Source organism: Enterococcus sp. DA9 (assembly GCF_008000875.1).
Taxonomy (GTDB): Bacteria; Bacillota; Bacilli; order Lactobacillales; family Enterococcaceae; genus Enterococcus_B; species Enterococcus_B lactis.
Genome location: NZ_CP042839.1, coordinates 1252501 through 1310171, shown reverse-complemented (window position 1 = coordinate 1310171; position 57671 = coordinate 1252501). Strand labels below are relative to the sequence as shown.

The following is a 57671-nucleotide window of genomic DNA, read 5'->3' as shown; positions in this document are numbered from 1 at the left end:
ATCATTTTCCACTTCTGGTTCTTCACGATAACTAATTTCTAAAATAAAGTAGCCTGGAAGTTTCCTGTAGCCGTCCGGCGACTTCACTTCCTTGATCCGATAGAATCCTTCCGTCAAATCCAAAGCATTGAATAGGGAAGAATCGTTTGGATCTGGTGCCAAGCCTCCGACGATGAGTTCATAGTCTCCTGCACTATTTTGTTTCTCAATTGAAAATTCTGCGCCTTCAAGACGTCGACTACTTATACTGTCAACTTTCAAAAGTTCCAGATCGATTGGTGCTAGTTCATCTTCTAAGGTTACTTGTAATACACCATCGATGATGTCATAACCCTCCGGTAACGGATCAGTTTCGTCTTCGATGACTGTCTCTCCAATGACAAATTTCCCTTCTTCATTCAGTGCAAACTGGAATACTTGATCAGACAATTGATACCCGTTTGGTGCAACAGATTCTGAGACCTCATATTCGCCGATAGATAAACGCAGCGGCTGGCTGTATTCTAAATCGACATATTTCTCTACACCGACTGTATAAAGATAGAAGTAACCGATTTCAGACAAACGTTTCGATTCTTCGGGTTCTAACGGGTTGCCTGTGTATGCTCGATACAGCGGGAAGGAAGAATCCCCTATTTTCCTGATATCAAAACCTGCACCATCTAAAGGATTGCCTTCATGATCTAATTTTCTAACTCGGATCTCCCGATAATCAAACGTATTGTAAGCAGTAAATTCTACCCATAATCGGCCCTCTTCGTCTGTTGAATGGGTGAGATATTGCCAATTTGCTTCACCTGTTTGTCTAAGCTGGATGGTACCTGCCTCATTATCGTACAGTCGCAAGATCCATGTGTCGTTTTCGTCAGGTTCTTTGAAACCTTCTGGGCTTTGACTTTCAACGATTTTGTATTCTGCATAGTTGGCATTTTCTTCATTGTCTATATGAATAAATGAATCTGGTTCTCCAATAGGATGAATGACTTTCTCACCCTCCACGAGCAAATATTCTCCACTTTCATTTACTGAATAGAATGTGAGCATTCCTTTCTCTTCGTCTGCTTCATTCGCACCAGAGATTCCTTTAGCTACCGGCGTTCCAATTTCAAGTCCGCTTCCATCGGTTTGATAAAGTTCAAACTCTGCCCCATTGATTGGCGTAGTGCTTCCTTCAATTAATTTATTGATGTTCATGTGGACTGGCTTGAATTCATTCCGCATTTCCAATTTGACATACAAGTCTTCATAATCCGTTTCGTCCTCATTGACATTTTGAACAATTGAAAGTTTGTGGTATTCGCCTTCATAATAAGAATCAGGATCGCTACCTTCTTCTCCACCAACTCTTACTCCTGAAGTATTTGCTGCTACCAACTCATAGTGACCAAGCGCTGTATCTCCGCTGGAACTATATTTTTTGATTTGGAATTGATACGTCTCATCCACTAACTGATAACGTGGCGGTCCAGCGATCTCTCTGATCCAGAAAATATCACTGACAGCACCTGTTTCATCCCCCAGCACAGGGATCTTCGTTTCGAAGATTGCCATTCCATCCGCTGTAGTTCTACTTGTTTCGATTGGTTCGACCTCTCCAGCATCCGGATTTTGATCGTATAATGCAAATTCGATTCCTGCTAAAGGTTCCCCATCTTGCCCCGTCTTGCTTATTTGGAAATTCCGGTCCTTATGCTCATAACGTATAGATGACGTTGGAAAATACATTCGCCCGTTCATAACATCGTTTTCATAATCCTCCAAGTTTTGGATATAGGCCATATTGTTCACTGCATAGAAGTTCCCGTCTTGAGCTCCTGCATCCAATTTTACTTGATACTTGATTCTGACCATTTCTCCTTCACCTAACGAGATTGGAGAAAATTTATAGGCTTGGTTTTCTCGCCCAACATACGTTGTTGGTGTCGCTACTACTTCTGGTGGCGCTTGTCCATGACGCGCTTCATCCCATATTTCTGGCTCTTGGTACTTCATGCCGTTTTCTCCTGGATCTAGATGGTAAAACTGAATATCCGCCGATCTGCCAGCTCCAAACGGTGAAACATTAAATCCAGTTTCATCATAAAGTGTGGCTTGCTGGATCGTTTTCTTGAAGGTAGAGGAGATATCCTCCAAGGCTGTAATGATGTCATTCTTGTTATTCGCATCGTAATAACGCGGTGTTGTGCCATCATCGTTTAAATCAGCAATGTTTTTTAATACATTTCGTCCGATTGCATCGAGCCGCTGTCTACCGGCAATACTTCCGTCAATTCCTAACCCAATGGAGAAAATACTTGGCGGGTTCTCTTGGTACTTGTTTTTCAGCCAATGATGATATGCAACAGTATTGATGGCTGACGACTTTTCTTGTGAAGTTGGACTACCGTTAGTATCATTGCTTGCGCTTCCTGTACCAACCCAGTGAGTTGCTTTATCATCACCTTCTTTTACTTCTCCGTAACGATATTGCACATTTGTTCCATTAACAGGACGGTCAAAGTCAGATGCATAGGTAACTGGATAAGTAAATCCTGCATTAGAAGTATTCCCAGAAAAGGTTTCAAAGTTTTTGAACAAATCACCACGATCTATGGCAATCTTATCCCCCATGACACTCCAACTGCTCCAAGCTCCCCAAATACTTGTGCGAGATCTTGTTTGGATCGGTGCATAACTGAAGGTGGGTGTTCCGGCTCCTACGACGATCAGGATCTTTTCTGGATTTCTATTTTCTCCGCCGTTATCCGCATACAATGTTTCATAACCATTTTTAAGTCCTAGTGTAAGCGGCGTTCCTCCGATGGGTGTACGATTCAGTGCTGTATTCTCACTACCTGTTAGACGATTGATGTCATTTGTCAACGGAAAGATGTCCGAACTGATTTGTTCCTGGTTATTGATGACTGTACTATTATGATAAAAATTCACCATACCGATCCGAATATCCATATTTGGGTCGGATAGCAGATTTTCACTAATTTCATTTACCGCTTCTATCAGTGCCGCATTTTTACTTTGTCCTCCGCCTTCCAGTGTCCCTTCATTCATACTGGCTGATTTATCTAGAACAAAAACGATATCGATTGGACTGATTTCTTGTTTCTCACTTCCGATCACATCTAGATAAACGTTATAAAGTGTCGTTGCATCTTCAGGATGTAAGTCAGCCGTTGGATTGTTAGAGGGAACTGGTTCTACCCATTTTTTGATATATGCCCCGTTATAATCCAAGTAACTGTTTTCAAAATTCCGTTCATCTCCCCAAAGCTGAACAGTTTGCGCTGGCACATTTACATCTTCTTCGCTTGCAGCTGATCCATTATCAGCCGCATAGTCGTAATTTCGCCAGTTCGCTCCCCCGATTGTGTAATCACTATCATCGATTAAGTTCTCTCCATCATATGGTGAGCCTTTTTCTCCCTGATAGTGTTCATTGCTTTGTGACCAATTTCCTAATACTTTCGTATAGTCATTCGTTGTAAATCGTGGATAGCGGTGCTGATCGTTTTCAGCTATTCCGCTAGGATAGATATATTCATATGGATCTTGCGTAGCTGTTGGTCCAAGACGCTCTAAAATACCGTTGAATAACCGGCGTTGAATGCGTTGGAGTGCTTGACCTCTGGGCACGATTGGTGCGTCCAGCTCTTCCGTTTCATTTTCTTCGCTACGTTGATTTTCAGCGGAATCCTCTGTATCTGTTTCATTTTCTTGTAATTCTTGACTAGCTATTCTTTCATCGACCACCACTTGAAGAGGTAGTTCCCCTTCATTCACATCTGGAATCTTTTCTGTTTCAAAAACCAATGTGCCGGTCTCAGCTTCTTTCGAATAAAATTTTCCGACATACCATTCTTGACCATCGATTGTCTCGACTTTTAAGTCTTCTCCATCTTCATCGTAAGAGGAGAGACCTGTTCCCCGAACGTTTTTTACAGTACCAATGCCGGCAGCAGCTGTATCGATTGCTAAACGTATCCTTCGTTCGCACTCTCTTTCTTTTCAAAAGCCAGATGCCATTCAAACGTTTCTTCTTTTTCGATATACCTCCCTTCGATTTTTGCATAATCCTCATCTAGAAATACCTCATCCTCCTTCACTTCTGTTGACTCAGCAGCTACATCCAATGCTGTCATATGATAGACAGACTGGAAATACGGTCCAAATAGCAGACTGACAGCTGCTAACTGCAAAAGCTTCAATTTTACCCCCTTTCACATTCTTATACTCCTTTCTAAAACATGTGTCTTCTTTCTCAACAAACACCAAAAACAACATCTATCTAATTATAATCTAATTTAATTTTAACTTTAAATCAAACAATATCCATTTTAGTTAAAAAACACCAATTATACAACACTTATTATTAAAATTAGATTATAAAATTTTATAACAATCTCATTTAACAGAACTCAAGTTATTAAGACAGGTAAATAATCTCCGACTATTTCCTTGAAAAACAAAAAAATAAAGCACGAATGCGTATTTACGCACTCATGCTTTATTCATGCAATTGATTCAGATAACGGCAGCACACAAGATACCGATAACACTTCCTAAAATAGCTCCTCCTAAAACATCAGTAGGATAATGTAAAAGTAAAAAAATTCTTGAATAAGCGATCAAACAAGCAAATAGAAAAGCTAGTATTCCTGCAATACGACTTAACTCGAACAACGCTGCTACAGATAAAAAAGCAAGTGCCGTATGCCCTGAAGGAAAAGAAGAAGTCTTCGGTTTACTTGTATAAAGGACAAGCCGACGATTTTTTTCATAAGGTCTTTTCCGTTTTGTCGTTTTTTTAATGAGAAGTAGACCAACAAAAAAATAGATTAGACTGCCTATAAGAATAGCTAGACCATATTCTCTTGTATCAGGTATCAAAACTAAAACCGTAGCAAGGAGCAGCCAAATAAAACCGCCATTAGAGATATTACTGATAAATTTCAAAAAATTGATTTTCCGATTGTCCGTTTCTCGTTGTTTAGCAAACTTATTGATAATACTATCATCGATTTTAGCAATCAAACGCAGCATGTTATTCCTCCTTTTTAAGACCCTTTTCTTGCGTACGATGGATAAAAAGCAGGACTTGAAAATAAAACAAGAAGCTGAAACCTAATAAAGCAAGGTAGACTGGTCCTGCAAACCATAATGCAATCAGAAGTATCGACGTGCCTGCTAAATAGAAAAGTGCACTTTTAAAATCATTAAAAAACAAGAAAAATGCTGCAATCCAAGAGACTTCTTTTTGATTTTCCAGTTGAAGCAAGATTTTGTAACTAAAAAGAACAGCACTTAATAGAAGCAAAAACAACGTAGTATACATCAATGTATAGCCAATTCTCCCACCCAAATAATGGAAAATCCGATAATCGATGAATAAAAGAAGAAAATAACTACTTGCTAAACTATCTTGCTTTCCATAAAGAGAAAGATTCTCACGAAACTTCTTCCAGTATAATGAACTGAGCTTTTTCTCTTCATTTTTTTTGTAATAATAAATCATATAGAGAACTGTTCGACTTGCCGTTCCTAATGTGAAAACAGGCAAGACGCACAGGAACCACAGTAGCTGTAACTGGATAAGACGCGGAATCCATTCAATGATTTCTAAAAAATAATCATTGGCTCTTTTACCAATCGACCGATTCATCATCCTTTTGATCCTCCTGTCAAATCCATTCCTTCAATGAAATAACGTTGTGCAAAAAAGAACAGCAAGATCGTCGGAATCAAGACAAGTGTTGCTCCTGCCATCAGATAATTCCATTGTGTCGTCGCTTGGTTCTGAAAAACTTGCAAGCCAATCTGCAACGTGTATTTTTCTTGATCTTGGATATATAACAGAGGACCTAAGAAATCATTCCAAGCCGCGTTGAAGGAATTGATTGCAATCGTGATTAAAGCAGGTTTCGTCAATGGAAGCATCAAATGACTCCAAATATACAAATGATTCGCTCCGTCGATTTCAGCAGCTTCGATCAATTCATTATTGATCGATAAGTAAAATTGACGCATCAGAAATATATTGAACGCATTGCCGAAGAACGATGGAACGATCAGGGGCAAATAAGTACCTACCCAGCCGATCTTGGAGAATAATACATATTGAGGAATCATCGTTACAAACCCCGGGATCATCATCGTAGAAAGAACCAAAGCAAACATCAGCTTTTTCCCAGGAAAATCAAGCTTCGCAAATCCATAAGCAATAAAAGAATTCGAAAGGACATTACCGATCACTACTAGCACAGTGATGAATAACGTATTTCTTGCATAGCGCCAAAAAGGAAATGCGGCAATCGTATCCAGATAGTTTTCCCATACGATTTTTTCTGGGAAAAAGGTCGGAGGATAACGAACGATTTCTTCCATCGGTTTCAATGAAGTAAATACCATCCAAAGCAATGGAATGAGCAAAATAATTCCTATTATCGTCATAAGCACATAGCTTAGCATCTTTTTTGATTGCCGATTCACACTGGTTTTTTTAAAATAATCCATCATTTGCCGTCACCTCCAGAATAATAGACCCATTTAGGTGCAAGCTTCAAATTGACGAAGGTCAGAACCAAAACGATCAGAAATAGGATCATCGACATAGCCATCGCATATCCCATATCAAAAGCGACGAACGCCTTGTTCCACATATGCAGATTATAAAAAAGCAAGGAATTTGCAGGTCCACCTGTTCCATTTTTCGTCATGACATAAGCTTCTTGAAAAATTTGGAAAGAACCGATCGTAGAGGTGATCACATCGTAAAAAATAATAGGAGTGATTAATGGCAAAGTAATACTTTTGAACTTTCCCCAAACGCCTGCTCCATCGATTTCTGCTGATTCATATAAAGATCTAGGAACATTTTGTAATGTAGCTAAGTAAAGTAGCATTGCTCCTCCAGAGCTCCATATTTTCATCAAAATCAACGCAGGTTTCGTCCATTGTGGATCAAACAACCAAGCTGGTCCAGGGATATGGAACCAGCCCAGAAATGTGTTGATCAATCCTGCAGATGGAGAAAGCAGCTGCATCCATAAGATGTAGACTGCTACTCCTGATAAGACTGCCGGTAAATAGAAAACTGTACGGAATACACTGATTCCTTTGATTTTTTGATTGAGTACTGTGGCTAAAAACACACTGAAAATCGTCGTCAGCGGTACATTGAAGATGACGAAATAAACGGTGTTGTATAACGATTTCCAAAATAAATCATCATGAACGAACATTCTTTTGAAATTTGCTAGACCAATGAAATTCATCTTGGATGTCAAATTATAATCGGTGAAACTACCAATAACTGAAAAAAGCATAGGCCCTAGCATAAAGATTAAAAAACCGATAATAAAAGGCGAGATAAATAAATAGGCCCATCTTGCTTCTTTTTTCTTTCGGATAGATAAACGCTTCAAATTTTCTTGCCTCCTCTGTACCTAGACAGTCAAAAACGGATTATTGATTTTGCTTGACTAAGTTCTCTACTGCTTTTTGTGCATCTGCCAATCCTTCTTTTGCTGATTTTGTTCCTAAAAGAATCTGGTCGATCTGTTCATTCACTAATGTCGTATAATCCGGTGCATCTAAAGGAACTGGTGTGATCACCGTATTTTTAAAGTTTTCGTCCGCCATTTGATAGATCATTTTCCCTTTGTCCGTTAGGTTGTCATTATTCACTAAATTCTCGTTGGCTGTTTTACTTGCCATGATATCAAAACTTTTTTCGCCGAATTTTTCTTGTACTTCTGGAGAAGAAAGATATTTGATGAATTCATAAGAGGCTTCAGGATCTTTTGCTCCGTATGGTACTTCCAAGACGAATCCGCCACCCCATGACCAATGACCTGAACCTTCCTCTTTTTCTGGAAGCTGCATCACGCCAAAATCAAAATCATCCGGTGCGTTTTCCATCAAGCTAGAGTAATAATTAATGTTTTGGGCGCGCATGGCTACTAATCCAGAAATAAATGGATCAGACACACCAGAACCAAATTCTGCTTCTAATTTGTTGATTGTATTTTTTCCATAATAATCTTGCCAGTCTTGAATCCATTCTAAGGCTTCCACTTTGTTTTTAGTATCAATCTTGACCTTTTCGTCCTTATCAAACCAACTAGTCCCGTTGTCTGCGTTTAATGCCCATACATCAGCACCTAAATTCCATAATGGATAAAAACCGATACGCGTAAACTCTTTTCCTTCTTTTTTATCTAGTTTACGTGCTGTTTCTTCTAATTCATCCCAAGTTGTCGGTAGATCTTGTTCGCTGATCCCAGCTTCTTTAAATAACTTTTTATTATAAAAAATGACTTGTGTATCTGTATTGAATGGGATGGCATAAGGATCACCCTTATATTCTACTGTGTCCCAAAGCTGGGGATAAAAATCCTTAGAAGTATCTTTATCTACATACTCGGAGAGATTGGTTGCTTGCTGTGCTTCTGCTCTTTGCGCAACGGAATTTATGTCCTGTACAATAACATCAGGTGCATTTCCAGCCGTTATTGCAGATAAAGATTTGGTCCAAATATCCCCCCATGGCTGATACTTATAATTTACATGGATCTCGTCTTGTGATTGGTTGAAATCCTCAATGATTTCTTCGATGGCTTCTTTTCGTGCGCCCGACCCCCAAAAGGACCAGAAATCAATATTTTTTCTTCCATCACTTGTTTTTTCAGAAGAATTTGCTGCACTTGAGCTGGCATCGCTTGTATTACTTGATCCGCATCCTCCTAATAAAAACAATGCTGAACTTGCCAACAATCCTGTAAACAATAATTTTTTCATATTTTACCTCCAAATTTTAATGTAACCGATGTCGGTTTTAATATAACGATATCATTTTGTTCTGAAAATAACAATTTATAAGGTGTGATTATCGAAAAATTATTAATGATACCAACACTTTATATAATTAGCGAGCGTTTTCTTTGGATTTTTTAATCTTTCGTAGCAGAATGAGAATGTATTAAAAAAAGATTAGGAGGAATTTTGATGTTTAGACACCAGAAAGAATTGCAGTTTGAGGCAAAACCAGATCGTCCGAATCCATTAATCGCGAAATATCTGCAGGAGCTGATCGGAGGCCAATATGGCGAGATGAGTGTAGCTATGCAGTACCTATTCCAAGGTTGGAGCTGCCGAGGAGAAGAAAAATATAAAGATATGCTGATGGACATTGCAACAGAAGAAATCGGCCACGTAGAAATGTTGGCGACAATGGTTGCTCGTTTATTAGAGGGTGCGCCTGTTGAAGATCAAGAAGCAGCGATGCAAAAAGATCCAACAATCGGTGCCATTATCTCTGGAATGAATCCACAGCACGCGATCGTAGCTGGCTTAGGACCTCGTCCTGCTGACAGCGTGGGCAATCCATGGAGCGGTGCCTATATCATTGCGAGTGGCAACTTGTTAGCAGATTTTAGAGCTAATTTAAATGCCGAATCACAAGGAAGACTTCAAGTAGCACGTATTTACGAAATGATCGATGATCGTGGCGTAAAAGATATGCTGTCTGTTCTCCTTGCAAGAGATAGCTATCATCAAAACCTATGGGAATGTGCAGTGAAAGAATTAGAAGAAAAAGAAGGTTCAATCTTAGTCCCAAGTACTTTCCCGCGTGACAAAGAACGAAAAGACATTGCTTATGACTTCTATAACTTCTCAGAGGGAGACCAAAGTAGTGAAGGTTCTTGGGCTAGCGGCAAAGCATTGGACGGCGAAGGCGAATATCAATGGTTGAAAGAACCTAAGATCGAAGGCGCTGCACCAAAATTAGAACCAGTAACACCAAAAATGTATGGGACACCTCCATTCAAGAAATAAAAAACATACGTAGGAAAAAGGTTGCGACAAGATTTTTGTCACAACCTTTTTATTGTATTAGAAACGACTTTCCTATTGGCTCGATTCAAATTTTTGGAAAAATAAATTCCCTTCAGCAATTAAGCGAACACCTCTGTTTTCTGGATTCAATGTGCTATATTCTTTCTCTTTACACCATCGGAAAAACGCGTTCCCGAGATTTCCTCCTAAATGAAATGTTCGTTCTGTCCAATCTAAGCAAGGCTTCACAAGTACTCCAGATTGTTTTTTCAGTGCGTCAATATCTATTCCTAAGTCTTTGAAATAACAAACGCCTTCTTCTGTAAGTTCCACATGATGGTTTTCCATCACAAGATAGTTGTTGTGAAGGAGAAAGTTGAAAAAAACTACACCTATCACACCGGCTAAATGCCGATAACAAGATCTTCCTGCTTTTAATTCACTATATTCTTTGTTTTCATTAAATGATTTGATCGGTTTAACCGGACTAACTACCATAAGATTTTCTAACAAATCAGCGATTTCCAGAGATGATAATCGATAATAGACATTTCTTCCCTGTTTATAAGACATCACCCAATCAAGAGAATGAAGTTTTTTTATATGATAAGATGCTGTGTGATCTTTTATTTTTGCTTTCTTTGCTAGTTCATGCACGGTATGGAATCTTCCATCCATCAATAAAGTAAGGATCTCAAGTCGCGAATGATCTGCTAAGAGTTTAGTCGTTTGCTGAAGATGAGGAAATCCAGCCATTTTTTTCTCTCCTTTCACACATCGATGAGCATCGAGGAATAAGCTTAGTATACTATATTCAGAGGTGAGGATTATGTTTAAAAAAATGGAAAAAGAAAGTTTCTATTACGGATTTCCCGTCGTGCTGATGACGACTAAGGATGAAATGACTGGTAATGACAACCTCACGCCAATCAGCTCCACTTGGACACTTGGCAAAACGATTGTCATTGGAATCAGCATGCACAGTAAAGGGTATACAAATTTAAAAGTGGGACATGCCGTTACCTTCAATCTTGCAGATCAAACACTTTGGGAAAAAATCGAGAAAATCGCAAAGACGACAGGCCATCCTATCATGCCCGATTATAAACAAAAAGCTGGCTATTCCTTTTGCTCTGACAAATTTCAATTGGGAAAATTCACGAAACTAGCAGGTGAAGAAGTTGCAACTGTTCGGATCAAAGAATGCCCGATTCAAATAGAAACGTTGGTTCAACGAATTTCAACTAGAGAAGACTTTGCTATTGTAGAATGTGAGATCGTAGCTATTTTTGTAGAAGAAGGGATTTTACATGATCCAACTCATATCAATGTGGATAAATGGCAACCTCTTATCTATAAATTCAGAGAATATACAACTGCCAACCAGTCGTTAAGTTTGAATTTTAGATTCCAAGAATTCAAAGAGTCGTAATGATAAACATCGTTAGGTATAAACAAAAAAAGACTCGCAGCACGAGTAAAAAACAAATAGAAGCTATACCTTAGAAAGGTCGACTGTGACTCTATAGATGCAGTATATGCAGCTTATGAGCATTTCTTCTGTTCTCTTTGTTTTTGGGATCTGTGCTGAAGTCTTTTTTGTTTTTTGCCGATCTTTCTTTAAAAAATCGAATCTGTTATACCTTCTCCATTACTAATTCAGGCATCTGCTGAGTAATGATTTTTCGCGCAAAAGAAATATCTGTTACCCAAGGTTCGATTTGTTCTTCAGTCAAAACAAGAGGCATTCGGTCATGGATTGGTGCGACTGTGCGATTAGGTTCAGTAGTCATTATGATTGATTCTGCCGTTTTTTCATCGTGATGGCTACGATAAAAGCCGCCAATATACACTATTTTTTCCTTATTTGAAAACATAAATTTGTCTTTTTCTTCATTCCACTCATAAAAGCCGCTCATTGGGAAAACACAACGATTTTGCAAAAATGGTTGATGAAAGGTCTTTTTTTCTTCTACTGTCTCTGCCCGGGCATTGATCATCAATTGTCCTTTTTTAAATCCGGTAAATCCCCACTTCATGATTTCCGGAGTGAGATTGTTTTCTTCCTTTTTTCTTAATGTCACAACAAGATTTGACGGAAAAATTTCTCCAGCTGCTAATTTTGCTGCCTGTTCCGGTTGTTTCTTCTGGGCTTCTCGATAATAATTCTGAAGGAGCTCCGACTCTAGATCAAAAAAATAACGACCACACATCCTAATACCTCCCCCTCTTTTTATCTATCATACACTGCAACAAGAAGTTCATACCAACAAAACGCTTTCAATGAATAGAGAATTAAAAAAGTTGCGACAAACTCTCCAGTAAACGTTTTTCTCATGCCAACTCCTCGGTCACAAGTCACAATATTCAACAAACATGAGAAGCTGTTTTTTGAAATTGCTCCTTGTGACTCAGAGTGAAACGGCAAGTTCACGACCTCTGGGTAAACGGTGTTCAATCAGCTGACCCTCGGTATTAGCTCAACAAATGGCAAAATATGAGGAACTATTTTGCCGTTTGTTTCTCTAATACTCAGGTCAAAACGCTGATTTCACAACCTCTGATTCACGGTGTTCCAGAAGTAGCTTCTTCGAAAAATAAGCCGAAATTTCACAAAAATTTGAGAAGCAATTTTCGTAAATTCCTTCTTATTTCTTGAAGCTGACCACTTCTGTCACAACCTCTAATTATTAAAGAACCTTTTGCGAAGTTAACAATCTTTCTTTGATCAATTGGAAATTCTGTCTAAGTAGTGATAGATCTTGTGTGACTTTCAACAATAAGATACTGCCCTGGATTTCAGCAATCAACGCTTTGGCTTGACGGTCTGCCTCTGCATCGGACAGTTTTTCTTCAGAAAGTGCCAAGATATTTTGTTTCGTATACTTGACCCATTGATTGACTAATTCTAGTAGCAATAGACGGAATTCTTCATCCACTGTACTCAACTCAATAATCAAATTCCCCACAGGACAGCCATGATAAGTGATTTGTGCCTCATGATCAGCGAAAATCCAATCCAACATTTCTTCTAGTGCTTCTTCTGGCTGTTTTCCAGCATTTAAGATGTCTTCAAACAATTCTGTCTGCCACACGTCCATATGCGCATGGATCACCGCTAGACAAACTTCTTTTTTTGAAGAAAAGTAATAATAAAATTGACCTTTTCCCGTCTCAGAAGCTGCTAGAATATCCCGGATTGACGTTTCATGATAGCCTTTTTTATAAATAAGATCTTTGGTCGCTTCCAAGATCTTTTCCTTTGTTTTCAATGATATTCTCCTTTTTCATCTCTCATAGTCCTATATTATACAATAAAATCATCATTTTATCTTCCTAATCGTTTAAAAAAAGACTGTGCCAAATTATCTGACACAGCCCTCACTATAAAACTGTTCTCTTGTAGCTAGATGTTCATTGATTCAAGAACTGCGAGGACAAAAGCAGTTCCTATCTTATGATAGTTGCTCTAATACTTTCTCTGTTGTCATCACTTGATCTGCAATAAAACCAAAGTTCGTCAACGCTGCATCCATTGCTTCTTGGCCAGGAGCACCAATTGCATCTGTCGCTACCACAACATTGAATCCACTCTCTACCAATTCACGCATATGGGAATCGCTACACAAGTTTCCGTTCATTCCTCCGAGAATTACTGTGTCGATTCCATTTTTTCTCAATTGAAGCGCTAAGTCGTTGCTTTCTGGTCCAAAGATTTTATGAGGAGAGCTGATAATCGTATTTTCATCCAAATATGGTTTCAATTCTTCGATAAAATCGGCTCCTGAACCTTCTTCCACTGGTTCATATTGACTTTTTCTAGCAAACATCTGCTGCTCAAGCATCATATGTTCTCCTGCACCGCCAAATTGCCATTTATGGTCATGTGGATAAAAATTATGAGGAGAAATAAAGAGTTTGTATCCTTTTTCTTTTGCTTGTTTCACCATTTCAATCATATTTTCGATCGTATTGTATTTTTATAAGATATCTTTTGTCAAACCAAAGCCACCGCCTGCTGGTTTCAAGAACTCGACTTGCGGGTCAGTTAGAACTACTGCTGTATTTTTGTTGTTGAACATGATAAATTCTCCATTCGTTATTTATTTTAATACATCATTTAGAGCTTCACTCATTGTTGGATGAGAATAGATTTGATCTCTCAATAACGTATAAGGAAGTTTTCCATTCATAGCTAGCGAAATCAAGTTGATGACTTCATGAGAATCTTCCGCATAAATACTTGCACCTAGAATCAAGTCAGTTTCAGGATCAACTAAAACTTTGAATACCCCTTTAGGATCTTCTAATACTTGTGCTTTAGGAACACCGCTTGTCATATACTTGAATAATTTGTAATTGACGCCTTGAGCTTTGGCTTGTTTTTCTGTTAATCCTACATTGGATAAAGTTGGAGTGATAAATACACTGTAAGGCACAGCTTTCCGGTTATTCGTTGTTCGTGTATTCTCGCCTTTCAACTGATCCATGATAATTCGATAATCATCTAGAGAGATATAAGTGAACTGCAGTCCGCCTTTGACGTCTCCAATCGCCCAAATGTTTTCCGCATCTGTACGAAGGTATTCATCTACAGCGATTGCTCCGCGATCGGTCAGTTTAACATCTGTATTTTCTAATCCAAGAGAAGCTGTATTAGCTTTTCGGCCAGTTGCTGCTAAAACTTTAGATGCTTCAATCGTTACTTTTTGACCATCTTCTGTAAAGGTAACGGCAGCTGTTGATTCTTGGTCTGCTACTTCATCGACAGTCACACCTAAGTGGAACTCGATCCCTGCATTCGTCAAATCTTCTAAAATCATTTGTGCGATGTCTTCATCTTCACGAGGAAGAAATTCAGGATGGGCATCAAGAACGATAACTTTAGATCCGTATTCATTGAACATTGATGCAAATTCCAGACCAATATATCCAGCCCCAATGATCACTAATTTTTCCGGTAATTGTTCCTGATCCATTGCTTGCGTAGAATCAATCAAGTAGCGACTTGTATTCAATCCTTTGATTGGTAAAATGATTGGTTCAGAACCAGTATTGATGAAAATCCGTTCGCCTTCAACAATTACTTTTTCACCATTATTCGTCACTTCGATTTGATGGTTAGAAAGAAAACGTGCTGTACCGTCCATCACTGTCCCAGTCGCCTCATCGCTGATCATATGATAATTTTTGGCGCGAAGCATGCCCGTCAATTTTTCTTTCCGAGCAACAGCCTCTGTAAAATCGATTCCTCTTTCTCCATTGAAAATCAATGATTTAGAAGGAATACAGCCGATGTTGATACATGTTCCGCCATACATACGTGTTGACTTTTCAACGACTAAAACCGATTCGCCTTTTGAAGCTAACGCCTTCGCTAAAGTCTTACCGCCCTTTCCAAAACCGATCACAATATTTTGATATTTTTCCATCCTTTTTCCCTCGCTTCTTTTTTACCTACCGATTGGTACAAAAATATGATAACCGATAATCGTCTATTTTCCAAATCATCTGCTTTGTTTGTCAAAAAAACCAGACAAAAAGCGGTCCTTTCACGTTTTTAGTCTGGTTCGATTTCCTTTATTCTTCTAAACAATCGTTACTTCTACATCGATATTTCCTCTAGTTGCTTTGGAGTAAGGGCAGAATTCATGCGCATCTTCTGCAATTTTTTGGGCTTCTTCTTCGCTGATGCCATCGATATGCACTTCTAATACTACACCGATCTGATAGCCGCCATCATCTAAATTATAAAGAGAGACACGTGCTTTTACTGTGGACTCTGCTGTCATTCCTGCTTCTTTGATCATATGTTGTACCGCCCCATTGAAACAAGAAGCATAACCTGCTGCAAATAATTGTTCTGGATTTGTTCCTTCTGCATGGATTCCCGGAGGAGTGATTTTCATATGCATCGAGCCATTGGGTGCCTCGACCTCTCCATTGCGCCCGCCATGGTTGATCATTGCTGTTTCGTATGCTTTTTTCATTGTACTGCTCCTTTCGATTGACCATTTGCTACTTGCTATAATTATAGTGTATGACAAGTAAGGCGCTTTCTACAAAAATTCTGCTTATTCAAATACCAGAATACCGTCTTCTACTATTTTTCCAAAAAACAAAAAGATGCCACTCGTGAACAACAGAGTCATATTCGTTCCAAAATAAATAGCAATCTTTTCTAAATAATCTTTTATATGATTGATTTTGAGATACATATATACCAGAAAGTTGACCCCATAGACCAATACTGTTAAAAAAATAACCATATTCGTTACCATTTTTTTCCTCCTTTTGCTGGCCACCCTACCAGCACTCGGTTTAACCTTACCACTTTTTTTGTTGTCCAAGCAACTACCTTTCAAGAAGATTGGTTTATTTTGCTGATAATGATTCAAGATCAGAAAAATGTCCGAATAAGTTTGCTAGTTTTTCTAACACTAGCTGGTTCTTTCCGCTCTCGTCATTTTCTATCTGCAATACTAACAACGGCTCATGTAAGCTTAAGCGAATCAAAAACCAACCGCTTCCATAAGGTTCTTGCAGATTATACCGAATACCTTCTTCATTTGCCGGGTCGAAGTTCATCCCTTTTTCTTCTTCCAACAGTCGCTTCATTTCTTCTAATATCTTGTTTCCTTGTTCGCGTGGTTCATCACTGAACAATTTTAGTCGGATTTCTTGTACTTCTACAGGCTGTTTCAACTCTTTGATTTGTTCATCCAATGTGATACCTTTTCTTTTTAATTCTGGCAAAAGCATCAGGATCTTCGCGATGACGTATGCACCATCATCCAGAAAATAATTTTCCTTGAATGCAGCGTGACCGCTTGTTTCGATAGCTAGCTGTGTATCTTTCCCAAGACGATTAAGTTCTAATGCTTTATTGATTACATTTCGATAGCCGGAAATATAACGAATTTGGGTACCTCCTTTTTCTTCAATGAATTTTTGTAGATGAGAAGAAGTAGGCGAATTCGTTACGATCCTTGCCCCTGGATGCTCTTTTAATACGATCGTACTTAATACTGCGATCAAATTATTTCGATTGATGACTGTTCCAGAAGCACTGACCACAGCTGAACGATCCACATCTGTGTCAAAAATGATTCCAAGATCTACTTCATTTGCTAAAACAGCCTGCTTGATACTTTCCATCGCTTCTTTGTTATCAGGGTTGGGGATGTGATTAGGAAATCGACCATCTGGTTCCAAAAATTGAGATCCTGTTGTATCAGCGCCTAAGCTATTCAATACTTTTTCAGCAAAAAATCCTCCAGCACCATTTCCAGCATCCACGATGATTTTCCAACCTTTTAGTGGTTTGTCATCTTGTGTTCCCATCCCTTTTTTGATTTTTGTGACTAAATCTTGCGCATAAGGTGTCAAAAGGTCTGCTTTTTCCACACTTCCTGCTTGTTCACTGTTTATTTTTTGCTGCTGTGACAGGATATAAGCAATATCTTCTTTTTCTGCCCCTCCTTCTGAGGTGAAAAATTTTATTCCGTTGTAATAATAGGGAAGATGGCTAGCAGTCAGCATGACCGCAGCGTCGCATGAGAATTGTTCAAATTGAGTGGACATAAACATAGCTGGCGTAGTAGCTAATTCGAAATCAATGACATGTATCCCTTGTTCTTTCAGACTTTGGATCAACGCCTCTTTTAGTGCTGGTCCGCTGATCCTACTGTCATGACCAATCCCAATCGTCCATTTTCTAGTTGGATTAGTTGATTTCTTCTTTTTCTTTAGCCAGTTTGCTAGTCCCCAGCCGATCTTTTCTACCCTGTCTGTCGTCAAATTGACTTCATGAACTTCAACTGGTAATGCAATCCCTCGAATATCCGATCCATTTTGTAGCGCTTTCATATCTTCCATATAAAAGTCCTCCTCATCTATTCCCTCATTTTTTCTAATTTTTCCGCAAATCGCTGTGCTTCTTCTTCTGAGCGGCAAATAATAATGAATGTATCTACACCTGCCATCGTTCCAACAACTTCGGGATAAGCAACTTCGTCTAACCAATTCGTTACCACATCAGCGCCATTTCGTTCAGTCAATACGATAACCATGAATTGAACAGACTGTATACGTAAAACCTCACGCCTAATTGCCGTACGCAAACGTTCTTCATTTAAAGAAACAGATGGTTGGTTAAATAATGTATAGCGTACTATTTTATTTTCATCTTGGCTTTTTACTAACTTCATTTCTCTGATGTCTCGAGAAATCGTAGCTTGAGTCACATCGGCACCTGCTTCATGCAACCGTGTAAGCAGCTCTTCCTGTGTCCCAATCGGTTGTTCTGTAATCATTTGGCGGATCAATGCTTGTCGCTGTTTCTTTTTCATATTAGACACCTCTCAATATTGATTATAGCAAAAGACAAGTAATATTTCTTCTTATTTTGGTATTTTTTACTTTTATTTTTCGGTTTTATTCAGGTTGCTATCTTTTTTCTATTTTGACACGCAAAATCGTCTTCATTTTTTCAGGTGCAGATTTTCGTGGATCGCTGATATAGATTTCTTTGTGTTCTTTAGAAGTTCTTTGATAGCCTTCTTCTGCAATGAATGCTTCTAATTTCTCAAAGGATTCTGGTTCTTCATCATAGGAACCAATGTGTAAGATTTGGGCACAAAGACCTTCTTCCATCTTTCCGAATGCTACTTGTTCTCTCAAGTCTTCCGGAAGTTTGCTCAGAGAACGCTGAATGGCTTCTTGTGCTATCGCTTCTGTAACAAAGTCAGGCTGTCGGATCATCAATTGATAAGAAAAATGTTCTTTTTTCATCACTGGTTCATGCAAATACTTTTCTTGCAGTCCCCATTGTCCTTCCAATGGATAGACAGTATACATCTGATAATCAGGAATCAGCCAATTTTTTTTAGGCGACATGCGTATTGCATAGCTGACTGCATATAGACAGGCTACTCTTCGTTTAAAGTCTTCCTGATTCGGGTCGCCGATCCCTCTGATGCTAAAGAATGGTTTTTTAGGAACCTCTAGTATTTGCGGGCTTTTTTTCATACTATAGCTCTTGTCTTTACGCCATTCGATTTTTTCCATTTTTCTTCCTCCGAGAAATTCCATTTAGTTATTTATTATCATACCTCTTTTTAAGTGACTTGGCTAATCGTGTTGACACTATTTTTCAGTTTGTGCTAGAATAAGTTAAGTAAATAAATCGTACAGATAACACGTTTCGGCGTGTCGAGAGAGAGGCGGTTTCTATTTTTATAATAGAAATCACTCTCTTTTTTTACGAAATTTTTTAGAGGTGATGTAAATGACAAAACAAAAACAGCTGCTTTTAGTACCTGCAGTAATTGCAACAGGGATGATGTCTTTTGCGGGCGTATTGATCGAGACGGCCATGAATGTAACTTTCCCAACTCTTATCAGACAGTTTGATTTAACGACCGCACAAGTCCAATGGGTAACAACGATTTATCTTTTGATGATTTCGATCATTGTTCCGCTGTCTACTTATTTGAATCGCAATTTTAGTCTCAAAAAACTCTTTTTAGCTTCAAATCTGCTTTTCTTGGCAGGTATAATGATCGATTTCTTCTCTCCTACCTTCATGGTTCTATTGTTTGGTCGATTGCTCCAAGGGGCAGCAACAGGTATCGCTCTTCCGTTGATGTTCCATATTATCTTGACATTTGCCCCCCTCAATCGACGAGGCGCGATGATGGGTGTCGGTACTTTGACAACGGCCATTGCTCCAGCGATTGGACCCACTTACGGAGGCATTATGACTTCACATTTTACATGGAATCATATTTTCCTGTTTCTTGTGCCCATTTTGCTCCTTTCTTTGATTATCGGCTGGTTTGCTATTCCCGAGATGGCAGTACAAAAAAGTGGTTATTTGGATTGGTGGAGCGTTTTAGGAATCTTTCTTTTGTTTAGTGGAAGTCTGACATTTTTGAGTACGTTGGGAACACTTTCTAGTTGGATTGCTTTGATCATCGGCGGGATCGGCTGGTTCCTATTTTACTATCGAAGTAAAAAAGTGGAACATCCGCTGATTCGGCTGTCCATTCTTTCAAATAAAACATTCCGTTTGTTTTTGATTGGCTTCTTGGTTTATCAGTTTTTATTACTTGGTGTGTCTTTTGTCTTACCGAATTTCCTTCAGATCGTTCAAGGAAGCAGTCCTTTTGTCGCTGGATTAGCCATGCTTCCCGGTGCAGCGGTTGGTGCTTTGCTTTCTCCTTTTTCTGGTAAAATGCTGGATCAATATGGACCGAAGAAGCCAATTTTTGCTGGACTGATCCTTTCTTTGATTGGTTGGTTAGTATTATTCCTGCTTATCGGACACGCTTCATTGGGTGTATTGATTGCCTGTCATGTTTTTTATATGGTCGGTATCGGTTTGTCTTACAGCAATATGATGACGACTGGAATGAATGCGCTGAATGAAGAACTGCAAGGAGACGGGAATGCAATGTTCAATACCTTGCAACAGTTTTCTGGTGCTGTGGCTACTTCATTAGTAGCGGTTATCATCAATTATGTTCAGCATCATACTTCCCATAATTACGAAGTGTCTACTACATTAGGATCAAAAGCGGCGTTGGGCGTCTTATTGCTGTTACTTCTTATCAGCTTTGCTCGATTCGTCTATTCTCTGTTTTTTGCTAAAAAAGCGTAGTTTCCATATACGGCAGGTGTTGCATCTGCCGTTTTTTTGTGTGAAAATGGTTGTTTGTAAAAGGAGGCTTTTTTATGGAAAAAATTGCCATTATCGGTGGCGGGATCATTGGTATGACTCTAGCCAATTACTTGGATACATCAACATTCGATGTTGCTTTGTTTGATGAAGGGACAGGACAGGCAACGAAAGCAAGCGCTGGGATCATCTCCCCTTGGTTGTCAAAACGCAGAAACAAACAATGGTATCGTCTGGCTAAAGACGGCGCTGCTTTTTTCCCTAAACTCATAAAAGATTTCCAACTTGATCAAACGATTTATGCACAATCAGGGACACTTTTGCTTCGACCTGAACAAGATTTAGCTGAATTAGCTATTCTTGCGGAGAAACGAAAAGAAGAAGCGCCAGAAATTGGAAATATCGAATGGCTTTCACCTGAACAGACGTCCCAAGCTCTTCCGTTATTGAAGCCAGCAGTTTCACTACGCATCAGTGGTGGTGGTCGTCTGGATGGAAAAGCATATTTAGAACATCTTGGTCAGCGTTTAGTACAAAAACAAATCGAGCAGATCCAGGCAAAAGTCACCTTGCATAAGAAGAACGATTCTTGGCTCGTCAAGGGACCGTTTGGAGAATACACAGCTGACCGCGTAATCTTGACACCTGGTCCTGCACTTAAGCCTCTATTGAAAAAATTAGGCTATTCTGCAGATATACGTCCGCAAAAAGGGCAGCTCTTAGCATTTCAGACATCTTATAAGATGAGTCAAGACTGGCCTGTTGCTATGCTTGACGGAGAAGCTGATTTCATTCCTTTCATGGATGGAAAGATCCTTTTAGGTGCTACCCATGAGAACGATCAAGGATGGGATTTGGCTCCTACTAGCGAAGCTTATGAGGGATTGACTAAGAGTGCAGAACAGTTCTTGGCTGATCCAGATCAGATAAAAAATTGGTCCTACGAGTTCCGTGTAGGCACCCGTGCTTATACGTCAGATTTTTCTCCATTCTTCGGCGTATTGCCAGATGACCCAAGTCTACTGGCTGCTAGCGGTCTAGGCTCTTCTGGTTTGACGACAGGCCCTTATATCGGCTATCTATTAGCCAACTTCTTAAATACTGGTCATTGGCCTACGGAAGATTATCAAAAGGACATCTCCACCTATATTACGAAAAATCCATCATAGAAAAACAGCTTTTTCAAGTAAGGATCCCGAGCGATATTGCGCATGGATTACTTCTTGAAAAAGCTGTTATTTTAGTTCAATTTCTGAATCAAATTCTCCAAACTTTCTTTTGCTTCATCTGGCAAGAGATCTTTTCCTATCTGAGCTTCAATGAATCGTAAACGACTATCAAGTCGTTGTTTCACCAGATTTTTATAGGACGTATCCTCAAAAGAAACAGGAAAATCTGGTATAGGTAAATAGTGGATGTCTTCAAACGGACCAAACGACTTGAGTTCTGCCGTTTGTTGCACGATTCTTTCAACGATTGACAATGTCGTTTCAGGTTTGATTTTTTTATCATCGAAATATCCAGTATTCAAGACATAGCAGGCTGTTTGCTGTTTCACAAACAACTCTCGAAAAGCTTGATAGTCTTCCCTAAGAGGATAGACACGGAAAGGATTAGCAAATGGTTCAATGACTAGCTCATCTAGCTGTCTTTTTGTAGTGATATTTTCCGCGTCTGATCGTTTTGTTGCTAATGTTGCACCAAAAGACGCTGCTAAAACCGGGTCATTGATCTTGATAATTGGCGGAAGTGAATCATCTTTCATGATCCAAAAAACAGCATCGATCTTTTCGTTAAGATGATCGACTCGGTCTGGTGTCGCATAACGTGATTTGACTGTCCGCCCATTTCCGTTTCGTATATCTCCTGTCACTAGGACTTTTTCTCCCTTACTCGTACATGTCACGCCTACATTCTGACAAGTAAGGAAAGAAGAAATGGCCGGATCATCAGACGGATAGTCTTGTGTTTTATCAAAGTAAGAAGGTTCCAAGGCAGTAGCAAAACCATTTTTTCTAGAAATAACAAAAGCATCGTCATGTAGGATCGTAACAGAGTGCCCTTCCGAATGTTTTGCTAAGGTGATCGTTGATTTTCCAGAACCGGACAACCCAAATACAGCCATCGTATAAGTCTGATCATTACTAGTATATTGTTTCATCCCGCCATGGCAGGCAATAAAACCATTGCGATTCCCCAATGCCCAAGCAAGCGTCAAAGTCGCTTTTTTTAATTCCCCAAAGTAACGTAAGCCTAGCACAGCAGCTGTATTATGGAGAGAATCAAATAAAACGAGTCCATTGGGAAAGGCTTCATGCGTCCATTCGGGATCACAAAAGATATAAAGATCTCCCTCATCAAAGGACGCAGTTTTTTGATAAGTAGCCAAGGTCTTCGCATTCGCTGGCTGAAAATTCAGTATATAAGAATACAAATTGTTCTCAAATCCTTCTGGAATCAACAAATGACTTTGTACAGAAAATTCTTCAGATAGACCAACGATTACTTTTGTATGATAAAATTGTCGCTTTCGACTTTGATACACGGCTTCTCTCAAGATCTTCTCGTATTTACTTTGCTCCTTGCCCAAGTCCTCAAAGATACGCCGAGCACTTGCTGTTCTTCCTACAATACTCCCATCATTGAATACTAGTGTCCTATCATCAGCTGGTAAATCTTGTTCTTCAGCATGTGAGACCGTTATATCTGTGATGATCGTTCCTGGACTCCCTTTTGCTAGTTGATAAGCTGTTTTCCTGTCAAAAACTTCTTGAACATTATTACCGTAGAATGCTGTTTCAACAATGGATCGAATACTGGATAACAGTGGATTTTCACTTGTGATTTCCTCTAATTCGAGACTCTCTTTTGTACTCATGGCTCCTCCTCCTCCCCTAAACAAAAAAGCGTTTTCTTTATTATACATTATCCGAGTTTTTATTTGTACTGCTGTGCAGAGGGAAACAAATCATTTATTTTTCATAAAAAAAACCGAGAACTTGAATAAACAAGACTCTCGGTTTCATCATTTTTCTTTTATCGGCTTAGTACCAACCGTTTGCTAACCAGAATGTTTTAGCAGCATCCCATGAACCATAACGAGATGTTACGTATTGTTCTGCTACACGTTCTTGATTGGCAGCTGAATAGTCGCCGTTTAAGTATGAAGCATCTAATTGGTAACGGCCAATGTAACGTCCGTTAGTAGCTGTGTATGAACCGCCTGATTCTTTTTGTGCGATCCATTCTTTTGCAGAGCTTGAAGTTGGCGCCGTTGCAGCAGGAGCTACTTCAACTGTTTCAACAGGTGCAACGTATGTATGTTCTTGCGTTGCTGTTTCAGTTGTAGATGCTGTATTTTCTGTTGTGTTGCTTTCTGTTGTTGCTGAAGAATCATTTGAAGTTGGGATTGTTAATTGTTCACCAACATAAATGCGGTTGATGTCTGCAATTGAATTCTTTTCAGCAATTGCATCGATCATTGAGTTGTCTCCTGCAAATTTTTGTGAAATCTTAGATAATGAATCACCTGATTTTACTGTGTAAACTTCATCAGCGTGAGCATTTGTAGTTCCTACAAACATTGCAGTAGCACCAGCAGCAAAAGTTGTACCTAAAACAATTTTCTTAAATGAATTCATATTAAACTCCTTTTTTCTCCGTTTTTTATTCTTTCGACGCTATTAACTTTATCATTTAGAAATATTTCATAGGTAAAAGAATCATGACATTTAATGACAAAATGACGAATTATTTAATATTTGTAACATTTGAACAAAAACTTTTTTGATGTAAAACCATCAGATCGTTGTTATATAAGCAAAGTAATCGTTTTTCTATGTTTTTTTATTTTTGAATGAAAAACATCTTTTCTGTAATATTTACTGCAATAATCCATAAAAAAAAGCAAAAAAATGTTTGATTTTTATCAAATCCTCTTAAAAAACGTAAAAAATACAAAAAAACCAGTAATTGTTACAACAATTACTGGACAAAAACAATGAATAATGCTTACTATTTTTTTATTTTAACTTTCTCCGCAATAATTTTTGTGCATGTTCTAGTTCATTTATGACGACTTCTTCCGATTCTTCAGCTAATGTTTCATCTAATACATCAAGCCATTTTTCTGGCTCTTTTGTTCCTAGACGTCCAATAGCCCAAGCTGCTGTTCCTCTGATGACAGGGCGGACATCCGTTAAACATTCTGAAATCTCAGGCAATGCCGTTCGATCTCCTAGATTAGCTAAAGCAATCAATGCGTTTCTCTGCAAAGGTTTTTTTCCACGCCACGAACCGGCTAAATGCCCAAATTGCTGCTTGAAGTCTTTATTCGACATCGACAGCATCGGCTTTAATTTTGGATATACTTCATCTATTTTTGGTTCCATCTCTTCATGAAAATGAAAATCTTTTCCTTGATTGTAAGGGCAGACTAACTGGCAGATATCGCATCCATAAATGACATTTCGCATTTTTTTCCGATATTCTTCGGGCATCATCCCTTTTGTCTGCGTTTGATAAGATAAACATCGCTGTGCATTCATTCTGCCATCACCAAGCAATGCTTTCGTCGGACAAGCAGTCACACAGCGCATACAGTCACCGCAACCAAACTCTCCTGGTTTATCCGGCTCAAATACGATATTAGTGACGATCTCACCAAGATAGACAAATGAACCGAACTCTTCGGTGATCAACAATCCGTTTCGGCCGATAAATCCTAATCCAGCTCGCTGTGCTACAGCGACATCGATCAGTTCCCCAGTGTCTACTTGCGGAGCTAGACGCCATTCCTCTTCTTTTTGCCATTTTTCTGCTCTTGTTTGGATGAATTCGATCAATCGATTTAATCGGTCTCTCAGTATATCATGATAGTCGATCCCCCATGAGGCACGAGCAAATTGCCCTCGTTTTTCATCCCTAGGTACTTCTTCATGGATCCTAGTAGGATACGCAAGAGCAATGGAAATGATTGATTTTGGCTGATCAAATGTCATTTCTGGATAAAGACGCTCATCGATATTTGGGTGTTCGAAACCAGAAGTGTGGCCGGCTGCTTTTTGCTCTTCCAACGATTCTTTTAATGAATCAAAAGGCTCCGCCGTCGTAAACCCGATCTTGTCAATTCCTAATCGTTTGCTTTCTTGTATGATTTCTTCTTTTAATGTCATGGTCTTCCTCGCTTGCTGTTAACGGCTGTATAATCCATAATATAGTTTTTCTTTTTTCAGTTGGACAAACTGGATCTGCTGATCAGCAATCTTCTTTTCTTCCATCCATTTTTTTCTTGCAGCAAATACTTCCCAATAATTTGTCGAAATCAATTTTCTTTTGTTATCCAATGCGTTGAAAAAATTCAAAGAAACTGGTTTTGTACTTAACAATTCATGGAGTCTTACCTCTTCCCAAGGTGAAAACTCAGACAGATCACGGGAATACAGTACTTCTTCATAGAGATTTTTTTGCTGCGTATACGTGAATGTTTGCGGGATCTTCCCGGGTCTGGCAATTTCTACTAGACGGTTATAAAACATATTCATTAATTTGCTGTTGGCAATAAATTGACTTTTATAATAGGCCGACTGGATCTTTTTGATTACTCCTTCTGCTTTGATTACTGAAAACAAAGCAGGCCATGCTTTGACGGTTATTTCGTCGTTTTGTTTAACTAATACGCCAGGTGTGAAGCCGACTGGAGAAAGGAACACAAAATAACCGATACCGGTATTTTCATCTAAAGGCTGAAATTCATCAAACAACCATTTGCCTATGTACAGCTCTTCATCTGGTTCTGTTGTCTCGTTTTGATTTGCTATGAATAATTTAGCTAATTCTGCTTCAAGAAATTGAAGGTCTTGATCCTTGTCGGTATTTTCTTGCTGGCTAATCAATCGAAATACTTCTTCTTTAATCGTATATTTATCTTTACGTGTAAAATTCATAGCCACACCTTCCTTCCTTACTCTAACTATAACGGAATTTTCTCAAAAAGGGTATCTGTACGCCGAAAAACATCATAATTTTTTTCCGGTTTCTTGTAAAAAAACGCAAGGTCCGCTCCTTAAGCCAGACCTTGCGTTTTTCAGCTCTCTTTTGTTTGGGATAAACCTTCATGGATTGTTTCGATGTTCCATTTCATCATCTGATAGTAAGAATCTCCTTGTTCTCCTTCTTTGGCTATAGAATCAGTGAACAATTTATCATAAATTTCCAAACCCGTTTCTTTTGCTACTCGCTCCATACTTCTTGGATCTACACTGGTTTCCACGAATAAAACTGGCACTTCTTTTTCTCTTACCTGATCAATAATTGCTTTCATTTGGTCAGGCGTGCCTTGGCTTTCTGTATTGATTTCCCATATATATGCTGCTGGCAAATCATAAGCCCTTGAAAAGTATTTGAATGCTCCTTCACTTGTTACTAATAATTTTTTGTTCTCTTCGATAGAAGCAAAACTTTCCTTCGCTTGTGTATCTAATTCTTTTAGTTTTTCCACATAGGTTTCTGCATTTCGCTTATAATGTGTCGCATTTTCTGCATCTTTTTCAGAGAATATACGTGCGATTTCCTGCACATATTTTATTCCGTTAGATAGGTCTAGCCAAGCATGAGGATCCGCTTTTGTATGTTCTTCACCGCTAGTTAAATAAAGAGGTTCTACATTTTTGCTAACTGCAAAATAATCTTTTCCTTCTTCTTTCTTAGCTGTTTCCATCAAGTTATCGAACCAGCTGTTACCTGTTTCAAGATTCAATCCGTTGTATAAAATGACATCTGCGTCGCTTGCCTTTTTGATGTCTTCTGGTAGTACTTCATATTCATGCGGATCTGTTCCGACTGGTACGATACTGTGGATATCTATTTTATCTGTTCCGACCTCTTTTGCCATATCTGCCAAGATCGAATTGGTTGCCACGACTGACAGCTTTTCTTTACTTACTTCGTCTGCTTGATCTGAAGTTTGCTTTCCGCAGCCAACTAACGCTAATAAACTAATTGCCAGGATCAAAAAGAGTGATTTCTTTGTTTTCATCTATCTGCTTCCTTTCTGAAATAAAATTCCTTTTGTTGGTGAGAATAAAAAAGCAAGGATAAAAAATGCGGTACATGCTAAAACAATCGTGGCTCCTGATGGCCAATTGTAACTATAACTGAAAAATACGCCGACAACGGCACTGAACATACCGATCCCTGCAGCCGTGATAATCATTTTCAATAAATGGTTCGTCAACAAGTAAGCTGTGGCAGCTGGTGTGATCAACATGGCAATCACCAAGATCGTTCCTACCGTCTGCAAACTAACTACAGCGACTAATGTCAAAAAGAACATCAAAAGATAATGGATCAGCGACGTATTCAGCCCATAAGCTTTTGCCATTGTTGGATCGAATGATGTGATCTTCAATTCTTTATAAAAGAAAAAAACAAATATCAAGACGATTCCGCTGACTAGTGCTGTCAGCAGCAGATCGCTCTCCCTAACAGCTAAGACATTCCCAAATAAAATATGATACAGGTCTGTCGCACTTTGAGCATATGAAATCAAGATGATCCCCAATGCAAAAAACGAACTAAAGACAATCCCGATCGCTGTATCATTTTTCAATCGGCTCCGCTGTGTCACGAAACCAATCACCGCTGCTGTCAACATCCCAAAAGCAGTGGCTCCAAAAATGTAACTAAAACCAAACATATAAGAAATGGCTACACCTGGAAGAACTGCGTGAGAGATAGCATCTCCCATCAAAGACATCCCACGTAAAATAATAAAGGAACCGATGACTCCAGAAGCCAGTCCTACAAGCATGGAAGTGACCAAAGCATATTGTAGAAATTGATAATTCATCAATCCATCAATAAAAGATTGGATCATTTTTTCTCTCCTCCTTTTACTAAATGTCCGATGATCTCACCATAGGCCAGTTGAAGATTCTTTGATGTAAAGACTTCTTGTACTGGACCAGAAGCGATCAGCTGTTTATTTAAAAGAACAACTTCATCGAAATATTCTTCTACTTTATGAAGATCATGATGGACGATCAGAATCGTTTTTCCTGAATTCTTCAACTCTTGCAAGATGTCAAAGATTTTTCGTTCACTCAATGCATCGATTCCTACGAATGGTTCATCTAAAAAGATCCACTCTGCACCTTGAGCTAGAGCTCGTGCAATAAAAACTCTCTGAAGCTGACCACCCGATAGTTCGCTGATTTGTCTTTTGGCATAGTCTTCCATCCCTACTTTTTTTAATGCTTGTCTTGCTCGTTCTTTTTCTTTTTTCCCGGGCCGCTGTCCGATTCGTAAAGATGGATATGTCCCTAAAAGTACAACGCCTAACACATCGATTGGAAAGGAAAGATCCAATTCGCTTCGCTGCTCCACATAGGCTATTTTTTTACGGACTGATTTTACTGGCTGTCCTGAAAAAGTGACTTTACCAGTAGAAGCTGGTATCAACTCTAGCAATGCTTTCATGAATGTTGATTTTCCTGCGCCATTTGGTCCGATGATACCAGTGATTTTTTGTGACTTTATTGTTAAATTGATGGTTTTCAAAACAGTTTTCCCTTGATAAGCGGCTGAAAGGTCTTGAATTGCAATGGCCGTTCGTTCCAAATCCTACACTCCTTTTTAGGTTTCCCTAACTTTTTATTTAAATATAGTTTAACTAAAAAGGAAAGCATTTACAAGTAGAAAGATGAAAAAGTTTTTTTCGAATTTTCCTCGCATTTTATGAAAATTTTCTGTAGAATCACATCAAGAGTTCAATAAGGCTAACCTAAAAATAATACAACTATCTATTGAAACGTTTAATTATTTTTCCTGTTGACTCAACAACGAAAGGAGTTTTTGTATGGAAGAAGAAAAGTTAACTCGAAGTCTTAGTGCCCGTCACATCCAAATGATCGCACTAGGTGGAACGATCGGTGTCGGTCTGTTTATGGGTGCCTCCTCAACCATACGCTGGACAGGGCCCTCAGTGATGGGAGCTTATGCGATTGCAGGATTCTTTTTGTATTTGATTATGCGTGCTTTAGGCGAAATGCTTTACGTCGATCCTTCGACTGGTTCTTTTGCAAATTACGCGAGCGAGTACATCCATCCTGTGGCTGGCTACTTGACCGCTTGGAGTAATATTTTTCAATATATTGTCGTAGGGATAAGTGAAGTAATCGCTGTAGGATCTTATATGAATTATTGGTGGCCCAATCTGCCAGCAATTATTCCCGGCATCATTGTCGTCTTATTTCTTATGCTGGCAAATCTTATTTCTGTCAAAGCGTTTGGCGAATTAGAATTTTGGTTTTCGATCATCAAAGTCATAACAATCATTTTGATGATCATTGCAGGTCTTGGGGTGATTTTATTTGGATTTGGTAATCATGGCCAGGCGGTAGGGATCTCAAATCTTTGGAAAAACGGTGGATTCTTCACTGGCGGTGTCAAAGGCTTTTTCTTTGCGTTATCGATCGTCGTTGCTTCCTATCAAGGGATCGAACTGATCGGAATGACTGCTGGCGAAGCAGAGAATCCTAAAAAGACGATCATTGAAGCTGTTCAATCCACTATCGGTCGAATCTTGATTTTTTATATTGGTGCCATTTTTATCATCGTGAGTATTTATCCGTGGAATCAATTGAGTGAGATTGGCTCGCCTTTTGTCCAAACTTTTTCTAAAATCGGCATTACATTTGCTGCAGGGTTGATCAATTTTGTCGTGATTACAGCGGCATTATCAGGTTGCAATTCAGGCATTTTCAGTGCAAGCCGTATGGTCTATACACTTGCGATGAATGGAAAGATGTCTAAAAAGTTTCTGAAATTATCTCGTCATGGTGCGCCTTTTTACCCTGTCGTAGCCATCTCAGGCGGAATCTTGATTGGTTTGATCTTAAACTATCTTCTGCCAATGTTCATCAACCAGTCCGAAAATATCTTTGTCTTCGTATACAGTTCAAGTATTTTACCTGGTATGGTTCCTTGGGTGGTGATTTTGATCAGTGAGATTCGCTTCAAAAAGACTCACGCAGATAAAATGCATGATCATCCTTTTAAAATGCCGCTGTCTCCTTACACGAATTATGCGACACTTGCTTTTTTAGCTATCGTGTTGATTTTCATGTTTATCAATCCTGAAACTAGAATTTCTTTGATCATTGGTCTCGTTTTCTTGCTTTACATGACGATCCATTACTTTATACGTGAAAAAAGAACCGCCAAATAAAAAGAACGAAGCTTCCATCAAGGGAGTCTTCGTTCTTTTTATTGCTTTTATCAATTCAATTTTAGTGTCTCACCGGGAGTCAGGAAATAGTCATCCATACTCATCCCATTCAGTGACAAAATCGTTTCTACTGGTACGCCAGTTCGTTCGGCTATTTGATTTGGGCCTTCTCCTTCCAAAACAACAGTTGTCGCAGCCTGTGACGTCGTACTGCTAGTAGTCGTTTCAGTGTTTTCTGTTGTGTCTTGCGTTGTTCGAGCTTGCATTCCAGAAGCTTCTGTTGATTCTATCGTCTCAGACTCAGAAGATGCTGTTTCTTGTGTGCTTGTTGACTCTGCTTGAAGAGAAGCGCTCGTCTGCAAATATATGTCGGAAATCTTAGCGACATGATTCGTATAGTTAGCCGATAGCTGATTGATCAAGGTATCTAAGGCTACACCGTCTTTATTATCTGCTGACTGATACGCTGCACGTAACTTTCCGATCCCTTCGTCGGAGATAGCTTGGAGCTCACGTGCTTTTTGGTTAGCAACTGCGGATAAACCAGCTATGCCCTCCTGATTTCCCTGGATTTCTGTTTGGTATTCTTCAATCAACACAGGCGTCTTTTCTTCCATCTTTTTCGAATAATCATTGACGATTGCTTGGAGTTGCTCTGACAAATCATCTGCTGTTTTTTCTTCAGAAGTTTGTGTTTCTTTTGTTTCAGTCGATGTCTCACTTGTTTGTTTCGCATCTGTTTTCTTTGTCGTTGTTTCCGTTACGGTCGTGCTTTTTGCATCTGACGAATTTTTCCCGTGAAAATACAGCCCCGCTATTCCTCCTACTATGATCAAAAAAACGGCAACTGCTGCCCCAATCATGATCATCCGCTTACGTGCTGCCTGTTTTTGCTGTCTTCTTCGGGTCATCCGAACATTTTCTCCCCACTCATTTTCATCATACATTTTTTTCACCACCAATTTTTATGTATAACAGCGTTATCAAACGCTTCATATTCTTATTGTAGCAAATAATTGTCATTGTGCACATTTTTATCCTTGTTATTTATAAGAAAATTTCACCAGTTGAGATGATTCCAAGATTGTCCGTCGATTTCTCCTTGCAACTGTGTTGTTCGTTCATCTATCTCAGCCATCAGTTTCTTTATCTCATATAAGAGTGCACGGTCTCGATATTCTGATTTTTCACTTAATTCATCTAATTGTTGGATCAACCATTCATTTGTCATAATGAAGTTCCTTTCATTTCTTGCAGGGTAAAGGTCAAGTCTTCGATCTGCTCTTTTGCGTCAGTCAGTGCTTCTATGATATATGTTTGTTTTTCCGAATCTTCTTCCTGCATTTTCTGATTTTCCTGTACTCTTTGAATAAACCAGTCAATCCGTTGAGTAAGCGATGGCTTCCCTTCCAATGAGAGATACTGCTGATAAGCAATTAGCTTCTCCCAACGTTTTTCTTGGGATAAATACATAAATTGTGCTAAAACGAATGGCGGAAGATAGGTCATATGGAATTTGTTTGCAATTCGCTGATATGGTCTCAAAAATTCGGAGATCGTATATTCTTCTTTCCCTCCAGCTTGATATTCCTTTTCCGCCACACCTGTTGTCAATACGATCCCTAATTCTTTTCCTTCTAATACATGTGCTGCTTGTTCCAAAACATTATCTTGCCAAATTTTTAAATGAGCAGGGGAACTATACCAGTAAAATGGAAACTGGAAAATGATTCGATCATGCTGTGCCAGAAGCTGTAGCTCAGCCTTTACATCTATCTTTCCATCTGGATAACTTGATTCTAAATGATGCCAAGTAACGGATAAACCGGAAGAAGCTTCTTTGAAAAATTGCTGATTCAGAGATTCCTCCATCGTTGGATGGCTGATGATGATAAGTGTACGCATCCCTTCTCCTCCTTTTTTAGTCTTCGTTTTACAGTGTAGCATAACCGCCACAAGTTTCTTTTGCCGATGCTTGTCCTTTTGTCCAAGCAAATTAGGTCGTCCAAGAGACTGCAGTTTGCTTTTCCAACTGTTTTTTCAAAGTATCCAAAGCAATATTCTTGAAATTTTCGTTTTTCATCCGTTTACGATAGTTCGTAGCCGTTTCTCCGGTACTCTTTTTGAACATTCGGCTAAATACGACTAGACTATTGAACCCTACTTGATAGGCAATGCTTTCCACGGATTCATCCGTCAGGGAAAGAAGAAACGCCCCTCGATTAATCCGTACCCCAATCAAATATTCCTTGATACTGGTACCCATATGATTTTTGAATACTCGTGACAAGTGACTCCGGTTGACAGCTAAATGCTGGGCGATTTCCTCAACAGATAAATTTTCCGCGTAATGTGCCTCAATGTATTTGACTGTCTCAACAGCTAAAGAGGAATGAACTTTTTGTACGCCACCGCTGATCTTTCCGCCGTCTTTTAAAAGGACTGATAAAAAACGGTAGGTTAGTGCTGTTAACTGTAATTCATTTTCCAAGGTTTCTTCCGTATCTTTCATGCATTCTAAAATAATGTCGATATATTTTTGTATATCGGAAGAGACCATCGTGTACTGGTCTTCTCTGAAAAGCGACTGCCGGATGATTTCTTTTGCCGCATGTCCACCGAAAGAAAGCCAGCAATACATCCATGGATCTTCTCCATCTGATAAGTAAAATGTCGAGTCTCCTGGACGAATCAAGAATAGATCTCCTTTTTTCAATTGAAACTGTTGATTTTTCACATGATAAGATCCTTTGCCTTCCATCACGACGTGTAAGATGTAATCATTGCGAATAGCAGGACCAAAAGAATGAAACGGCATCGTTTTAGAGAAGCCGCAAAAATCAAAATACAATTCTTTTTCTACTTGTTGATGTTCCTTTTTTAAAAAAATCGATTGCTCCATTTCTTCCCCTCCTTACTTCTTTAGTATAATGCAACAAAAAGTTAAATAAAAGTCACAGAAATATATTAAAAAGGAAACGATTTCTTGTTAAGTTTAAGTCATTAAAAGATCTTTGTTATTCGTTGTAACCGGTTTACTTAGTATTATATATTGAACAGGAAAGGAATACAGATTATGAAAAGCAAAATGATCCAACGTATGTCCTACGCTTTAGGCGCTTTTGGACACGACACATTCTATGTTACATTAAGCACTTATTTTATGGTATTCGTGACAAGCCAGATGTTTGCAGGAACAGATAAGGCAACGAATGCAAAAATGATTGCTACAGTTACAAGCTTAGTTGTAGGTATTCGCTTAGTTGAAATTATTTTTGATCCTTTAATTGGTGGCGTTATTGATAATACCCGTACAAAATATGGCAAATTCAAACCATGGTTAGTTATCGGTGGTATTGTTAGTTCTGTACTCTTGGTAGCAATCTTTACCAATTTCTTTGGCTTAGCTACTCATAATACGACTTTATTTATCATATTATTTGCAATCGTTTTCATCTTGTTGGATAGTTTTTATTCATTCAAGGATATCGCTTTTTGGTCAATGATTCCTGCTTTGAGCACGGAAACAAAGGAACGTGAAAAATTTGCTACGTTTGCTCGTTTCGGCTCTTCTCTAGGTGCAAATGGTACTACACTAGTCGTTGTCCCTATCGTTACTTTCTTTACCTATCTTGTTACTCATAAACATATTGAAGGCGCTTCAGGTTGGTTCTGGTTCGGTGTGATTGCCGCTGTTATTTCAGGCGGTACTGCGATTATCACTGCCTTGGGAACAAAAGAAGTCGATACTGCGATCCGTCAACAAAATGAAAAAGCCGGAATCAAAGATGTGTTCAAAGCAGTTGCTCAAAACGATCAATTGATGTGGCTTGCCCTTGCTTATATCGCTTATGCGATTGCTAATGTAGCAACGACTGCCGTATTGTTCTACTTCTTCAAATATGTACTTGGCCAACCAACTGAATTTTGGATTGTTGGTCTAGTTGCTGCCTTACTTGGTTTAATAGCTGTCCCATTATTCCCAATGCTTACACGCGTCATCTCTCGTCGCTATGTTTACCTTGGCGGGATTGCAATGATGATTTCTTCCTACTTTTTCTTTACGATCGCAGGTTCAAGTTTGCCAATCGTTATCATCGGGTTAGTATTGTTCTACTTCCCTCAACAATTGATTTTCTTATCCGCTTTGATGACAATCACAGACTCTGTTGAATATGGTCAATGGAAAAATGGTATCCGTAATGAAGCTGTTACTCTCTCTATTCGTCCTTTACTAGATAAAATTGCTGGTGCTTTGTCTAACGGGATCGTAGGGTTTGTCGCTATCGCTTCTGGGATGACTGGTAATGCTACTGCTGCTGATATCACTGCTCATGGCGTAACGACTTTCAAAGCTTATGCATTCTATGCTCCTGCTGCTTTGATGATTTTCTCCGCTATTATTTTTGCTTGGAAGATTACATTGACAGAGAAAAAACATGCACAAATCGTTGAGGAATTAGAAAACAAATTGGCTCCAGCTGATACAATGGAAGATGAACTTCACGATGCAGTAGTTCCTTCACATTAAGAAAGGATCTTGAAAATGAAGATTACAGAAAAAGATTTCGGCCAAGGTTATCATTTGATAACCTTGGAGAATAAAAACAAGCTAGTACTTTCTGTCTCTGATTTAGGTGCTAGGATCGTTTGTTTAAAAACAAATGATCAAGAATTAGTTTTGGGATTTGACACCGCTGAAGAATATATCGAAAAAGACCCGTATATCGGCGCGTCTATCGGTCGCACCGCAGGGAGGATCGAAAATGGCCGCTTTTCTCTCAATGGAAAAACTTACCAATTAGCTATAGATCCAAAAACTGGGCATAATCTGCATGGTGGTTCTCCTGGATTTGAATTAAAAAAATGGTCTTATGTCATTTTGAATGGCGAAAATGAAGCTTCTGTCATTTTTACTACTACAAGTCCCGACGGAGAACATGGTTTTCCAGGTACATTGGATGTGGAAGTCCGTTATACTTTGACACAAGATAATATCTGGCGGGTGACCACTCGCGGTATCAGTGATCAAGATACTTTATTCAATCCGACAAATCATGTCTACTTCAACTTGACGGGAGATGCTTCTCAAGCGATCGATCAACATGAGCTTTGGCTCAACAGTGAAGCTTACGCTCCTTTACGAGCAGACAGTATTCCTATAGGAGTAAAAGAAAATACTGCAGGGAATGCTTTCGATTTTCAAACGCCTAAAAAACTAGCGTCCGTTTTTGCTAGTGATTTGGATCAAAAAGAACTCGTTGACGGAATCGATCATCCATTTTTCTTAAAAGAATCTGGCTTGGATAAAGAAGCCGCTCGCTTGACTAGTCCGGATAAAAAAATCCAAGTAGATATCGCTACAGATGCTTCTAGTATGGTTATTTTCACTGCAAATTTCGGTCCAGAAACACCAGAAATGCGTGGTCGAAAACTGGCACATCACGGCGGCATCACATTTGAGACTCAAACAGCTCCAGGGGCAGAGCGCTTCTCAGCATTTGGTTCGATTCATTTAAAAGCCGGAACAGCATTTGAAACAGTGACAGAATTCAAAATCAAAACAAGAGAGGAATAACTCATCATGGAAATCAAAAGAAGCTTAAACACAAAATTTGCCGAAACATTCGGCCCTAAAAAAACGACACAATACTTCTCGCCAGGTCGCATCAATTTGATTGGTGAACACACTGATTACAATGGCGGTCATGTCTTCCCTGCTTCCATCACTTATGGAACGCAAGGCGTCGCCGCACCTAGAGACGATAATAAAATATTAGTTTATTCCACAAACTTTGATGATATCGGCGTCATCAGTTTTACTTTAGATGAGCTAGAATATGATAAAAAAGCAAATTGGGCAAACTACGTAAAAGGAATGGTCCTTAAATTAAAAGAAGCTGGACACCCAATTGATCATGGATTTGAGTTGTTGGTGGAAGGAACAATTCCTAACGGTGCAGGACTTTCCAGTAGTGCTTCATTAGAATTATTGGTAGGTGTTGTATTAGAAGATCTGTTTGATTTAAAAACGGATCGTTTGGAACTAGTCCAAACGGGTAAAAAAGTAGAAAATGAATTCATCGGTGTCAATTCAGGTATTATGGATCAGTTTGCTATCGGCTTCGGTGAGCTAGATCATGCGATTTTGTTAGATACAAATACGCTGAAATATGAAATGGTCCCAGTGAAACTAGATGGTTATGCAATCGTCATCATGAATACGAATAAACGTCGGGAATTGGCAGATTCAAAATACAATGAACGCCGCAGCGAATGCGAAGAAGCCTTGGCACGTCTGCAAAAAACTTTGCCTATCTCTTCTTTAGGAGACTTAGATGAAGAAGAATTTGAATCAACTATTGACCAAATCGGTGATGATACATTGATACGCAGAGCTCGTCATGCTGTTTATGAAAATCAACGTACTTTGAAAGCAAAAGCTGAATTAGAAGCTGGAAACTTGGAAGCATTTGGACAACTGCTAAATGATTCTCACCACTCTCTTCGCTATGATTATGAAGTGACTGGGATCGAGTTAGATACACTAGTGGACGCTGCTCAAAAACAAGAAGGTGTCTTAGGTGCACGAATGACAGGAGCTGGATTTGGCGGCTGTGCGATTGCTCTTGTCAAAGAAGAAAATATACCTGCCTTCAAAAACAATGTCTATGATGAATATATGAAAGTTGTCGGCTATGCTCCAGAATTTTATGTTGCACACATTGGAAATGGGACAACAAAGATTGATCCAGAAGCCGTTCATGTATGATAGAAAAATCAATGAACACAGCTAAATAAATAGGTAGAAATAACCTCTCAGCAATTTTCAAACATGAGCAAAAGGCTCACATTTGAAAATTGCTGTTTTTTATTGACACGAAAAGGGAACGTGTGTTCTAATTATGTAGAAGAGGTGATTGTTATGTGGGCGAATCAAAATCCAGTATTTGTTTATGAAAAAGAACCTTCACGAGATATTTTATGTATTGACTGCAAATCTTTTTACGCCTCCGTAGAGTGCGTGGAAATGGATCTTGATCCCCTTACAACTAAATTAGTAGTAATGTCCTATCCGTCTGATTCGACAGAAACACGGGGTAGCGGATTAATCTTGGCTTCCAGTCCTGCAGCAAAAAAAGCATACGGCATCACCAATATCAGTCGTGCCAGAGATTTACCCTTCCCCTATCCAAGTGATTTATATATTGTTGCTCCAAGGATGGCCTATTATATGGAAAAAAACAGAGAAATCAATACTATCTATAAAAAATATGCAGATGAAGCGAACCATCATGTCTATTCCGTTGATGAAAGCTTCCTTGATGTAACAAATAGCATGGCACTCTTTGGTAAAACGAATGCGTACGACATGGCTAAACTGATCCATAAAGATGTATTTGAACAGACCGGAATCTACACGACTATAGGAATCGGCGATAACCCACTACTTGCTAAACTAGCCTTAGATAATGGCTCAAAAGACGGAAAACAAATGATTGCTGAATGGCGTTATGAAGATGTCCCAGAAAAGTTATGGACAATCTCAGATATCACTGACTTTTGGGGAATCGGCAAACGAACAGCAAAACGACTGAAACAAATGGGTATACATTCGGTTTATGATTTAGCTCACGCGGATTATTATCACTTGAAAAGCACGTTAGGGATCATCGGTACTCAGCTTTATGCCCATGCTTGGGGAATCGATCGAAGTTTTTTAGGGCAAGAATATATACCGAAATCAAAAAGTATCGGAAATAGTCAAATTCTAGATAGAGATTATACGAGGCAAGAAGAAATCGAGATTGTTATCAAAGAAATGGCCGATCAAGTCGGCACCCGCTTGAGACGATCTGCAGCAAAAGCACAAGTAGTCAGCTTATGGGTAGGATACTCCTTAGGTTATCTTGATCCAAATGGTAAGACCGGTTTTCACCAGCAAATAAAAATCGAAGCGACAAATGCTAGCAGAGATCTAGCAGAGGCTTTATTGACCATTTTCCACCAGCATTACCGCTGTCAGGATATTCGGCGTATAGGTGTGAACTGTTCCAACCTCGTATACGCGACAGGTTTACAGCTTAACCTTTTTGAAGATCCTGAGAAGCAGATAAATGAAGCGAAAGTTGATTTTGTAGTCGATACGATCAGAAAAAAATACGGCTTTAAATCAATCATCCATGCGCATAGTCTCTTGCAAGGAGGACGCGCCATCGCACGTAGCTCTCTCGTTGGTGGGCATGCAGGTGGTATGAGTGGATTAGAAGGTGGAAAAGATGAGACGGACAGCAAAAAAATTCATTGACTATAACGAGTATCGAGATCGTCCATTTGGATTAAAATGGGGGACCGCTTTTGCGATGGAAGAACTAGTCAACGGTATCAAAAAAAATGAAGAAGAAGCACGCAAACAACCTCTCCCTAAACAACAAATGACATTACAAGAAATCGATAGTATACTGACAGAAGCTTTTTTATCTCGTAAAGCAGTAATCATCCAGCTCAATTTAACAGATGAATTTGGAAGACTCTTAGATGAGGTTGAAGGTCATTTCATTGGTGAAGCCTATGAAGATTATTTTATGATCGACCATCAGCCGATAGTTTGGGAAGACGTACGGCATATTGAGTTAAAAGAAACAAAAAAATGGTTTGTGACATGAGAGGCTGTTCAATCAGCGTTTTGATCTTATTATTAGCTGATTGAACACCGTTTAGTGGAGGTTGCGAAAAAGTCGCTTAGTTTTGAGTATCAAGTCAAAGCGCTGATTTCACAACCTCTGTCTATCCATCTATCCGGTAAGATTCATGCATCACATCTTCTTTGTTTAGTACGTAGAACCCTTTTTCTTCTGACCATTCGACATAAATCAGCTGTTTTACGTCTGCATAGCCTTCTTTCTTCAAATTCTCCAGAAGCCACGATTCATCTAGTTGATTGGATTGAAGTACTTTATGCTGGATTTGTCCTTCGTCCACTAGCAGGATCGACAAAGCTTTGTCATCATCTGATTTTTTCAATACACTCATTTGACCGGCATTCTCTAGGATAACATGTTTGGCATTTTCAAGAGAAAAGCATTCCTGCTGTCTTAAGATTGCTCGCAACTGCTCCATCTCGATATGGTTATTTGCCAACTCTGTCATGTTGATGACGCCGTCTTTGATTAAAACAGAGGGCTCGCCTTTAACCCAGCGATTGACTTTTTCATTTTTTTGGACGATACGTTCGATGCCATAAATCATTACTGCCCAAAGCGCAATGGCAAATAGGACATGACCTACATGGACATTGTCATCATAGGTTGATTCTTCTAAGATCCCCCTAAAACAAGCGTATAGACTAAATCAAATGGTGTGATTTCCGACATGGATTTCTTCCCAAGCAAACGCACCACTAATAACAAGCCGATCAATCCGAATACCAGTTTCATTGTGATTGAAAAAACCATTCTTTCTCCCCCTAACTATCTGTTAATTAAATTATATATGCTTTCTCTCAAACACGCATGGAATATACAAGGAAGAAATGTATCCTTTCACTAAAAAAAGGACTGTGACACGAGACGTGTCACAGTTCCTTATTCCGAACAAAGGGTGTTCAATCAGCTGACCCTCGATATTCGCTCAAAAAACGGCAAAATATGAGGAACTATTTTGCCGTTTGTTTCTCTAATACTCAGTTCAAAACACTGATTTTACAACCTCTTGGTAAACGGTGTTCAAAAGCTTGCATCTACGACACTAAACCCAATCAGATGAAAAATATGGAGTGCTATTTTTATCTGATTGTTCTTACTGCTTGATGCAGAGCAGCTTTTTCACAACCTCCTACACGGTGTTCCAGAAGTAGCTTCTACGGAAATAAGCCGAAATTTCACAAAAATTTGAGAAGCAATTTCCGTCAATTCCTTCTTATTTCTTGAAGCTGACCACTTCTGTCACAACCTCTTTTCAAATATTTCGTTTCCTTATTCTACAAATGGTTCTTCTCCTAGTGCTTGTTGAGCGGCTAGATTCAACATGCTCCATTGTCGGTCAAAACCTGGTTGGAAGAAGAAGTCAGCTTCTGCCAGTTCTTCTAAAGTCAGTTTATTTTGGATCGCTAGTGCCAACACATTTCCTTGACCTGTAACATCATAGGTAGATAATACTGCTCCTCCTAGCAATTGATGGGTCATTGGATCTGAGAATAATTGGATGGACACTTTTGGATTTCCTTGTTCTTCTGGTACATATTTTGGTCGTAACGTATCTTCATAATAAGACACTCGTACATCTACTCCTGCTTTTGCTGCAGTGAAGCTATTCAATCCGCTTGCTGCAAAATGGCAGTCGAAGACACTTAATGCGGAGGAACCTACGACTCCGCCGAACGGTTTGTTTGGTACTTCTTCAAAAAGATGTTTTACTACATAACGTGCTTCTCTACGTGCAACAGTCGCTAAAGCGATCGGCATTTTTTTGCGTGCTGGGATAGAATAAGCAAGTGTAGCATCTCCTACTGCATACACATCTGGAAGATTCGTTTGCAAGTATTCATTCGTTTGGATCCAGCCACGTTCATCTAAGTCGACGATCCCTTTTAACCATTCAGTATTTGCCTTCACACCAGCAGCTTGGATGACTAGATCTGCTGGGATTTCTTTTTCACTTGTTTTGATCGCTTCCACTTTTCCGTTTCCGGTAAAGGCTTCGATTTTGGCGTTTGTCAAAACTTCAATACCGTTTTCATTTAGGTGTTGTTCTAAAATGTCTGTCATTTCAGCATCTAAATAAGTGCCTAAGGGTCTGTCGATCACATCAAGCAAGACGACTTCTTTTCCAGCTTTTCGGCTTGCTTCTGCTGCTTCGATCCCAATGTAACCAGCACCTACGACAGCGATTTTTTTAATAGCCGGATCATTTAATTTTTCTTTGATTTTGGTTGCCCAATTGTATCCACGCATCAAGTACACATTTTCTAAATCTGCCCCTGGTACTGGCAAATTGTTTGGTTTGACACCAGAACTCAAGATCAATTTATCATAAGGATATTCTTTTGTTTCGTTATCTGATGCGCTAGTAACCGTTACTGTTTTTTTATCTGCATCGATCGTTTTTACTTCGTGATTATTTAAAATATGAACATTGGATTGCGGAAAGTTTTCTGGTCTGAAATTACGTACATCATTTACATCTGTTACCTTGTCTTCTAGATACAGCTCCATACCGCATGACATGAAGGAAACATAGTCTCCTGCTTCAAATAGCGTGATATCTACATTTTCACCGTATCGTGTCAATAGTTCCAAGATCGATTGATGCCCTCCATGAGATGCACCTACAATGACAACTTTGATTTTTTCCATTGATGAAACCTCCTTGAATATTCTTTTAAAATCATTCTAAACAATTTAAACTTAACATTACATCAGTTATGAATCAAAAGAAACGCGTTCATTTGAACCAAATTTAAAAAACAATCGGTAGCTTGCAGAATATACCGCGAAGATGCCGATTGTTTTTTGAGAAAATTCATGAATCACTGTTCTGTTAAAAAGTCTTTGATCCGTTTGCACGCTTCATGTAAGTTTTCCATACTGCTAGCATAAGAAATTCGTATATAGCCTTCTCCTTCTGGGCCAAATGCAATGCCAGGGATACACGCAACTTTTGCCTGTTCCGCTAAGTCTACACAAAACTGCCAAGAGTCGTTTTGAATGACAACTGGGAGTTTGCAAAATAAATAAAATGCACCGTTTGGCTGAGTCACTTCAAATCCTAAAGGCGCCAATTGCTGGACCAGATAGTCTCTTCGTGTTTGATATTGCTCTTTCATGTTCTCGCTATCTTTTACTCCATTTATTAGCGCTTCAGCCGCAGCTTTTTGCGACATCGTTGTAGCCGCAGTCACCAGATATTGATGGACTTTAATTAGTTCGTCAATAAGGGCTTTTTGAGCAAAAATAAACCCCACTCGCCAACCAGTCATCGCATGTGACTTGGATAGCCCGCTTATCACGATTGTTTGTTCCGGAAGATAAGAAGCTATGGACATATGCGTTCCACTGTAAGTCAATTCAGCATATACTTCATCACTTATAACAAATACCGGATATTTTTTTAAAACTTCAGCGATTGCTTCCAACTGGCTTGCAGACAATGTCGTCCCAGTGGGATTGTTAGGATAATTTAAAATGACTGCTTTGATAGCTGATCCATATTGTTCAAATGCTCGTTCAAATTGTTCCGGCTGACAGACAAACCCTGTGTCAGAAGTATCTATCGGGATCAATTCAGCACCAGCTAGTTCCACTAATGGCTGATATCCTGAATAAGCAGGCGCTGGAATAAGAACCTTGTCTCCTTCTTCTAAAACAGATAACAATGCAGAAGCAATCGCTTCCGTTGCACCAACCGTCGTCAAAACTTCCGTTTGCGGATCATAAGTTAATCCATAACGCTGCTGCTGAAACATACAAGCAGCTTCCCGCAGTTCCTCCAGTCCTCTCATTCCGGTATAGTGAGAAAAGTCTTCTTCAATCGCTGTTATTCCGGCTTGTTTGACATGTTCGGGAGTCGGAAAATCCGGTTCTCCCAAGGTAAGCTTGATCACATCTGGTATCGACGATATTTGCTGATCGAATTGCCGTATTTTAGATACTTCTATTCTAGAAAGCCTAGGATTAAATTGATTGGATAAATTCATCATTATTTACTCGCTCCTCTTTTGAACTGCTATCGATTTCTTCAAGAAGATTTTCTGTAAAAAGAATCGTTTTGTACCATTCTACACCATTTTCTAAAACATCCATATCAAAATCGAACGTCGGATCATGTAAAGCAGGGGTATCACCGACACCTAAAAAGAAAAATACACATGGATATTGTTGCGTATATATGCCAAAATCTTCGGCTTGAAGAACTGGATCCTCTAATTCATGTAGTTTGTTTGAATCCGACAATGCTGCGTATAAGCCGCTATGATTGATTACAGCTGGATAGCCGTCATTATAGCGGAAAGAAATAGTAGCTGCAGAGTGAAACTGTTCTGCTAAATGAGCTAATCCCCTCTTCAAATAATTTTGCATATCTGAACTGTAAGAACGGATACTTCCGGATACAATAACTTCTCCAGCTAAAACATTCCGGATCGTTCCACCTTGGATTTGACCAAATTTCATTAGATGATTCCACTCTGTCGGTAATTGCCGATCAAAATCATAAACATTCTTCAAAAATCGTACAGCTGCCTCCAGACTATCGATTCCTTTTTCACTAGAAGCAATATGCGCGGACTGGCCCTTGATGATGATGTCTGTTTCACTGCTTTGTGCCATCAAAGGTCCTGGTCGAGAAAAAACTTCTCCTTTCGCTAGTCCAGGCCATAGATGAAAGCCAAATATTGCTTGTACTTCATATTTATCTAACAATCCTGACTGAATAACACTTTGTGCGCCGCCGGAAATTTCTTCTGATGGCTGATAGATCAGTACTACATTATAAATAAGCTCCTCGATGTGTTCAGTTATAAAGTCGGTCAACCCTAAAAGCATCGCCATATGTCCGTCATGACCACATGCATGCATGTACCCTTCATGCTTAGAAGCAAAAGAGAGATTTGTTTCTTCTTTGACTGGCAGTGCATCGATATCTGTTCGAAAAGCAATCGTTTCTTCTTGTTGATTATCAAAATAAAGAAGCAGTCCTGTTTCGCCGATTTCATGGATAACGGCTCCACTATTTTTTACTTGTTCATATAAATATTTTTTTGTTTTGAATTCATGAAATCCGATTTCAGGAATTTGATGGAGTGCCATTCGATATTCTTTCAGCATCCGTATTCACCATCCCTTCATAGATACCCTTCACTACGGTTTCATACTGATCATTCGGTACACCGATGATTAGATTCAACTCCTGTGCTCCTTGTGATAAGATCGATGTGCGAATTTCTAATTTATTCAATATCGATAACACTTTTCCAGATAAACCGATCAATTCTTTATGCGGTCCGCCAACGACAGAGATCAAAGCTAAGTCTTCGATAACGACGATTTCTTCCACGCCAAGTGTTTCTTTTAATTCTTTTGTGATGAGAAATAATTTATCGGCAATCGCTTCTGCTGAGACGATCACTCCGATATTGTCGATCCCTGAAGGAATATGTTCGATTGATATCTCATGTTTAGCAAAAATGCTCATTGCTTTCCAGATAAACCCGATTTCATCGGACATATGACGTTTGAATAAAGTGATCGAAAGAAAATCCTTGCGTCCAGCTATTCCTGTCAATCCATTTTCCTTTTCCACTTCGTGATTCGATATTTTTGTTCCTTGAGCGAAAGGATCATTGGTATTTTTTATTTGGATGGGGATATCCGCCTCTTGAACTGGGAAAACAGCTGCTTCATGAAGAACATTAGCCCCCATATAAGCCATCTCTCTCAGTTCTCTAAAAGAGATTTCCTCGATGATTTTGGGATGATCGATGATTCGCGGATCAGCCATCATGATTCCTGAAACGTCTGTCCAATTCTCATAACTCGACGCTTGTAGCATCTTCGCCAGTATCGCGCCAGTAATGTCGCTTCCCCCACGTCCCAATAATTTTTCTTTGCCTGCAGGGTTTGCCCCGTAAAATCCTGGAACAACCATTTTCGGATATCTTTTAAATGCTTTTGTGATTTTCTGTGCTGTTTTTTCCTCATCGATTTTTCCATCATAGTCAAAGAACAGCAGGTCCTTTGCATCAATGAACTGGTAACCAAGATACTCAGCCATCAGTCGAGCAGTCAGATATTCACCTCTGCTTACTAAATAATCTTCAGTTATCTTTTCATCTTCCAGTTGTTTTTGTATGCGTGCCAGTTCCTCTTCCATAGGTAACTGCAGGTCAAGAAGGTCTCTTACTTGAATGAAACGTTCACAGATCCTTTCCCAAAGGGGTGTCCAATCAACATGATGCTGAAGGTAGGCATAAATCAAATAAAGTAAGTCTGTTACTTTGTCATCATCTGATGTACGTTTGCCTAAAGCAGAAACAACGATCACTTGACGATTGGGATCTGAAAGAACAATTGTACGGACTTTTTTGAATTGTTCTTCATGAGACATCGATGTTCCGCCGAATTTTGCTATTTTCAGCGTATTACTCATCTTGCCACCTCCGCTATTTTCTGCATTAAAGCTGCAGCAATCTGTACGGCATTCGCAGCGGCTCCTTTGCGTATGTTATCGGCAGTTGTATAGAACAACAGTCCGTTCTCTAAAGAGGTGTCTTTTCTGATCCTCCCAGCATAAACCGTATCTGTTCCTCTAGCAAGAATGCTCGTTGGATATTTATGTGCTGCTAGATCATCTTCTAATTGGATTCCTGGAAACTGACTGAGACACTCTTTAACTTCTTCAATCGTAAACTCTTTTTGCAACTGAACGGCCACCGAGACTCCGTGTCCATTCTCGATTGGCACACGTACACAGGTTGCTGATACTGGCAAATCAGGCTGATGCAGAATCTTACGGGTCTCATTTATCATTTTCTGTTCTTCTTTGGTATAGCCGTTTTCCAAAGGCTGATCGATTTCTGGAATCACCGTTTGACTAATATTATAAGGATACAAAGCTGGTTCCTCGTCATTTTGCGTGCGGTAAAGATCTTGGATACCTTTCTGTCCAGAACCAGAAACTGCTTGATAGGTCGAATAATTGACTCGTTGGATTCCAAAGGCTTCTTGTAAAGCTTTAAGCGGTAGTACCGCTTGAATGGTTGAACAATTTGGATTCGCAATCAGCCGATTCAATGTATAGTCTTCAAGATTGACCTCTGGAACGATCAATGGAATATCCGAATCTTCTCGCCATGCCGAGGAATTATCTATAACAAATAATCCTTGACTTCTTGCGATTGGCGCAAACTCTTTGGATACAGAAGCACCTGCAGAAAATAGCGCTAAATCATATCCTTCAAATGAAGTTTCTGTCAATTCCTGTACAGTGTGTTTCTTCCCCTTGAATACACAAACTTTGCCAGCTGAACGTTTTGACGCTAATAATTTCAATCGTCCTACTGGAAAATCATATTCTTCTAACACTTTGAGCATCGTTTGTCCGACTAATCCGGTTGCCCCCACAATACAGGTATCTATTTCGCGCATTTTTCTCCATCTCCTCTATAATTCGCGTAACGCAGCAATCAATGCTGTATTTTCTTTTGTCTGATCATCACTTATTTTCAAGACACGTGCAGGTATTCCACCGACAACAGTGCCTGCTGCCACATCTTCTAAAACCACTGCTCCTGCTGCCACGACTGCATCTTTTCCGATATGGACACCTTCAACAATCACTGCATTCGCACCTACCAGCACGCCATCTTCTACGATAACCGGTTTAGCCGATGCGGGTTCGATTACACCCGCTAAGACAGCTCCTGCACCAATATGGCAGTTTTTGCCCACTGTCGCTCGTCCACCTAAGACAGCACCCATATCAATCATCGTGTTTTCACCGATTACTGCACCGATATTGATAATCGCTCCCATCATGATCACGGCATTGTTGCCGATGGACACTTGATCTCTGATAATAGCACCTGGTTCGATACGGGCATTGATTTTTTTGATATCCAGCAAAGGAACTGCACTGTATCTTGCAGCAGTTTCGATTTCGATTTCAATGATTTTTTCCGCTTCAGCTTCTAAAACCGGAGCAATCGACTCGTAGTCACCAAAAACAACGAAGCTGTTTCCTTCACCAAAAACTTTGCTGTCTTTAAATTTGATTGGCTCGGTTACATTCAGATAGACTTTCACAGGCGTCTTTTTAGATGCCGTTTGAATGTAGCGGATGATTTCTTGAGCTTCCACGTTTCTTACACCCCTTTATCCATTAATAAATCTTCTAATTTGTAATAACCTGGTGGCTGATTTTTCAACCAGTCCGCTGCTTCTACTGCACCTGCAGCAAAGATTCGATTAGAAAAAGATTCATGTTTGACCGTAAATACTTCATCGGGAGCTGCAAACATTACCTCATGTTCACCAGGTAAAGAACCTGCACGAATACTGTGTACACCAATTTGATTTTCTTCTCTTTTTTGTCCTTGCCAGTTGTATACAGGCTGAAGCTTTTGTACTTCTTGGATTGTTTGAAGAAGCATATTCGCGGTACCAGATGGTGCATCTTTTTTACGACTATGATGTTTTTCAATCAGTTCGATCTGCCAGCCTTGCAACATTGCAGCTGCTTGCTTGATCAGTTGGTTCATCACCATGATGCCTAACGAAAAATTAGCACTATACATCACAGGTACCTGCTTGGCATGTTCTTCCATTTCTTGGAACTGTGATTGTGTATAACCTGTCGTGCCAATGACTAACGGAAGTTGACAAGACAAGCTATACGAAAGGATCATCTCTAAATTATCTGGATGAGAAAAATCAATAAGCAGTTCTGGCAGTTCCGTAAAAGCAAGTGTAGTTGCTTCTTTAGGTGCCGTCCGTAAAAGAAGGACCGTGTCTTCTCTTTCTTGTGCAACTTCTTCGACTCTATTCCCCATCTGTCCACTGCCAATCAGTCCGATTTTCATTTTTCAACCGTCCTTTCCCTTAGCAAAAGCTGAGCTAATTGTTTCTTTTTCTCTTCCGAAAGGGACACTAAAGGCAGGCGTAGAGGTCCTGAAGGTAAATTTAATAATGACATAGCTGCTTTGACAGGAATAGGATTGGTCTCACTGAACAAGGCATGGATCAGCTCAAGTGCATTTAATTGTTTTTCTTTTGCTTGCTGCCATCTTCCGTCCATCATATCTTTTACTAACTCATGGACTATTTTAGGCTGGATATTTGCCCATACACTGATTACACCGCTCCCTCCTACACTCATTACTGGCAGGATCAAATCATCATTTCCGCTGTAAAGGCTGAATTTTTCGCTAATCAATCGAGCGGCATCCATCACATAAGCCATATCTCCTGAGGCTTCTTTCAAACCAATGATATTAGGATGTTCTGCTAAATCTACTAGTACATGGATTGGAATCGACATGCCTGTTCTAGAAGGGACATTATATAAAATAAGCGGAATTGGTGAAGCTTCTGCAATTGCTGTGAAATGAGCAGCTAATCCTGCATCACTTGTTTTGTTGTAGTAAGGAGTGATGACCAAAAGTGCATCTGCGCCCAAAGAAGCAAAATGCTTCGCTTTTTCAATCGTTTCTTTCGTATTATTCGTTCCAGCTCCTGCAATCACCGGCACACGGCCAGCCACTTTCTTTACTGTCAGTTGAAGGATCTTCTCCTCCTCAGATTGTGTGAGTGTAGAAGATTCTCCTGTTGTACCCAAAACTAATAATCCGTCTGTTTGTTCATCTAAATGGAATTGGATCAATTTTTCCAAACCAGCATAATCTACTGATCCCTCTTCATTCATCGGCGTGATCAGCGCCACGATCGAACCTTTTATCATCTTCATTCCTCCAATATTCTTGTCCATTCATGAACTGCTGGACCAGCCATTTGTATCGTATCCTCACCAGAGATCATCAAGTCTCCTTGTTCCAAGTGAACGACTACCTGATCTGCTGAAATCTTCCCAGTTTCCTTCGCAACCGCATAAGAGGCACAGCAACCTGTACCGCAAGCAAGTGTCCAACCTACTCCTCTTTCATAGGTACGGACGGTCAATTCTTGTTCATTGACTACTTCTACAAAGTTGACATTGGTTTTTTCTTTGAATAAAGGATGATGACAGATCAGTTCGCCTCTTTTTTTCCAAACTTCCTCACGCGCATTTTCAACAAAAACAACGGTATGGATCGTCCCTAAAAATAAACTAGTGATCGTTACTTTTTCGCCACCAATTTCTATTTCCTGGTTTTTTATTGGATAAGATTGTGCAGCTTTGATTTTTTCTGGAGAATCATCTGGCACTCCCATATCTACGCTGCAATAAAAAGGTGAGGGATCCAACACCGTAATTTTTCTTGTGCCTGCTAACGTCTCTACGTTGAATTCCTGTTCATCCATCCTATTTTGATCATTCACATATCGAGCAAAACAGCGAATACCATTTCCGCACATAGGGGCACGGCTACCATCTTTGTTGTAATAGATCATTTCCAACGGATCGGTTTTTACGGCGATCAATCCGTCTGTGTCATATTTTTCTTTTGCGCATAAAGAAGCGGCTAATTGACTATAATTCGTATCCTCTGTGTAATCTAATAAGATAAAATCATTTCCACAGCCATTATATTTATGAAGGATCATAAGAAACTTCCCCCCTTAGTAGATCAGAAAATGCTTGTCTGCGAACAACCAGTCTTGATTGACCATTATTGACAAAAACAACTGCTGGTCGTGTCGCTCGATTGTAGTTGCTGCTCATTGAGTATCCGTAAGCCCCCGTGGAATAAACAGCTAAAAGATCACCTGATTTTGCTTTCGGCAAATAAGTTTCTTTGATTACCACATCTCCTGATTCACACATTTTTCCTGCAATCGTCACTTTTTCTGTTTTTTCTTCCGACAATTTTTCTGCTAAATCACAATCGTATGCTGCCTGATACAGAGCTGGGCGGATATTATCTGTCATCCCGCCATCTACAAAGTAATATTTTTTATGTGGTGTCTTTTTGATGAAGCCAATCGTGTATAGTGTTGTACCAGCTTCCCCAACAATACTTCTTCCTGGTTCGATCAGTAGTTGACGAATCGTCAGTTTTCGTTTGTCCAAAGCTTCTTCCGTATATTCAATCAGCTTTTTTAGTGCCTCTTCGATTGGGATTGGCTGATCATTTTGTGTATAACGAATCCCGAATCCTCCCCCGAGATTCAAGGAAAGTGGTTGCTCAAAATCGGTTAAGTAACTCGTCAATTTGTCGATTTCAGCTAGCCAAGCAGTAACATCAAAAATTTGTGACCCAATATGGGCATGAAAACCTTCTAACTCTAGATAGCTGCTTTCTTTTATCAATTGGAGAGCTTGCTGACACTCTTTACTTTCATAGCTCATGCCGAATTTTGAATCAATATGTGCAGTGACGATATATTCATGAGTATGGGCATCTACACCGACATTCAACCGAAGCATGACATCGACTTTTTTAGAATAGCGTTGGCTTAATTCTTCTAATAACTCGACTTCCATCAAATTATCGGCAACAACATGCAACAACTCATTTTCAAGTGCATAGATCAGTTCTTCTGGGGTCTTGTTATTACCATGGAAATAAATAGCATCTCTAGGAAAATCAGCTTGCAAAGCGGTATAGATTTCCCCACCGCTGACAACATCCAGCCCAAATCCATATTCATGGACTAAACGTAGCATCTCAATCGTTTGGAATGCTTTAGAGGCGTAAAGCACTTTTGTATCAAAATGCTTCGATACAAAGCCTCGCTTGAATGACAGCATCGTTTGTCTCATCTTTTCTTCGTCATACACATACAGAGGTGTCTGATACTTTTCTGCTAATGTGCTTGCTGTGACTCCGCCAATTATCAATTTTGTCATTTTTTCATTCCTCTTTTCACATTTTTTCCGTTTTTATTGGAATTTCATTTGATAAAGATTTGAATTTTATTGGAATAATATTATACAAAATTTTCTGAATTGTCTAGTATATTTCGAAACATTTTTTTAAAACAAAAATAAAAATGGGTACAAAAAATAAAATATCCGAACTATCAGAAGAATATTCCTGCATACCAGCAGAGGTTTATCGCTGTTTAGCGATGATAAACCCTTTTTACTTCCATATCGTTCGGATATCTTAAATTTATGAGTTATTTCAACTATTTTCACGGTTCCATGATATTGAAATAGTTGTTTGTATCTGCTTTAAAAAGCATGGACCAGTTTCGTGGTTCACCCGAGGAATCAAGCATTTGCTGGAGGAATGCTAATCTTTTTCCTTCATAAATGAGCGTGACCTCCTCTTTGTCTGAAGAAATAGGATAATAAGTCAAAATTCCTTGCCAGTAATCGATGAAATAAGTCGTTGTCAATGAATGGATTTGACCATTTGAAAGTTGCCAATCATCTGTGAACTTTACCATGCCCGTCTGTTGTTTTTTGGTCGAGATAGTATGGATGCTTAAATAATCCAGCAACATTTCTCCATTCATCTGTGCCGATAACTCTGACGAATCAGCCGATTCAATTGAAAACAAGTCCACATCTTCCTTTAATTCCAGTGCTCCAGTCAAGTACTCATTTCGCCAAGCCCCAGATTCCGATTGATACCCCAATTGTGTCAACGATCGTCGGCAAAGCGCTCTTGCCTCTTTATTTTCAGGATCTGCGTAAATGACCAAATTCGTAACTTTTGCCGCCCATTGATAATTTCCTTTTTCATAATCTTCATGTGCTTTTTCTAAGATGGCCTCTGCTCCACCCATGTACTTTACCATTTGTTTCGCTTCCCGTTCAGGAGGAAGCGGATTTAAATTCACCGGATTTGAATCATACCAACCGATATACTTTTGATAAACCGCCTTGCTATTATGAGCAATCGTTCCGTAATATGGTCTTAGATACCACTGGTTTGTCAGCTCTTCTGGCAAAGCGACTTGTTCTGCTAATTCGTTTATGGTATACCCGGCATTGACAGCTTTAAGTGATTCATCATGAATTCCTTTATATAACCGTGCTTGGTCTAGTAAATACCTGTTAATAGCATCTGGTTCCTCCTCAGTGGCGTACCGCGGCCAAGTATGCGCATGGAACAATACTTTTGCTTTTGGTCCATAGCGCCGTTGTGCCTCGATAAGGTATCTCGACCAGCTTTTTCATCTCGTATCTGTGCCCCTCGCAGAGTATAAAGATTATGCATCGTACAAGTGCAGTTTTCTGCCATCCAAAGCGCTTGATATGCTGGAATATACGTATTCATTTCGGCAGGGGCTTCTGTGCCAGGGGTCAATTGGAAATCCAGATCTAATCCATCGATAGCGATTATTTTATTTTCAGTGATCTCACAAGTAGGAAGCTCAAAACTGATCGTGCCTGTAGATTGTCCTTGTCCAATCCCAACAGATAAGGAACCAAATGGACTTTTTTCTAAGGAAGAGCCATATTGAAAGACTGCTCTTCTTCCCATGGCCTTCCCTACCATAAGGTTCTCAGAAATAGCAGCTTCCGTAAATCCTTCAGGTACATAAATCGGAACAGAAGGATCTACTTTGAAGTCTTTAAACAAACCGCGTATGCCACCAAAATGATCGACATGGGAATGACTGATAATGATTCCTGCAAGATTCCCCTCCACTTCTGGATACCCGTTTTCATTAAACCAGCGATCCGCAAACTCAATCGCTGCTCTTGAACATTCGATACTCATCAATGTATCAAAGACAATCCATTTATTGTTTGGAGTAAGAACCAGTGTGAGGTTGGCCATATCAAATCCCCGTAACTGAAAGATTTGCTCAGTGACACGAAAGAGACCCGTTTGATGGTTACATCGCGCATTTTCCCAAAGACTTGGATTCGCACAGTTTGGACATTCCTCTTCTAAAAATGCATAAGCTTTCTGGCTCCATATAACTTTTCCGTCTTGAATAATCTCTAAATGGTTAAAGGGAGCGACACAATTCTGGCTAGCTAACATAAATTCATGATTATCCGCAAAGTTCAATTGTTTTTTTACGTTGCTATTTTCTTTCTGTGTCTCTTTCGTCGTATGCTTCTCCATTATTCAGCCTCCGTTTTCTCTTTTTAAACTAATTTAATTATAATATTATTTTAATATAAAGAGAAAGAAAACGCTGTCTTGGTTATACAAGCAGTAGGAAAATAAAAGGAAACATGGCAATTTGAAACTATTTCAAATATTTATAGGCTTCGATAATCTCTTCGTACTTTTCTTTCGCATTTTCTTCTACGGATTTATCTGGATGATACTTCATGACTTTTTGTCGATAGGCATGTTTGATCTCTTCTTTTGTTGCCTGTTCATCTACACCTAAGATCAGCCTAAAATAAGCTTCCAGTTCAAAAGGCTCGTTGATTACTAAAGAAGTTTTTTCGTTGTTCCTATTTTGATCAGATGATTGTTGCGTATGCTCAGAAGTATCTTTCTTTTCATTTTTTTCTTTGAGTAAAAAAGTGAATAAATACGTACACTTACGAAAATACTTATTCAAAGAATGATAAACAACTAAACGGATACCAATTGCTACGAGAGAGATCGGAACTGTCAACAAAATATTCCAAATCAAAGCTAATTGAAAAATAACATTTAATAAATAAAAAACAGTAATGATCGTCATACATGATCCTATGATCTGCAATGGATAAATACCATAAAATTGTAATAGACTAGACAACAGCAGGTAACTCAGTGGAATGCTTAAAAGAATAAATAATTTTACAGATAGATGCGCTTCTGTAAATCGTTGAAAATAATGGATGATAGGCTGAAAAAATTCCAATAATTCAATATATCGCCCACCTATTTCATTCGGAAGGAACATCGAAAACAAAACAACAATTATGTACAAAGCCACTTCTGGAAATGCAAGCGTTACAATTATTGCCCACAACAAAAAAATCAAAAGATAAAAAAACAGTAATAGGATGAATCCCATAAAGATTCCTCTCTTTCAAAATATTCGACAGATCACATCTTTCAATTAAATTGTATTTCAAAGTGTAAATAAAACAAATACTTTTTTATTTTTCAATCGGCTGATTCTACAAAAAACCTCTTGAAAGGCAGATCGGATGATCCACTTTTCAAGAGGCCAAGCTATGTTTTTCAACTTCTTATCAATTCGTCAGCTCATTATTTTGACGCACGTTTTACATAAGAACCTTCTGCTGTATTGATTTCCAATAATTCATCTGTTTCGATGAAGTCAGGAACATTGACCACTAAGCCAGTTTCCATTGTCGCTGGTTTACCTGAACCAGTAACTGTTGCACCTTTGATTGAAGGTTGTGTTTCCACGACACGCAACACGACAGTTGTTGGTAATTGAACACCGATAACTTCGCTACCGAAGAATTGGATTTTTACTTCCATGTTTTCTAGGATATATTTCATTTCTTCTTCTACTGTTTCTACAGGAATTTCATATTGTTCATATGTTTCCAAATCCATGAAGAAAGCTGTATCGTCCATCGTGTACAAATATTGCACAGGTTTTGTGTCGATATGTGCTTTTTCAAATTTTTCTTCTGGTCTGAACGTTGTATCGTATGTTGCGCCTGAACGGACATCTTTCAGTTTCATACGCATAACTGTATTTCCTTTACCAGGTTTATGGTGGCTTGCATCCAGAACTTTAATCAATTTACCGTCTTGAACGAATGTCATACCGGCTCTTAAATCACTTGCTGAGATCATTATTTTTGCTCCTTCTTTTCTTTATCATAATCAACTTTATTGTATCAGACAACCGGTCAGAAAACTAGAGTATTCTCTATCTTTTAAGGTTTCATGACTATTTGACAAAAAAAGTAAATACGGGTAAACGATACTATCAAAAAATTTTTCCTTTCAAGCCTTTGACTTTTATTTTTTTTCATGCTATCGTTAATAAAAATTTTACTTGGAGGGATACACATGACAGTCAGCAACCAAAAACAATGGAATCGTTGCTGTTGTATGGTGCGTAAAAGCAGCATACTATTTGTCATGTCTATTAATTGCCCTTCATAGAATGAGTACCAGGTAACTTACCTTTTTGTCTACTCAATTTTTCTCTATGTCTTTCAAGGAGCTGATTTAATAGTCAGCTCCTTTTTTTATTATCTTTTTTAGGAGGTCCATATGATTATCTCGACAATTACAGAAGCTATTGGTTCTACACCGCTTTATCGCTTTGACAATCAGCACTATTCTATGCCTAAAGGTTCTGCTATTTATGCAAAACTGGAATATTTAAATCCAGGAGGAAGTATCAAAGATCGATTGGGCAGTTATTTGATCAAAGAAGGACTTGCCCAAGGAAAAATCAATGAAAAAACGACGATCATCGAACCGACTGCCGGAAACACAGGGATTGGGATTGCTCTGGCCGCACTCACACATCGGTTAAGAACGATTTTTGTTGTTCCAGAGAAGTTCAGCTTAGAAAAACAACAATTGATGAAAGCATTGGGAGCAAAGATCATCCATTCTCCTAGTGAGAAAGGAATCGTCGGTGCCATCAGCAAAAGTAAAAAACTTGCAGAAGAGATATCGAACAGCTATCTGCCTCTTCAATTTGAAAATAAAGATAACCCCGCTGCTTACTATCATACGTTAGGACCGGAAATCTTTCATGAAATCAAAGAAGATATCCATAGTTTTGTGGCGGGGATCGGTAGCGGTGGAACCTTTGCTGGAACTTCTACCTTTTTGAAAGAAAAATATCCCGACATTCGAATAATCGGTGTAGAACCAGAGGGCTCTGTATTAAATGGCGGAGATCCAGCCCCTCATGAAATTGAGGGTATCGGTGTAGAATTCATTCCGCCGTTTCTTTCTCCCCTTTCAATCGATCAGATCGAGACAATCTCTGATATAGAAGGGTTTAACTATACTAGGCAATTAGCACGAGAACAAGGACTATTAGTTGGAAGTTCGAGTGGTGCGGCTTTTGCAGCAGCATTAAGAGAAATTCGTCGTTTACCACCTGGTCATCGTGTCGTTACGATTTTTCCAGACGCAGCAGACCGCTATTTATCAAAAAACATTTACTTATAGGAGGAAAGAAACATGCACATTCAAACAAAATTGATCCACGGAGGCATCAGTGAAGATTCCACAACAGGAGCTGTCAGTGTACCTATTTATCAAACATCCACTTATCGGCAAGATGGAGTCGGTCATCCTAAACAATATGAATATTCAAGATCTGGTAATCCTACTCGTTTTGCATTGGAAGAACTGATTGCTGATTTGGAAGGGGTGTTCGAGGATTCGCTTTTTCTTCTGGTCTTTCTGGGATTCATGCCGTTTTTTCTCTTTTTGAAGCTGGCGATCATATCTTATTAGGAGATGATGTCTATGGAGGAACATTCCGTCTATTTGACAAGGTTCTTACTAAAAATGGTCTCGAGTACACGATCATAGATACGAGCAATCTTGATAAAATAGAACAATCCATCCAACCCAATACAAAAGCACTTTATCTTGAAACACCTAGCAATCCGCTTCTAAAGATTACTGATTTAGAAAAAAGTGCCACTCTGGCTCATCGACATGGATTGATAGTTATTGCTGACAACACATTTGCTACTCCTTATTTTCAAAGACCATTAGATCTTGGTTCTGATATCGTTGTCCACAGCGGCACCAAATATCTAGGCGGACACAGCGATGTAGTAGCTGGTCTAGTGACTACTAGACATAAAGAGCTGGCTGAGCAGATCGGATTTTATCAAAATGCTATCGGTGCCGTTCTTGGTCCTCAAGATAGCTGGTTACTTCAGCGTGGAATCAAGACTCTAAGTGTTCGTATGGAGGAACATCAAAAAATGCTTTTGCAGTAGCTGATTTTCTTTTCTCTCATCCAGCAGTAGAAAAGGTCTACTATCCAGGATTACCCGATCATGAACTTTATGGAATTGCTAAGCAACAAATGAGTGGCTTTAGCGGAATGGTTTCTTTTACTTTAAAAAATGAAGCAACTGCTATTCCTTTTGTTGAATCTCTCCAACTATTTACTTTAGCAGAAAGTTTAGGTGGCGTAGAAAGTTTAGTAGAAATTCCCTCTGTCATGACTCATGCGTCTATTCCAAAAGAAAAACGTGAAGAGGCTGGCATAAAGGACGGCTTGATCCGTCTTTCTGTAGGAATTGAGTATGGTCAGGATCTCATAAACGATTTAGCTCAGGCATTTGACACAATCAAGAACTAGAAAGTCCGCATAAACGGTTTAGCAGAAAAATCTAAAAAATATTTCAGATTGCTACACCTTGGAAACGATAAGTGTTAGAATCAAGTAGAAA

At 39.2% G+C, this 57671-nt stretch carries 50 protein-coding genes and 4 pseudogenes (1 of these 54 running past the window's edge); 12 read left to right on the top strand and 42 right to left on the bottom strand.

Annotated elements, in window-relative coordinates:
* The 6 genes and pseudogenes from FTX43_RS07170 to FTX43_RS07140 all read right to left on the bottom strand — a co-directional run.
* Positions 1 to 4278, bottom strand: a pseudogene (locus FTX43_RS07170) (SpaA isopeptide-forming pilin-related protein) (its annotated part extends 279 nt beyond the left edge of the window); the annotation flags it as partial.
* A gap of 240 nt (positions 4279 to 4518) precedes the next feature.
* On the bottom strand, positions 4519 to 5037 hold the full coding sequence (locus FTX43_RS07160) for a phosphatase PAP2 family protein (RefSeq protein ID WP_002291243.1): 519 nt from the start codon (positions 5035 to 5037) through the stop codon (positions 4519 to 4521).
* 1 nt (position 5038) lies between these two features.
* Positions 5039 to 5659 (bottom strand): YesL family protein, encoded by a 621-nt coding sequence (locus FTX43_RS07155; protein ID WP_002291244.1) that lies wholly within the window; start codon positions 5657 to 5659, stop codon positions 5039 to 5041.
* Positions 5656 to 6510: a carbohydrate ABC transporter permease gene (locus FTX43_RS07150; protein WP_002329578.1), complete on the bottom strand. Its 855-nt coding sequence runs from the start codon at positions 6508 to 6510 to the stop codon at positions 5656 to 5658. The genes FTX43_RS07155 and FTX43_RS07150 overlap by 4 nt, the downstream gene beginning before the upstream one ends.
* The gene (locus FTX43_RS07145) at positions 6507 to 7418 is read right to left on the bottom strand and encodes a carbohydrate ABC transporter permease (protein WP_002291248.1); all 912 of its coding nucleotides are present in this window, start codon (positions 7416 to 7418) and stop codon (positions 6507 to 6509) included. Before FTX43_RS07145 ends, FTX43_RS07150 begins: the two co-directional genes overlap by 4 nt.
* A 40-nt stretch (positions 7419 to 7458) precedes the next feature.
* Positions 7459 to 8793, bottom strand: a complete 1335-nt coding sequence (locus FTX43_RS07140) for an ABC transporter substrate-binding protein (protein ID WP_002342901.1) — start codon at positions 8791 to 8793, stop codon at positions 7459 to 7461.
* A 207-nt stretch (positions 8794 to 9000) separates the two neighbouring features.
* Here FTX43_RS07140 and FTX43_RS07135 point away from each other — a divergent pair, with 207 nt between their 5' ends.
* Positions 9001 to 9831 carry a manganese catalase family protein gene (locus FTX43_RS07135; protein WP_002286789.1) on the top strand — a complete coding sequence of 277 codons (831 nt, stop codon included), beginning with the start codon at positions 9001 to 9003 and terminating at the stop codon, positions 9829 to 9831.
* Positions 9832 to 9903: 72 nt separating this feature from the next.
* Here FTX43_RS07135 and FTX43_RS07130 read toward each other — a convergent pair whose 3' ends face one another.
* Positions 9904 to 10587, bottom strand: coding sequence for a helix-turn-helix transcriptional regulator (locus tag FTX43_RS07130; RefSeq protein WP_147606933.1), 684 nt, complete (start codon positions 10585 to 10587; stop codon positions 9904 to 9906).
* Positions 10588 to 10660: 73 nt separating this feature from the next.
* On the opposite strand from FTX43_RS07130, the gene FTX43_RS07125 reads away from it, so the two are divergent.
* Positions 10661 to 11263 carry a flavin reductase family protein gene (locus FTX43_RS07125; protein ID WP_042958579.1) on the top strand — a complete coding sequence of 201 codons (603 nt, stop codon included), beginning with the start codon at positions 10661 to 10663 and terminating at the stop codon, positions 11261 to 11263.
* Between the two features lie 205 nt (positions 11264 to 11468).
* Here FTX43_RS07125 and FTX43_RS07120 read toward each other — a convergent pair whose 3' ends face one another.
* The 9 genes and pseudogenes from FTX43_RS07120 to FTX43_RS07080 all read right to left on the bottom strand — a co-directional run bounded on the left by FTX43_RS07120 (position 11469) and on the right by FTX43_RS07080 (position 18900).
* Positions 11469 to 12044 (bottom strand): SOS response-associated peptidase, encoded by a 576-nt coding sequence (locus FTX43_RS07120; RefSeq protein WP_002314527.1) that lies wholly within the window; start codon positions 12042 to 12044, stop codon positions 11469 to 11471.
* Positions 12045 to 12521: 477 nt separating this feature from the next.
* Positions 12522 to 13103 (bottom strand): TetR/AcrR family transcriptional regulator, encoded by a 582-nt coding sequence (locus FTX43_RS07115; RefSeq protein WP_002336038.1) that lies wholly within the window; start codon positions 13101 to 13103, stop codon positions 12522 to 12524.
* Between the two features lie 183 nt (positions 13104 to 13286).
* Positions 13287 to 13913 (bottom strand): annotated as a pseudogene (locus FTX43_RS07110) (cysteine hydrolase).
* 21 nt (positions 13914 to 13934) lie between these two features.
* Positions 13935 to 15263 carry an FAD-containing oxidoreductase gene (locus tag FTX43_RS07105; RefSeq protein ID WP_002336041.1) on the bottom strand — a complete coding sequence of 443 codons (1329 nt, stop codon included), beginning with the start codon at positions 15261 to 15263 and terminating at the stop codon, positions 13935 to 13937.
* Positions 15264 to 15419: 156 nt separating this feature from the next.
* The gene (locus FTX43_RS07100) at positions 15420 to 15821 is read right to left on the bottom strand and encodes an organic hydroperoxide resistance protein (RefSeq protein WP_002286825.1); all 402 of its coding nucleotides are present in this window, start codon (positions 15819 to 15821) and stop codon (positions 15420 to 15422) included.
* An 84-nt stretch (positions 15822 to 15905) separates the two neighbouring features.
* A complete protein-coding gene (locus tag FTX43_RS07095; RefSeq protein WP_002308156.1) occupies positions 15906 to 16112 on the bottom strand; it encodes a hypothetical protein in 207 nt (68 codons plus the stop codon).
* A 94-nt stretch (positions 16113 to 16206) separates the two neighbouring features.
* Positions 16207 to 17709 carry a phosphomannomutase/phosphoglucomutase gene (locus tag FTX43_RS07090; protein ID WP_147606931.1) on the bottom strand — a complete coding sequence of 501 codons (1503 nt, stop codon included), beginning with the start codon at positions 17707 to 17709 and terminating at the stop codon, positions 16207 to 16209.
* Positions 17710 to 17726: 17 nt separating this feature from the next.
* Complete coding sequence (locus FTX43_RS07085) at positions 17727 to 18182, bottom strand: arginine repressor (protein WP_002314521.1); 456 nt, start codon at positions 18180 to 18182, stop codon at positions 17727 to 17729.
* Positions 18183 to 18279: 97 nt separating this feature from the next.
* The gene (locus FTX43_RS07080) at positions 18280 to 18900 is read right to left on the bottom strand and encodes a GyrI-like domain-containing protein (protein WP_002329583.1); all 621 of its coding nucleotides are present in this window, start codon (positions 18898 to 18900) and stop codon (positions 18280 to 18282) included.
* Between the two features lie 220 nt (positions 18901 to 19120).
* Between FTX43_RS07080 and FTX43_RS07075 the strand changes: the two genes are divergently transcribed.
* Both FTX43_RS07075 and FTX43_RS07070 read left to right on the top strand, forming a co-directional pair.
* Positions 19121 to 20494 carry an MFS transporter gene (locus tag FTX43_RS07075; RefSeq protein ID WP_002336044.1) on the top strand — a complete coding sequence of 458 codons (1374 nt, stop codon included), beginning with the start codon at positions 19121 to 19123 and terminating at the stop codon, positions 20492 to 20494.
* A gap of 74 nt (positions 20495 to 20568) precedes the next feature.
* Positions 20569 to 21681, top strand: a complete 1113-nt coding sequence (locus FTX43_RS07070) for an FAD-binding oxidoreductase (RefSeq protein ID WP_002314518.1) — start codon at positions 20569 to 20571, stop codon at positions 21679 to 21681.
* 71 nt (positions 21682 to 21752) lie between these two features.
* Here the strand turns inward: FTX43_RS07070 and FTX43_RS07065 are convergent, their stop codons facing one another.
* From FTX43_RS07065 to FTX43_RS07030, 7 genes are all read right to left on the bottom strand, one after another.
* A complete protein-coding gene (locus FTX43_RS07065) occupies positions 21753 to 23390 on the bottom strand; it encodes a phosphoenolpyruvate carboxykinase (ATP) (RefSeq protein WP_147606929.1) in 1638 nt (545 codons plus the stop codon).
* 166 nt (positions 23391 to 23556) lie between these two features.
* Positions 23557 to 24153, bottom strand: a complete 597-nt coding sequence (locus FTX43_RS07055) for a LysM peptidoglycan-binding domain-containing protein (protein WP_024636084.1) — start codon at positions 24151 to 24153, stop codon at positions 23557 to 23559.
* A gap of 381 nt (positions 24154 to 24534) precedes the next feature.
* Positions 24535 to 25686: a tRNA epoxyqueuosine(34) reductase QueG gene (gene queG / locus FTX43_RS07050; RefSeq protein WP_002329586.1), complete on the bottom strand. Its 1152-nt coding sequence runs from the start codon at positions 25684 to 25686 to the stop codon at positions 24535 to 24537.
* An 18-nt stretch (positions 25687 to 25704) separates the two neighbouring features.
* Positions 25705 to 26457, bottom strand: a complete 753-nt coding sequence (locus tag FTX43_RS07045) for a hypothetical protein (RefSeq protein ID WP_002286840.1) — start codon at positions 26455 to 26457, stop codon at positions 25705 to 25707.
* A gap of 140 nt (positions 26458 to 26597) precedes the next feature.
* Entirely contained in the window at positions 26598 to 27548 is a 951-nt protein-coding gene (locus tag FTX43_RS07040; protein ID WP_002342906.1) for a metal ABC transporter substrate-binding protein, read from the bottom strand.
* Positions 27549 to 28388, bottom strand: a complete 840-nt coding sequence (locus tag FTX43_RS07035; RefSeq protein WP_002308137.1) for a metal ABC transporter permease — start codon at positions 28386 to 28388, stop codon at positions 27549 to 27551. It lies immediately after the preceding gene.
* Positions 28385 to 29131, bottom strand: a complete 747-nt coding sequence (locus FTX43_RS07030; RefSeq protein WP_002336048.1) for a metal ABC transporter ATP-binding protein — start codon at positions 29129 to 29131, stop codon at positions 28385 to 28387. Before FTX43_RS07030 ends, FTX43_RS07035 begins: the two co-directional genes overlap by 4 nt.
* A gap of 238 nt (positions 29132 to 29369) precedes the next feature.
* Between FTX43_RS07030 and FTX43_RS07025 the strand changes: the two genes are divergently transcribed.
* Positions 29370 to 30740, top strand: a complete 1371-nt coding sequence (locus FTX43_RS07025) for an amino acid permease (protein WP_002314512.1) — start codon at positions 29370 to 29372, stop codon at positions 30738 to 30740.
* A 50-nt stretch (positions 30741 to 30790) separates the two neighbouring features.
* Here the strand turns inward: FTX43_RS07025 and FTX43_RS07020 are convergent, their stop codons facing one another.
* From FTX43_RS07020 to FTX43_RS07010, 4 genes are all read right to left on the bottom strand, one after another.
* The gene (locus FTX43_RS07020; RefSeq protein ID WP_002336049.1) at positions 30791 to 31687 is read right to left on the bottom strand and encodes a LysM domain-containing protein; all 897 of its coding nucleotides are present in this window, start codon (positions 31685 to 31687) and stop codon (positions 30791 to 30793) included.
* Positions 31688 to 31800: 113 nt separating this feature from the next.
* Positions 31801 to 31971, bottom strand: coding sequence for a hypothetical protein (locus tag FTX43_RS14890; RefSeq protein WP_002336050.1), 171 nt, complete (start codon positions 31969 to 31971; stop codon positions 31801 to 31803).
* On the bottom strand, positions 31968 to 32645 hold the full coding sequence (locus tag FTX43_RS07015) for an NAD(P)H-dependent oxidoreductase (RefSeq protein WP_002336051.1): 678 nt from the start codon (positions 32643 to 32645) through the stop codon (positions 31968 to 31970). Before FTX43_RS07015 ends, FTX43_RS14890 begins: the two co-directional genes overlap by 4 nt.
* 91 nt (positions 32646 to 32736) lie before the next feature.
* Entirely contained in the window at positions 32737 to 33642 is a 906-nt protein-coding gene (locus FTX43_RS07010; protein ID WP_002336052.1) for an AraC family transcriptional regulator, read from the bottom strand.
* A 174-nt stretch (positions 33643 to 33816) separates the two neighbouring features.
* Between FTX43_RS07010 and FTX43_RS07005 the strand changes: the two genes are divergently transcribed.
* The 5 genes from FTX43_RS07005 (at position 33817) to FTX43_RS06985 (ending at position 39406) form a co-directional block, all read left to right on the top strand.
* A complete protein-coding gene (locus FTX43_RS07005) occupies positions 33817 to 35271 on the top strand; it encodes a glycoside-pentoside-hexuronide (GPH):cation symporter (RefSeq protein ID WP_002336053.1) in 1455 nt (484 codons plus the stop codon).
* A 15-nt stretch (positions 35272 to 35286) separates the two neighbouring features.
* Positions 35287 to 36318: an aldose epimerase family protein gene (locus tag FTX43_RS07000; protein WP_002336054.1), complete on the top strand. Its 1032-nt coding sequence runs from the start codon at positions 35287 to 35289 to the stop codon at positions 36316 to 36318.
* A 6-nt stretch (positions 36319 to 36324) separates the two neighbouring features.
* Positions 36325 to 37512 (top strand): galactokinase, encoded by a 1188-nt coding sequence (locus FTX43_RS06995; RefSeq protein ID WP_002314506.1) that lies wholly within the window; start codon positions 36325 to 36327, stop codon positions 37510 to 37512.
* Between the two features lie 153 nt (positions 37513 to 37665).
* Positions 37666 to 39048 (top strand): Y-family DNA polymerase, encoded by a 1383-nt coding sequence (locus FTX43_RS06990; RefSeq protein WP_002336237.1) that lies wholly within the window; start codon positions 37666 to 37668, stop codon positions 39046 to 39048.
* Positions 39020 to 39406 (top strand): hypothetical protein, encoded by a 387-nt coding sequence (locus FTX43_RS06985; protein ID WP_002291408.1) that lies wholly within the window; start codon positions 39020 to 39022, stop codon positions 39404 to 39406. Before FTX43_RS06990 ends, FTX43_RS06985 begins: the two co-directional genes overlap by 29 nt.
* A 121-nt stretch (positions 39407 to 39527) precedes the next feature.
* Here the strand turns inward: FTX43_RS06985 and FTX43_RS06980 are convergent.
* The 15 genes and pseudogenes from FTX43_RS06980 to efp form a co-directional block, all read right to left on the bottom strand.
* A pseudogene (locus tag FTX43_RS06980) lies at positions 39528 to 40195 on the bottom strand (DUF421 domain-containing protein).
* 519 nt (positions 40196 to 40714) lie between these two features.
* The gene (locus FTX43_RS06975; RefSeq protein WP_002336057.1) at positions 40715 to 42094 is read right to left on the bottom strand and encodes an FAD/NAD(P)-binding oxidoreductase; all 1380 of its coding nucleotides are present in this window, start codon (positions 42092 to 42094) and stop codon (positions 40715 to 40717) included.
* Positions 42095 to 42267: 173 nt separating this feature from the next.
* A complete protein-coding gene (locus FTX43_RS06970) occupies positions 42268 to 43437 on the bottom strand; it encodes a pyridoxal phosphate-dependent aminotransferase (RefSeq protein ID WP_002336058.1) in 1170 nt (389 codons plus the stop codon).
* The gene (locus tag FTX43_RS06965) at positions 43412 to 44563 is read right to left on the bottom strand and encodes a M20 family metallopeptidase (protein WP_002340998.1); all 1152 of its coding nucleotides are present in this window, start codon (positions 44561 to 44563) and stop codon (positions 43412 to 43414) included. Before FTX43_RS06965 ends, FTX43_RS06970 begins: the two co-directional genes overlap by 26 nt.
* Entirely contained in the window at positions 44523 to 45872 is a 1350-nt protein-coding gene (locus FTX43_RS06960) for an aspartate kinase (RefSeq protein WP_050544164.1), read from the bottom strand. Before FTX43_RS06960 ends, FTX43_RS06965 begins: the two co-directional genes overlap by 41 nt.
* Before the next feature lie 8 nt (positions 45873 to 45880).
* Positions 45881 to 46882 (bottom strand): aspartate-semialdehyde dehydrogenase, encoded by a 1002-nt coding sequence (locus FTX43_RS06955; RefSeq protein ID WP_002314501.1) that lies wholly within the window; start codon positions 46880 to 46882, stop codon positions 45881 to 45883.
* A gap of 15 nt (positions 46883 to 46897) precedes the next feature.
* On the bottom strand, positions 46898 to 47593 hold the full coding sequence (gene dapD / locus FTX43_RS06950) for a 2,3,4,5-tetrahydropyridine-2,6-dicarboxylate N-acetyltransferase (protein ID WP_002314500.1): 696 nt from the start codon (positions 47591 to 47593) through the stop codon (positions 46898 to 46900).
* A gap of 5 nt (positions 47594 to 47598) precedes the next feature.
* Positions 47599 to 48315, bottom strand: coding sequence for a 4-hydroxy-tetrahydrodipicolinate reductase (gene dapB, locus FTX43_RS06945; RefSeq protein WP_147606927.1), 717 nt, complete (start codon positions 48313 to 48315; stop codon positions 47599 to 47601).
* Positions 48312 to 49193, bottom strand: coding sequence for a 4-hydroxy-tetrahydrodipicolinate synthase (gene dapA / locus FTX43_RS06940; RefSeq protein WP_002291396.1), 882 nt, complete (start codon positions 49191 to 49193; stop codon positions 48312 to 48314). The genes dapB and dapA overlap by 4 nt, the downstream gene beginning before the upstream one ends.
* 2 nt (positions 49194 to 49195) lie before the next feature.
* On the bottom strand, positions 49196 to 49996 hold the full coding sequence (dapF, locus tag FTX43_RS06935) for a diaminopimelate epimerase (RefSeq protein ID WP_002291395.1): 801 nt from the start codon (positions 49994 to 49996) through the stop codon (positions 49196 to 49198).
* A complete protein-coding gene (lysA, locus tag FTX43_RS06930; protein ID WP_147606924.1) occupies positions 49983 to 51242 on the bottom strand; it encodes a diaminopimelate decarboxylase in 1260 nt (419 codons plus the stop codon). The genes dapF and lysA overlap by 14 nt, the downstream gene beginning before the upstream one ends.
* Before the next feature lie 287 nt (positions 51243 to 51529).
* The gene (locus tag FTX43_RS15180; protein WP_225620492.1) at positions 51530 to 52459 is read right to left on the bottom strand and encodes an alkyl sulfatase dimerization domain-containing protein; all 930 of its coding nucleotides are present in this window, start codon (positions 52457 to 52459) and stop codon (positions 51530 to 51532) included.
* The gene (locus FTX43_RS15175) at positions 52387 to 53424 is read right to left on the bottom strand and encodes an MBL fold metallo-hydrolase (RefSeq protein WP_225620493.1); all 1038 of its coding nucleotides are present in this window, start codon (positions 53422 to 53424) and stop codon (positions 52387 to 52389) included. Before FTX43_RS15175 ends, FTX43_RS15180 begins: the two co-directional genes overlap by 73 nt.
* Before the next feature lie 127 nt (positions 53425 to 53551).
* The gene (locus FTX43_RS06920; RefSeq protein ID WP_024635449.1) at positions 53552 to 54319 is read right to left on the bottom strand and encodes a J domain-containing protein; all 768 of its coding nucleotides are present in this window, start codon (positions 54317 to 54319) and stop codon (positions 53552 to 53554) included.
* A gap of 197 nt (positions 54320 to 54516) precedes the next feature.
* Positions 54517 to 55080, bottom strand: a complete 564-nt coding sequence (gene efp, locus FTX43_RS06915) for an elongation factor P (RefSeq protein ID WP_002289434.1) — start codon at positions 55078 to 55080, stop codon at positions 54517 to 54519.
* Positions 55081 to 55506: 426 nt separating this feature from the next.
* On the opposite strand from efp, the gene FTX43_RS06905 reads away from it, so the two are divergent.
* On the top strand, positions 55507 to 56424 hold the full coding sequence (locus FTX43_RS06905) for a PLP-dependent cysteine synthase family protein (RefSeq protein ID WP_002292689.1): 918 nt from the start codon (positions 55507 to 55509) through the stop codon (positions 56422 to 56424).
* 12 nt (positions 56425 to 56436) lie between these two features.
* A pseudogene (locus tag FTX43_RS06900) lies at positions 56437 to 57580 on the top strand (cystathionine gamma-synthase).
* The last annotated feature ends 91 nt before the right edge of the window (positions 57581 to 57671 follow it).

Excerpts from the sequence above, each read along its gene's own strand:
- FTX43_RS07160 (WP_002291243.1), bottom strand. The coding sequence starts at position 5,037 with ATGCTGCGTTTGATTGCTAAAATCGATGATAGTATTATCAATAAGTTT.
- FTX43_RS07155 (WP_002291244.1), bottom strand. The coding sequence starts at position 5,659 with ATGATGAATCGGTCGATTGGTAAAAGAGCCAATGATTATTTTTTAGAA.
- FTX43_RS07150 (WP_002329578.1), bottom strand. The coding sequence starts at position 6,510 with ATGATGGATTATTTTAAAAAAACCAGTGTGAATCGGCAATCAAAAAAG.
- FTX43_RS07140 (WP_002342901.1), bottom strand. The coding sequence starts at position 8,793 with ATGAAAAAATTATTGTTTACAGGATTGTTGGCAAGTTCAGCATTGTTT.
- FTX43_RS07135 (WP_002286789.1), top strand. The coding sequence starts at position 9,001 with ATGTTTAGACACCAGAAAGAATTGCAGTTTGAGGCAAAACCAGATCGT.
- FTX43_RS07130 (WP_147606933.1), bottom strand. The coding sequence starts at position 10,587 with ATGGCTGGATTTCCTCATCTTCAGCAAACGACTAAACTCTTAGCAGAT.
- FTX43_RS07125 (WP_042958579.1), top strand. The coding sequence starts at position 10,661 with ATGTTTAAAAAAATGGAAAAAGAAAGTTTCTATTACGGATTTCCCGTC.
- FTX43_RS07120 (WP_002314527.1), bottom strand. The coding sequence starts at position 12,044 with ATGTGTGGTCGTTATTTTTTTGATCTAGAGTCGGAGCTCCTTCAGAAT.
- FTX43_RS07105 (WP_002336041.1), bottom strand. The coding sequence starts at position 15,263 with ATGGAAAAATATCAAAATATTGTGATCGGTTTTGGAAAGGGCGGTAAG.
- FTX43_RS07100 (WP_002286825.1), bottom strand. The coding sequence starts at position 15,821 with ATGAAAAAAGCATACGAAACAGCAATGATCAACCATGGCGGGCGCAAT.
- FTX43_RS07095 (WP_002308156.1), bottom strand. The coding sequence starts at position 16,112 with ATGGTAACGAATATGGTTATTTTTTTAACAGTATTGGTCTATGGGGTC.
- FTX43_RS07090 (WP_147606931.1), bottom strand. The coding sequence starts at position 17,709 with ATGGAAGATATGAAAGCGCTACAAAATGGATCGGATATTCGAGGGATT.
- FTX43_RS07085 (WP_002314521.1), bottom strand. The coding sequence starts at position 18,182 with ATGAAAAAGAAACAGCGACAAGCATTGATCCGCCAAATGATTACAGAA.
- FTX43_RS07080 (WP_002329583.1), bottom strand. The coding sequence starts at position 18,900 with ATGGAAAAAATCGAATGGCGTAAAGACAAGAGCTATAGTATGAAAAAA.
- FTX43_RS07075 (WP_002336044.1), top strand. The coding sequence starts at position 19,121 with ATGACAAAACAAAAACAGCTGCTTTTAGTACCTGCAGTAATTGCAACA.
- FTX43_RS07070 (WP_002314518.1), top strand. The coding sequence starts at position 20,569 with ATGGAAAAAATTGCCATTATCGGTGGCGGGATCATTGGTATGACTCTA.
- FTX43_RS07065 (WP_147606929.1), bottom strand. The coding sequence starts at position 23,390 with ATGAGTACAAAAGAGAGTCTCGAATTAGAGGAAATCACAAGTGAAAAT.
- FTX43_RS07055 (WP_024636084.1), bottom strand. The coding sequence starts at position 24,153 with ATGAATTCATTTAAGAAAATTGTTTTAGGTACAACTTTTGCTGCTGGT.
- queG (WP_002329586.1), bottom strand. The coding sequence starts at position 25,686 with ATGACATTAAAAGAAGAAATCATACAAGAAAGCAAACGATTAGGAATT.
- FTX43_RS07045 (WP_002286840.1), bottom strand. The coding sequence starts at position 26,457 with ATGAATTTTACACGTAAAGATAAATATACGATTAAAGAAGAAGTATTT.
- FTX43_RS07040 (WP_002342906.1), bottom strand. The coding sequence starts at position 27,548 with ATGAAAACAAAGAAATCACTCTTTTTGATCCTGGCAATTAGTTTATTA.
- FTX43_RS07035 (WP_002308137.1), bottom strand. The coding sequence starts at position 28,388 with ATGATCCAATCTTTTATTGATGGATTGATGAATTATCAATTTCTACAA.
- FTX43_RS07025 (WP_002314512.1), top strand. The coding sequence starts at position 29,370 with ATGGAAGAAGAAAAGTTAACTCGAAGTCTTAGTGCCCGTCACATCCAA.
- FTX43_RS07020 (WP_002336049.1), bottom strand. The coding sequence starts at position 31,687 with ATGTATGATGAAAATGAGTGGGGAGAAAATGTTCGGATGACCCGAAGA.
- FTX43_RS14890 (WP_002336050.1), bottom strand. The coding sequence starts at position 31,971 with ATGACAAATGAATGGTTGATCCAACAATTAGATGAATTAAGTGAAAAA.
- FTX43_RS07015 (WP_002336051.1), bottom strand. The coding sequence starts at position 32,645 with ATGCGTACACTTATCATCATCAGCCATCCAACGATGGAGGAATCTCTG.
- FTX43_RS07010 (WP_002336052.1), bottom strand. The coding sequence starts at position 33,642 with ATGGAGCAATCGATTTTTTTAAAAAAGGAACATCAACAAGTAGAAAAA.
- FTX43_RS07005 (WP_002336053.1), top strand. The coding sequence starts at position 33,817 with ATGAAAAGCAAAATGATCCAACGTATGTCCTACGCTTTAGGCGCTTTT.
- FTX43_RS07000 (WP_002336054.1), top strand. The coding sequence starts at position 35,287 with ATGAAGATTACAGAAAAAGATTTCGGCCAAGGTTATCATTTGATAACC.
- FTX43_RS06995 (WP_002314506.1), top strand. The coding sequence starts at position 36,325 with ATGGAAATCAAAAGAAGCTTAAACACAAAATTTGCCGAAACATTCGGC.
- FTX43_RS06990 (WP_002336237.1), top strand. The coding sequence starts at position 37,666 with ATGTGGGCGAATCAAAATCCAGTATTTGTTTATGAAAAAGAACCTTCA.
- FTX43_RS06985 (WP_002291408.1), top strand. The coding sequence starts at position 39,020 with ATGAGACGGACAGCAAAAAAATTCATTGACTATAACGAGTATCGAGAT.
- FTX43_RS06975 (WP_002336057.1), bottom strand. The coding sequence starts at position 42,094 with ATGGAAAAAATCAAAGTTGTCATTGTAGGTGCATCTCATGGAGGGCAT.
- FTX43_RS06970 (WP_002336058.1), bottom strand. The coding sequence starts at position 43,437 with ATGATGAATTTATCCAATCAATTTAATCCTAGGCTTTCTAGAATAGAA.
- FTX43_RS06965 (WP_002340998.1), bottom strand. The coding sequence starts at position 44,563 with ATGCTGAAAGAATATCGAATGGCACTCCATCAAATTCCTGAAATCGGA.
- FTX43_RS06955 (WP_002314501.1), bottom strand. The coding sequence starts at position 46,882 with ATGCGCGAAATAGATACCTGTATTGTGGGGGCAACCGGATTAGTCGGA.
- dapB (WP_147606927.1), bottom strand. The coding sequence starts at position 48,315 with ATGAAAATCGGACTGATTGGCAGTGGACAGATGGGGAATAGAGTCGAA.
- dapA (WP_002291396.1), bottom strand. The coding sequence starts at position 49,193 with ATGATAAAAGGTTCGATCGTGGCGCTGATCACGCCGATGAATGAAGAG.
- dapF (WP_002291395.1), bottom strand. The coding sequence starts at position 49,996 with ATGATCCTTCATAAATATAATGGCTGTGGAAATGATTTTATCTTATTA.
- lysA (WP_147606924.1), bottom strand. The coding sequence starts at position 51,242 with ATGACAAAATTGATAATTGGCGGAGTCACAGCAAGCACATTAGCAGAA.
- FTX43_RS15175 (WP_225620493.1), bottom strand. The coding sequence starts at position 53,424 with ATGGAGAAGCATACGACGAAAGAGACACAGAAAGAAAATAGCAACGTA.
- FTX43_RS06920 (WP_024635449.1), bottom strand. The coding sequence starts at position 54,319 with ATGGGATTCATCCTATTACTGTTTTTTTATCTTTTGATTTTTTTGTTG.
- efp (WP_002289434.1), bottom strand. The coding sequence starts at position 55,080 with ATGATCTCAGCAAGTGATTTAAGAGCCGGTATGACATTCGTTCAAGAC.
- FTX43_RS06905 (WP_002292689.1), top strand. The coding sequence starts at position 55,507 with ATGATTATCTCGACAATTACAGAAGCTATTGGTTCTACACCGCTTTAT.